Below are 57671 nucleotides of genomic sequence, written 5' to 3'. Positions count from 1 at the left end.
CGCGTCAAGGACATCATCATCACGGCGGGCGGCAAGAACATCACGCCTGCCGAGATCGAGAACCGGCTGAAGTTCTCGCCCTACATTTCCGACGCGGTCGTGATCGGCGACAAGCGCAAGTTCCTGTCGTGCCTGATCATGATCGACCAGGAGAACGTCGAGAAGTTTGCGCAGGAGCGTCGCGTGCCGTTCAACGACTTCCGCTCGCTCTGCGCGGCGCAGGAGGTGCGCGACCTGATCGGCGGCGTCGTCGCCGAGACCAACAGCGAGTTCGCTCGCGTCGAACAGATCAAGGACTTTCGCCTGATCGATGTGCTGCTCACCGCGGAGGACGATGAGCTTACGGCCACGATGAAGCTTAAGAGGAGTTTCGTCGAACAGAAACACAAGAAGCTGATCGACGATATGTATGGCCAGAACGGCCATGCCGGGAACTGAACAACAAGGAGGAGACTGACATCATGAAATCCATCATCGGAAAGAGCGTGCTCGTCATGGGCCTTGCGGCCGGCATGGCATCGGCCGCGCACGCCACCCAGGGCGTGTCCGACACCGAGATCGTCATCGGCTCGAACGGCGATCTTTCGGGCATCTTCGCCGCCTTCAACGTCGGCGCCATCAAGGCGGCGCAGCAGGTCTTCGAGGAGGTCAACGCGGCCGGCGGCATCCATGGCCGCAAGATCCGCTTCGTGGTGGAGGACCACGGCTACCAGGTGCCGAAGGCGGTGCAGAACTTCAACAAGCTGGTCAATTCCGATCAGGTCTTCGCGATGATCCTGAACCTCGGTACGCCGCACAACATCGCCGGCTTCCCGATCATGGCGTCCAAGCAGGTCGCCAATGTCGGTCCGCTGACGGCCGCGCGCCAGATGCTCGAGGGCGACATCGCCTTCAAGTATGCCGGCTTCTCGTCCTATTACGACCAGCTTCGCGCCGGCGTGAAGCTGCTCGCGGAGGAGAAGGGCGCCAAGGAAGTCTGCGCCATGTACATCCCGTCCGACTTCGGCAAGGAGATCGAGGAAGGCGCCAAGGACCAGGCCGAGGCCATGGGGCTGACCTGGGCGGCGGAGACCACCCACAAGCCCGACGAGCAGGACTTCGTGGGATCGATCCAGAAGCTGAAAGAGGCGGGCTGCGACATCGTGGCAACCGCGCTCGGCGTGCGCCAGACGATCGTGGCCTTCGGAACGGCCAAGAAGCTCGGCTGGACGGACGTTTCGTTCATCGGCTCGTCGGCGGGCTTCAACACCGCCGTCGCCAAGGTGCCGGAAGGCGTGACCGAGGGCTACTACGCCGCTGCCGGCTGGTCCGACTACGAGAACCGTCTCGACAACCCGGCGGTGAAGGAATGGGCCGACAAGTTCCAGGCCTTCGCCGGGCAGCCGGCTGATACCGCCGCCCAGCTCGGCTACAGCGCGGCCGACGCGCTGGTGAAGGCGCTGGAGGCGGCGGGCAAGGACCTGACGGCCGACAGCTTCCGCACGGCGATGGAAGGCCTGCAGTACGACGACGTCGTCAACGACGTGCCGGTCAACTACGGCGCCGATCACCAGGGCGGCGACCTGATCGTCATCTCCAAGGTGGATGGCGGCAAATGGGTCGAAGTCGGCCGCGTCGATCCGACCAAGTCGAACTGATCGTTCGAATCCGACGATCGGAAGGCCGGCGGAGCGATCCGCCGGCCTTTTTCGTTTCAGAGGCCGTCCGGCTGAAGCAGCGCGCCGGAGGAAGGGCTTGCGCCTGTGCCGCCGCGATGGTTTAGGGACGCGTCCTTCGCATCTGCGAAAGGCGATGGCCCCGCCAACCAGGTGTCCCCGCATGATCCGTCTCGAAAGCATCGGCAAACAGAACGGCAAGCAGATCGTCTTCATAGAAGCGTCGGCGGCGATCCAGCGCGGCGAGAAGGTCGGCCTCGTGGGTCCGAACGGTGCCGGCAAGTCCACGCTGTTTCGCATGATGACGGGCGAGGAACTGCCCGACGAAGGCCAGGTCTCGGTCGATCGCGGCATCCGCATTGGCTACTTCAGCCAGGACGTCGGCGACATGACGGGCCGCAGCGCGGTCGTCGAAGTGATGGACGGCGTCGGTCCCGTCAGCGTGCTCGCGGCCGAGATGGCCGAACTCGAGGCCGCCATGGGCGATCCGGACCAGGCCGACCGCATGGACGAGATCATCGAGCGCTACGGCGAGGTGCAGGCCAAGTACGACGAGCTCGACGGCTACGCGCTCGACGGCCGTGCGCGCGAGGTGCTGGGCGGGCTCGGCTTCAGCGACGAGATGATGAACGGCGATGTCGGCAAGCTGTCCGGCGGCTGGAAGATGCGCGTGGCGCTCGCCAAGATCCTGCTGATGCGGCCGGACGTCATGCTTCTCGACGAGCCGTCGAACCATCTCGACATCGAGAGCCTGATCTGGCTCGAATCCTTCCTCAAGGGCTTCGACGGTGCGCTGGTGATGACCTCGCACGACCGCGCCTTCATGAATCGCATCGTCGGCAAGATCATCGAGATCGACGGCGGCGCGCTGACCTCCTATTCGGGCGACTACGAGTTCTACCGGCAGCAGCGGGCGCTGGCCGAGGTGCAGCAGCAGGCCCAGTTCGAGCGCCAGCAGGCGATGCTGGCCAAGGAGATCGCCTTCATCGAGCGCTTCAAGGCACGGGCCAGCCATGCCGCGCAGGTGCAGAGCCGGGTGAAGAAGCTCGACAAGATCGACCGTGTCGAACCCCCGAAGCGTCAGCAGACGGTGCGCTTCGAGTTCCAGCCGGCGCCGCGCTCGGGCGAGGACGTCGCGACCCTGAAGAACGTGCACAAGAGCTACGGCTCACGCCGGATCTACGAGGGTCTCGACTTCCAGGTCCGCCGCGGCGAGCGCTGGTGCGTCATGGGCGTCAACGGCGCCGGCAAGTCCACGTTGCTGAAGCTGGTTGCCGGCGCGGCCGAGCCAGACGACGGCACGGTGGCGCGCGGCCCGAGCGTGAAGATGGGCTACTTCGCCCAGCATGCGATGGAACTGCTCGACGGGGAGGCGACGATCCTGGAGTGGCTGGAAGATTCCTTTCCGCAGGCGGGCCAGGCGCCGCTGCGCGCGCTCGCCGGCTGCTTCGGCTTCACCGGCGACGAGATCGAAAAGAAGTGCCGGGTGCTTTCGGGTGGCGAGAAGGTGCGGCTGGTGATGGCCCGGATGCTGTTCGATCCGCCGAACTTCCTCGTGCTCGACGAGCCGACCAACCATCTCGACATCGCTACCAAGCAGATGCTGATCGAGGCGCTGGCGCGCTACGAGGGCGCCATGCTGTTCGTCAGCCACGACCGGCATTTCCTGGCCGCCCTGTCGAACCGGGTGCTGGAGCTGACGCCGGACGGCATGCACGCTTATGGCGGCGGCTATGTCGAATACGTTCAGCGGACCGGCCAGGAGGCACCGGGCCTCCGGACCTGACCTCCGGCACGAGGCCGGCGGCGCTCCCCCCCCGCTATTCGCCCGGCACCGGCGACGGTGCCGGATTGCGCGCGGCCTCGATCTCACGATGCAGCCGTTCTTCCTCGTGCGCCTTCGGTGTCACGAAGCGGCCGAGGATGAGGTAAGCGACCGGGGTGAGGAACAGCGTCGAGGCGGTGGCGAGGCCGAGGCCGCCGACGATGACCCAGCCGAGCGCGATTCGGGCTTCCGCGCCGGCGCCCTCAGCCAGGATCAGCGGCACGCCGCCGACGATGGTGCAGATCATGGTCATCATCACCGGGCGCAGCCGGATGTTGGCGGCGTTCTCGATCGCCTCGCGGACGCCCTGGCCGCGGTCGCGCAGCTGGTTGGCGAACTCGACGATCAGGATGCCGTTCTTGGCCATGATGCCGACGAGGAGGACGAGGCCGATCTGGCTGTAGACGTTCATGCTCGTGCCCGTGAGGAGCATGGCGAACACCGCGCAGGCGAGTCCCAGCGGCACGGTCGCCATGATGATGACGGCCGAGACGAAGCTCTCGAACTGCGCGGCGAGCACCAGAAGGATGATGACGATGGCGAAGCCGAAGGTCCGCGCCATCGACGAGGACTGCTCGCCGAGCGTGGCGGCCTCCGCCAGCGGAATGATCCGCGCGCCCGCCGGCAGATGCGGTTCGGCGATCGCCTGCGCGACCTGATAGGCCTCGCCGAGGGCGAAATCGGACGCGAGCGCCGAGGTGATGCCCACCGAGCGAAGCTGCTGCTCGCGATCGAGACCCGGCGCAACCGCCTGCTCGCGCAGCGTCGCAATGGTGGCAACGGGGACGAAGCGGCCGTCGCCCGTGCGGATGAAGACGTTCTCCAGATCCGTCGGGTCGTTGATCGGATTGGTGGTAGAGACCAGCTTCACGTCGAAGGAGCGGTCGTCGATGAACACCTGGCCCACCTGTCGGCCGTCGAGCATGGCCTGCATGGCCGCTCCGAGGCCGTTGATCTCGATCCCCAGGTCGGAGGCGCGCTCGCGATCGATCGAAACCGAGAGCTGCGGCTGGCTCGCGTCCGTCGACAGTCGTGCCTGCCGGAACCGCGGGTCGCGCTCGAGGTCGGCGACGATCTTCTGCGCCGCCTCGCGCAAATCGGCGTAATTGTTGCCCGCGACCGCGAACTGAAGGCCGCTGCCGGCGCCGCGGATACCGAGGCTGTTGGGCTGGAAAGCGAAGGCGCGCACGCCTGGCACGTTCTGGACGATCCTGCTGATGTCGGCGACGATCGCCTGCTGGGAGCGCTCGCGATCCTGCCAGTCGGCGAGCCGAAGCACCATGAAGCCGCTGTTGGACGAGCCGCCGGAGCCGGCGATGGCGAAAGTGCTGGTGATCTCGCCACTCTCGCGCAAGGGCTGCAGGAGGGTCTCGATCGCGCGCATCTGCTGGGCGAGGTAGTCGAGGCTGACGCCCTGCGGAGCGGAGATGCGCAGGAAGGCCTGCGAGCGATCCTCGGAGGGCGTCAGTTCCGACTTGATCGTCGGATAGAGGCTGCCGGCGAGCGCGGCGAAGAGGATGGAGACCGCGACGACCACCATCGGTGCGTCGAGGCATGCGCGCAGCATGCGCCGGTACAGCCCTGCCATCGCGCCGCCGATGCCGCCGATCAGGCCACCATGTCCCTCCTGCTCCGCGCCTTCCCTGAGAATGCGCGAGGCCAGCATTGGACAGAGCGACAGGGCGACTAGCGACGACAGGAACACCGCGATCGCCAGCACGAAGCCGAACTCGCGGAACAGTCCGCCGGTCTGACCAGGCAGGAAGGACAGCGGCACGAAGACGGCGATCAGCGTCGCCGTCGTGGCGATGACGGCGAAGAACACCTCCTCGGTACCGAGCACCGCAGCCGCGCGCGGGCCCATGCCCTCGTTGCGGCGCCGCACGATGTTCTCCAGCACCACGATGGCGTCGTCGACCACGAGGCCCGTCGCCAGGACGAGGGCGAGCAGGGTGAGGATGTTGACCGAGAAGCCGACCAGATAGATCGCGGCCAGCGTGCCGATCAGCGCCACCGGCATGGCGAGGCCGGGAATGATCGTGGCGCGCCAGTCCCACAGGAACAGGAAGATGATCAGCAGCACCACGCTGACCGAGATCAGCAGCGCGATCTCGACCTCGTGGATGGCGCCGTTGATGAAGGTGGCGTCGTCGCTGGTGATCTCGATGGTCATGCCCTCGGGCAGGTTCTGCTGGATGCGGGCGGCCGCCTCGCGCACGCCCTGAGAGATTTCGAGCGTGTTGGATTGTGCGGCCCGGATGATGCCGAGACCGATGCCGGGCTTGCCGTTGGCCCGCAGCTGCGACTGGCCGATGTCGGGGCCGAGCGTCACCGTGGCGAAATCGCCCAGCCGCGCGCGCCGGTTGATGATCAGGTTCTCGAAGGCTTCGGGCGAGTTCACGGAGGCGGTGGCGCGGACGATCAGGTCCTGTGTGTTGGACGTGAGCGAGCCGGCGGGCGTGTCGAACGAAATGGAGGAGAGGGCGCTCGTCAGGTCGGCGACGGTCAGGTTCAGGCTCGCCATCTTCCCCTGGTCGATGTCGATGCGGAAGATCTTGCTGCGGTCGCCATACACCTGAACGTCGGCGACGCCCGGTACGGCCGACAAGGCGTCGACGACCTCGTCCTCGACGAGAACCGTCATGTCCTCCACGGACATCCGGTCGGAGGTGACGCCGAGCCGGACGACGGCCTGCGCATTGGCGTCCGCCTTGACGATGCGCGAGGCGTCGGCGTCTTCGGGCAGGTTGTTGACGACGCGCCCCACGGCATCGCGCAGATCGGACGCGGCGGTGTCGATGTCGACATCGTCCCGGAACTCCACCGTCACGCGGCTTTCGCCGAACGAGGACGAGGACGAGATCGACTTCACGCCCGCGACGCGGGAGACGGCGCCTTCGATCACGCCGGTCAGTTCGCGGTCGATCGTCTCGGCCGCAGCGCCAGCGAAATCGGTCCGGATGGTGATGACCGGCTGGTCGACGTCGGGCAATTCGCGGATCTCGACGCCGAAGAAGGCGGCGAGACCGGCCACAACGATCAGCGTGTTGAACACGAAGGCGAGGACGGGACGGCGCACGAACAGCGCGGTCAGGCTGTTTTCCTGGCGTTCGGTCTTGAAGTCCATGATCGAGCCTCCGGTCAGGATCCGCCTGCCGCGGCGGGCGCCGCGGTCTCGCCGGCCCGGCCTGCGATCCGGACCTCCGCGCCTTCACGGACGGCGTGGAGACCCTCCGTCACCACGGCATCCTGCAGCGTCAGCGGTGCATCGACGAGCACGCTGTCGGTGTTGCGCTGGATGATCCGGACGGCGACGCGTTCAGCCCGGCCGTCCCGGATCGCCCAGACATAGGCGCCGTCGGTGCCCCACTGCACAGCCAGCGGATCGACCGCCGGGAAAGTGTCGCCGGGGAAGCGCATGCTCACTTCGAACGCCATGCCGGCGCGCAGCCTGTCGCTGGGATTGGGAAGCCGCGCCTGAACCCGCAGCGTGCGGCTGTCGGTCTCGATGCGGTTGTCGACCGCGCTGACGTTGCCCTCGAACACTTCTCCCGGCCGCGCCACGGAGGCCGCGGTGAGCGAGGAGCCGACGGTGATCATCCCCGCGAAGCGCTCGGGCACCCAGAAGTCGACGAGGATTTCCGAGCGGTCGTCGATCGTGGCGATCTCGGTCGACGACGTGACGTAGTTCCCGGCGGTGATCGGCAGAATGCCGACGACCCCGCCGATCGGCGCCTCGACGGAGCGGCGCTCGAGCGCGAGTTCGGCGTCGCGCAGCGCGAGCCGCGCATTGTCGAGCTGGACCTCGGCATCGGCGAGCTGCACCGCCGTGGCGGCGGCGGAGTTGCGCAGCGCCTGGAAGCGCTCGACCCGCGCCTGCGCATCGCGCAGGGTCACCTGCGCCCGATCGAGTTCGATCCGCTCGGCCTGCGAATCGAGCCGCGCGATGACGTCGCCGCGTGCCACGGTGGCGCCCGATTCGACCAGCAACTCCGTCAGCCGGCCGCTCGCGAAGGGCGTAACGACGACCGAACGGACCGCGCGGCCGGTGCCGATGGCCGAGAGGCGGTCGTTGATCGTCAGTTCGAGAACCGGCTGGGCGACGACCGCCGACTGCTGGCCGCCGAAACCGCCGCCGCCCCTCCCGTCCGCCGGCGCAGCCGCGCCGCCCGGAGCGGCCTGCGGGGCGAAGGGAACGTTCGTGATCCCCATGCCGGCGAGGGTCTCCGGCGCTCCGGGGTAGAAGCGGAGCCATCCGAAGAACGCCGCAACGATCAGGACGAGGGTCAGTGCTGACTGTTTCCAGATCGACATCCGGTTCTCCGTTGCGAGGTGTCTGGCGGCGCTTGCGGGACCGTCTTCCCCCGCTTCGTCCGGGAATCGACGACTGCCGGTGCCCCGCCAGGCTCTTGGGCGTCCATTATGTACATCCTGCGGCGGCCATGCACGCGGAACTGGATTAACCTTCTGTAATACGCGCTCCTTTGGCCTGCGGATCAACGCGAGACCGGCAGCAGCCGGCGTCAGCCCTTGCGCAAGGTCTCCAGTTGGCCGATCCGCTCGGCGCTTTCATGCTCCAGCCTTCGCGTCAGTTCGCCGATCAGGACCTCCGCGAAGACGAAGAGTGCCGCCGACGAGTCCCACGCGGAAGGGACGGCCGTGCGCCCGGCCACCACGTGCCGGGCGAAGCGGGCGATCGGCGACAGCCACTGGTCGGTCACCAGGACGATCCGGATGCCGCGCCTGTGTGCCGTCTCCGCCAGCCGCAGCAGGCTGTCCTGGTACCGCCGGATATCGAAGACGAAGAGCACGTCGCGCCGTCCCATGTCGATCAGCCTGTCGCGCCAGTTGCTCTCCTGGCCTGACAGATGGAAGACCGCGGGACGGATGATGGTCATGTGGGCCGCCATGTAGCGGGCGATCGGATCGGTGAATCGGCCGCCGACGAGGTGGATGCTCGCGCGGGGATGCGCCAGAAGCGCGACGATCTCGTCGATCTGGCGCTGCGAGACGTGGCCGAAGGTTTCGCGGATGTTGTCGAGCGTGGCGGCGAGCGTCGCCGGTTCCTCGCCGCGCCGCCCGGGCTGGCGCTCGGTGCGCGAGAGGGGGGACTGCAGCTGTGCCGCGAGTTCATGCTGAAGCGCCGCCTGAAACTCGGAATAGTTGTGGAAGCCGAGGCGGGCAACGAAGCGCAGGATGGTCGGAGAACTGACCCCGGCGAGCTGGGAGAAGTCGGCAACCGTCTTCAGCCCGGCCAGCGGGTAGTTGGCGATCAGGGTCTGGGCGGCGCGGCGTTCGCCGGCCGGCATCGCGTCCATCCGGTCGGTGATCAGCTCGGCGATGCTCGTGATCATGCGACCTCCTCCGACAGGCCTCCCGCGCGCGACGCTCCGCGCGCAAGCCGCGACCCTCCGCTGCGGAAAATGCGGTTTGACAAACCGGCTGAGGGCGTATCAAATCATTCAGCAGACCGAAAAGATACCAAAAACGTAATATTCCATACAGTGCGCGGGGCGGGGCGGACATGAGTGCGGGGCCGGAGATGGACGGGGCGGAGGCGGGGCCCGTGCGGGTCTTCAACCGCGCTGCCGCGGGTCCCTTCGTGCTCGTCTGCGATCACGCCTCGAACCACGTTCCCAAGGCGTACGGTACGCTCGGCCTTCCGGAGAGCGACCTCATGCGGCACATCGCATGGGATCCGGGCGCTGCCCCGGTGTCGCGCCGCATGGCCGAGCGGCTTGACGCCGTCCTCGTCGAATCGGCCATTTCCAGGCTGATCGTCGATTGCAACCGGCCGCTCGACGCGCCGGATCTGATGCCGGCTCTCAGCGAGACCACCGTCATCCCCGCGAACCGCTCGGTTCCGGCCGACGAGCGCGCGCGGCGGATCGCGCTAGCCCATGCGCCTTTCCACGACGCCATCGATGCCATCGTTGCCGAACGGCAGGCAGCGGGCCTGGCCACGGCGATCGTGTCCGTCCATTCCTTCACGCCGGTCTACCGCGGCATCCCGAGGCCCTGGCACGTCGGCATCATCCACGACGGCGACGAGCGACTGTCGGCGCCGATGATCCAGGCGCTTTCGGCGATCGACGGGATCGTGGTCGGCGACAACGAGCCGTATTCTCCGGCGGACCGGGTCTATTATACGCTGGAAAGGCATGCGCGTACGCGCGGCCTCCCTTGCGCGATGATCGAAATCCGCAATGATGACATCGGCGACGAGGCGGGCCAGGCGCTCTGGGCCGACCGCCTCGCCCACATTCTGTCCGGCATTCAAGAACCGGGCATCGACCATGGGGAGGCGAAGGCAACTCGCGAAGAGAGGACGGACAGGCGTGCCTGAAGCCATCAAGACCTATGTGAGGGTCGTGGATGCCATGAGCCACTGGATGGGGCTCTTCGCGATGTATCTCGTCTTCGCGATGATCGGCATTCTCGGCTATGCCTCGATCATGAAGGTGTTCTTCCTGCCGTCGCTCTGGACCGTCGAGATGGCCCAGTTCGTGATGGTTGCCTATTTCACGCTCGGCGGCGCCTTCACGCTGAAGGAGGGCGATCACGTCCGGATGGACCTCGTCTACGGACGCTGGAGCGTGCGGCAGAAGGCCGGCGTCGACCTCTTCACGGGCGTGGCACTCATTCTTTTCCTGGTGATGCTGCAGATCGGCGGGATCTCGTCGCTGATCTACGCCGTCGAGTTCGGCGAGAAGAGCTTCTCGGCCTGGGCGCCGAAGATGTGGCCCATCAAGGTGGTGCTCAACATCGGCATCTTCCTGACGCTGCTGCAGGCGATCTCGCTCTTCTTCAAGGACTGGGCGACGGCCCGCGGAGAACCGATCCGGTGAGCTACGAACTGATCGCTCTCCTGATGTTCTCCTCGATGATGCTGCTGCTCCTGACCGGGCAGCGGGTCTTCGCGGTGATCGGCATCGTCGGCGCCGTCGCTGCCTTCTTCCTGTGGGGCACCGGCGGAATCGAAATCCCCTTCACGGCGACCATCAAGGTCATGAAGTGGTATCCGCTGCTGACCCTGCCGCTGTTCGTCTTCATGGGCTACATGCTGGCGGAGTCGGGCATCGCCGACGACCTCTACAAGATGTTCCACGTCTGGTTCGGCCCGGTCCGCGGCGGATTGGCGATCGGCACGATCCTGATGATGGTGATCATCTCGGCCATCAACGGCCTCTCGGTGGCCGGCATGGCGGTCGGCGCCACCATCGCGCTGCCCGAACTCCTGCGGCGCGGCTACGACAAGGTGATGGTCACCGGCGTCATCCAGGCCGGCTCCTCCCTCGGCATCCTCGTGCCGCCGAGCGTCGTGCTCGTGCTCTACGGCATGATCGCGCGCCAGCCGGTCGGGCATCTGTGGATGGCGGGCGTGTTCCCCGGGCTGCTGATGGCGAGCCTGTTCATCCTCTACATCGTCGTGCGCTGCGTGCTGCAGCCGAGCCTCGGCCCAGCCCTGCCGAAGGAAGAGCGGGAGAGGTACACGCTCGGCCAGAAGATCGCGCTGGCGCAGGCCGGGCTCATCCCGCTCGCGATCTTCCTCGCGATGACGGGGCTGTTCCTCACCGGCGTCACCAGCCTGGTGGAAAGCTCTGCGGTCGGCGCGGTCTCCTCGCTCCTGGCGGCGGCGCTGCGCGGTCGGCTGACGCTTGCGGTCCTGCACGACACGACGCGCAAGACCCTCGGCATATCGGCGATGTTCTTCTGGATCATCACCGCAGCGCTGTGCTTCGGAGCGGTCTTCGACGGGCTCGGGGCGGTGCGGTCGATCGAGGGGCTGTTCCTCGGCGACATGGGGCTGGAGCCCTGGCAGGTGCTGTCCCTGATGATGCTGACCTTCCTGATCCTCGGCATCTTCCTCGACGATACGGCCATGCTCGTGATCGTGGCGCCGCTGTTCATTCCGCTGGCCGGCGCGCTCGGCTACAACCTCGTCTGGTTCGGCGTGATGTACACGATCACCTGCCAGATCGCTTACCTGACGCCGCCTTTCGGCTACAATCTCTTCCTGATGCGCGCCATGGCGCCGCCGGAAGTGAGCCTGACGGACATCTACAAGTCGGTGTATCCGTTCGTCGGGATCATGCTGTTCACGTTGCTGATTCTCGCGCTCTTCCCCGAGATCGCGACGTGGCTGCCCGACTACTACTATTCCAAGTGACGCGTGCAACGAGAAGGATGGGAACAATGATCAAGCAGAGCAGACGCGATTTCATCAAGAAGGCCGGCCTCGTCACCGCGGGCGCCGCCGGCGCCTCCACGCTCGCCGCCCCGGCGGTGATCGCCCAGGCGCCGATCAAGTGGCGGCTCCAGACCTATGCAGGCGCAGCCCTTGGCCCGCACGTCACGAAGCCCGCGGTCGACATGTTCAACGCCGCCGCCAAGGGCGAGATGGAGATCGAGCTCTACTACGCCGACCAGCTGGTTCCGACGGGCGAACTCTTCCGCGCCATGCAGGCCGGGACGATCGACGCCGTCCATTCCGACGACGATTCGATGGCGGCGCCGGTCGAGATTTCCGTCTTCGGCGGCTATTTCCCCTTCGCCACCAAGCACATCCTCGACGTGCCGGTGCTGTTCAACCAGTATGGCCTCGCCGACATCTGGCGCGAGCAGTACAAGGCGGCCGGCGGTGTCGTCTGGCTGTCGGCCGCGGGCCAGGATCCCTGCCACTTCAACACCAAGAAGCCGATCAACAGCCTGGCCGATCTCCAGGGCCTGCGCCTCTACACCTTCCCGACGGCGGGTCGCTTCCTGGCGCAGTTCGGCGTCGTGCCCGTCTCGATCCCCTACGAGGACGTGCAGGTGGCGGTGCAGACCGGTGAACTCGACGGCATGTCCTGGTCGGGCATCACCGAGGACTACACCGTGGGCTGGGCGGACGTGACCGACCACTTCACCACGAACAACATCTCGGGCGCCTGGATCGGCTCCTGGTTCGTCAACGAGAAGAAGTGGGCCGACACGCCGGAGCACCTGAAGCAGCTCTGGATGGCCTGCGTCGACGCCGGCCACACCTACCGCAACCAGTGGTACTGGGGCGGTGAAGCCAAGCTGCGCGCCACCGGCGACAAGCTGAAGCTGACCACCGTTCCGGCCGAGGAATGGAACCAGGTCGAGGCCGCCGCGATGAAGTTCTGGGACGAGATCGCGGCCGAGAGCGAGATGAAGGCCAAGGTCGTCGCGATCTTCAAGCAGTACAACGAGATCCTGCACAAGGCCGGCGGCGTCTACACGCAAGGCTGAGACTGGCTCTATCGACAGGCGGCCCGGCGGTCTACGCCGGGCCGTACGACGTCAGATCGGCCACGGGAGGCCGGCAACCCGCTCCGAGGACCACGAGAATGGCAGGCAACCTGAGTTTCGACGAACTGAAGACCGAAATCGCGGCTGGTGCCATCGACACCGTGCTCGCCTGCGCGGTCGACATGCAGGGCCGCCTCGTCGGCAAGCGCTTCCTCGCGAGCTTCTTCGCCGACAGCGCCCATGACGAGACGCATGGCTGCAACTACCTGCTCGCCAACGACATCGACATGGAGCCGGTGCCCGGCTACAAGGCGGCCAGCTGGGACAAGGGCTACGGCGACTTCGTCATGAAGCCCGACATGTCGACGCTGCGGCGGATTCCGTGGCTCGAGAAGACGGCGCTGGTGCTGTGCGACCTGCAGGACCATCACACCCATTCCGACCTGCCGCACTCGCCGCGCGCGATCCTGCGCAAGCAGGTCGCCCGGCTGAAGGAGCGCGGCTGGCTCGCCTATTTCGCCTCGGAACTCGAGTTCTACCTGTTCGACGAGAGCTATGATTCCATCCGCGCCAAGCACTGGAAGAACCTCTCCACCGCCTCGCCCTACATCGGCGACTACCTGATCGGCATCACCTCGAAGGAGGAGGGCGTCATGCGCCGGCTCCGCAACGAGATGAATGCGGCCGGCATTCCGATCGAGAACTCCAAGGGCGAATGGGGCCCGGGCCAGGAAGAGATCAACGTGCGCTATGCCGAAGCGCTCGACATGGCCGACCGGCACGTGATCCTGAAGAACGGCGCCAAGGAGATCGCCAGCCAGATGGGCAAGGCCATCTCGTTCATGTCGAAGTACAATTACGACCTGGCGGGCAACTCCTCCCACATCCACAATTCGCTGTGGAGCGCCGACGGGAAGACGCCGCTTTTCTTCGACAGGCAAGCCGAGTGGACGCTGTCGGAGCTCGGCCAGCAGTGGGCGGCAGGGCAGATCAAATACGCCAGGGAGTTCACCTGGTTCCTGGCGCCCTACATCAACTCCTACAAGCGCTTCCAGGCCGGCACCTTCGCGCCGACAAAGATCATGTGGAGCGAGGACAACCGCACTGCCGGCTTCCGGCTCTGCGGCGAGGGCACCAAGGGCATCCGCATGGAATGCCGCATCGGCGGCGCAGACCTGAACCCCTACCTGGCCTTCGCGGCGCTGATCGCGGCGGGGCTCGCCGGTATCGACGAGAAGCTGACGCTGCAGAAGCCCTTCGTCGGCGATGCCTACCAGGCTTCGCGCCTGCCCGAGATCCCGAAGACCTTGCGGGACGCCACCGAGACACTGGCGAAGTCGAAGATGCTGAAGAGTGCGCTCGGCGAGGACGTGGTCGAGCATTACGTCCACACCGCCAAGTGGGAGCAGTTCGAATATGACCGGCGGATCACGGACTGGGAGCTGCACCGGGGGTTCGAGCGGTATTGAAGCGGGACGAGCCTGAGTGTATTTTCTCGACACACTCTGACACACCGGAGGCATGTGATGGGAAAATACGCGCCCTTGCGTGAATTCCTGATCGATCAGGACAAGGCTGTGGTGGCAATGAGCTTCGAGCAGATCGAAGCCTTGATCGGCCAGGCTCTTCCCGCCTCGAAATCAAGTCGCGCCTTCTGGAGCAACAATCCCGACAACAACGTCATGACCCGCGAATGGCTTGCCGCCGGCTTCGTCGCAGAGGCGGTTGACCTCAATGCCGGGACGCTGAAGTTCCGCAAGAGAGAAGAACATCCTGTCTTGTTCGAGGGCGAGACCGCGGCGAATCTGGACATGGAAGCGACGGGGCGCGATCCGCTGTTCGGGTGCATGAGGGGGACTCTGAAGATCCTGCCGGACGTCGACTACACGAAGCCGGCCGCTCCGGACTGGGCGAAGGTCTATGATGACCGTTGACGGGCTTCTGCTCGACACCTGTGCCGTCATCTGGCTCTCGCAGGATGCAAGGGTCGCGCCCGCCGCGAAGGCGGCCATCGAGCGGGCGCGGAAAGCCAAGGCGACGGTCGGGGTTTCGCAAATGACCGCCTGGGAGATCGGGATGCTGGTCTCGAAGGATCGACTGCCGGCAGTCAAGGATGCTGAACGCTGGTTCGAGGAATTCGTCGAGCGGGCGGCGGTCGTCGTCTGGCCGCTCACGACACGTGTTCTCGTCGACTCGTCCTTTCTTCCGCATTTCGATCATGGCGACCCGATGGATCGCATCGTCGTGGCGACGGCGCGTTCGAACAATCTGGCGATCGTCACGCGCGACAGACTCATTCTTGCCTATGGAACCGCCGGCCACGTCAGGACCGTGCGCTGCTGAACAACGGGAGATATCCTTGGAAACCGTGAAACTGAAATCCCCCATCGACGGCTCGATCTACGTCGAGCGGCCGATTGCGACCGACCAGGCCATCGATGCGGCGGTGTCGCGCGCGCGCGCCGCGCAGGCCGACTGGGCCGACGTGCCGATCGCCCGGCGCGGCGAGTACCTGCTCGCCTTCCTCGAGGCGCTGCTGGCCATGAACGACGAGATCGTTCCGGAACTCGCCTGGCAGATGGGTCGTCCCGTGCGCTACGGCGGCGAGAAGGGCGGCGTCGAGGAGCGGACGCGCTACATGGTGGCGCTGGCCGAGAAGGCGCTGGCGCCTTATGTCCCCGAGGACCGGCCGGGGTTCCGGCGCTACCTGAAGAAGGTGCCGCTCGGCATCGTCTTCGTCGTCGCGCCCTGGAACTATCCCTACCTGACGGCGGTGAACACCATCGTGCCGGCGCTGATGGCCGGCAACGCCGTGATCCTCAAGCACGCGGCGCAGACTCTCCTGGTGGGCGAGCGCTTCCAGGCGGCCTTCGACAAGGCCGGCCTGCCCAAGGGCCTGTTCCAGAACCTCGTCATGAGCCATGGCCAGACAGAGAAACTGCTCGGTTCCGGTCTCGTCGACCACTGCAACTTCACCGGTTCGGTAGCGGGCGGCCGCGCGATCGAGAAGGCGGCGGCGGGCACCTTCATGACTCTCGGCCTCGAACTCGGCGGCAAGGACCCGGCCTACGTACTGCCGGACGTGAAGCTCGACCACGCCATCGCCAACCTCGCCGAAGGCGCCTTCTTCAACACCGGCCAGTGCTGCTGCGGCATCGAGCGCATCTACGTGCACGAAACCATCTATGACGACTTCGTTGAGGGATTCATCGCCGAGAGCCGCAACTGGACGCTCGGCAACCCGGCCGAGAAGGAGACGGTGATGGGGCCGATGGCGCAGGCGCGTTTCGCCGACTTCATCCGCGAGCAGAAGGCCGAAGCCCTGCGCAAGGGGGCGACGGCGCATCTCAACCTCGCCGACGAGCGCGACACCGCCGGATCGCCCTATCTGCCGGTGGAGGTGCTCACTGGCGTGAACCACCAGATGAGCGTCATGCGCGAGGAGAGCTTCGGCCCGATCGTCGGCATCATGAAGGTGCGCGACGACGAGGAGGCGGTCGCGCTGATGAACGACAGCCCGTATGGCCTCACCGCCTCGATCTGGACCCGCGACACCGAGCGGGCCGCCGCCATCGGCGACCGCGTCGAAACCGGCCTGGTGTTCATGAATCGCTGCGACTACGTCGATCCGGGGCTGGTCTGGACCGGCGTCAAGGACACCGGCAAGGGCGGGGCCATGGGCCTCGTGGGCTACGACAACCTGACCCGGCCGAAGGGTTTCCACTTGCGCGAGAAGATCTAGCTTCGCCGCGAATGGACCCATGTACTCGCTCCGTCGCGCCCCCCTCTGGCCTGCCGGCCATCTCCCCCACGAGGGGGAAGATCAGCCTTCATGGCGCGCTCCGCCCGCCCTGTGACGTCGCAGGGTGGCGATAGCGGTCGTGACATCCGATCTCCCCCCCCTCGTGGGGGAGATGGCCGGCAGGCCAGTGGGGGCACGAAGGAACGCGACCTTTCCGATTTCAATTTCATCCGAGAACCCCTCACCATGACCACGCTCGTCTCCAAATGGAACTACCCCACAACCGTCCGCTTCGGCGCCGGCCGCATCTCGGAACTGCCTGATGCGCTGGCCCAGACGGGCATAAGGCATCCGCTCTTCGTCACCGATCCGGGGCTGGCGAAGCTCCCGGTCGTGGCCGACACGCTGAAGATCCTCGATGCGGCCAAGATCCCCTACCGGGTGTTCTCGGACGTCAAGCCGAACCCGGTCGAGTCCAACCTCACGGCCGGCATCGCCATGTTCAAGGAGGGCGGCCATGACGGCGTCGTCGCCTTCGGCGGCGGTTCCGCGCTCGACCTCGGCAAGCTGATCGCCTTCCAGGCGCACCAGACGCGGCCGGTCTGGGACTTCGAGGACATCGGCGACTGGTGGACCCGCGCCGACGCCTCGAAGATCGCGCCGATCGTCGCCGTGCCGACGACCGCCGGTACCGGTTCGGAAGTGGGGCGCGCCGGCGTCATCACGCACGAGGCGAGCCACACCAAGAAGGTGATCTTCCACCCGAAGATGCTGCCGGCGATCGTCATCGCCGATCCGGCACTGACCGCCGGCATGCCGCGCTTCATCACGGTCGGCACCGGCATGGATGCGCTGGCGCACTGCCTGGAAGCCTATTGCGCGCCGGGCTACCACCCGATGGCCGACGGTATCGGCGTCGAAGGCGTGCGGCTGGTGCTGGAGAACTTGCCGAAGGCGGTCGCCGCCGGCACGGACCTGACGGCGCGGGCGCACATGATGTCGGCCGCAGCCATGGGTGCCACCGCCTTCCAGAAGGGCCTCGGCGCCATCCATTCGCTGTCGCATCCCATCGGTGCGCTCTACGATACGCATCACGGCATGACCAACGCCGTGTTCATGCCCTACGTGCTCGCCTTCAACCGCCCGGCGATCGAGGAGCGCATCGGCCGGCTCGCCGCCTATTGCGGCATTTCGGGCGGCTTCGACGGCTTCGCGGCGGCGATCCTCAAGCTGCGGGAGGATCTCGGCGTGCCGCACGCGCTGGGCGGACTGATCAAGGATCTCGCCATGGACGACGCGCGCAAGGATCTGATCGCCGAGATGGCGATCGTCGACCCGACCGCGGGCGGCAATCCGGTCCGGCTCACCAAGGAAGCTGCGCTCGCGCTTCTCGACGAGGCGATCGCGGGCTGATCGGTACAACCGTGGACGGCGCCGGATCGACGGATCGGCGCCGGATCGGTGGATGCCTATCAATTAGCCGGGAAAGCACCGAATCCGATTGCCGTGGCACCCGGCAAAGGCTAGCTTTTCCCGGGCTCGTGCGACGATGACGGCGGCGTTCATCCAATTGTCACGGGACACCGGTAACCGCGTCGCAGGCGTCGTTCGACGCCACACCCTACGGAGAAGAACAGATGATGAAACGCACGGGAACAGCACTTTCCATGACTGCGGCCTTCCTGATGGTCTCGACGGCCATCTCGTCGGCGCAGGACCTCGCGGCGCTGGAAGCTGCCGCCAAGGCCGAGGGCATGCTCACCACCATCGCGCTGCCGCATGACTGGTGCGGCTACGGCGACGTGATCGCCGGCTTCAAGGCGAAGTATCCGGAGATCACCGTCAACGAGCTGAACCCGGATGCCGGCTCCGCCGACGAACTGGAGGCGGTTCGCGCCAACAAGGACAACAAGGGTCCGCAGGCGCCGGACGTGCTCGACATCGGTCTGGCCTTCGGTCCCCAGGCGCAGGCCGAGGGTCTGCTGATGCCCTACAAGGTCTCGACGTGGGACTCCATCCCCGACAACGTCAAGGACGCCGACGGCCACTGGTACGGCGACTATTACGGCGTGCTGTCGTTCGCGGTGAACACCGACATCGTCAAGACGCTGCCGACCGACTGGTCCGATCTGCTCAAGCCGGAATATGCCGCGAGCGTCGCGCTTGCCGGTGATCCGCGCGCCTCGAACCAGGCGATCTTCGGCGTGCATGCCGCTGGCCTCGCCACCGGTGCGGCGGCGGGCGAGGCTGCCGGCGAGGCCGGCCTCAACTTCTTCGCCGAACTCAACAAGGCGGGCAATTTCGTCCCGACCATCGGCAAGTCGGGCACGCTGGCGCAGGGCGCCACGCCGATCGTGATCTGGTGGGACTACAACGCCCTGTCGGGCCGTGACGCGCTCAACGGCAACCCGCCGGTCGAGGTCGTCGTGCCGGCGTCGGGCGTCGTCGCCGGCGTCTACGTGCAGGCGATCAGCGCCTACGCGCCGCATCCGAATGCCGCCAAGCTGTGGATGGAGTACCTCTATTCCGACGAAGGCCAGCTCGGCTGGCTGAAGGGCTACTGCCACCCGATCCGCTTCAACGACATGGTCGCCCGCGGCGTCGTTCCGCAGGAGCTCCTCGACGCGCTGCCGCCGGCAGCAGCCTACGAGAAGGCGGTGTTCCCGACGCTGGACGAGCAGAATGCGGCCAAGGGCGTGATCACGTCCAAGTGGGACAGCGTCGTCGGCGCGAACGTTCAGTAAGGCACACGAGCCACATCGAGCGCGGTCTCCGCCCCGGCGGAGACCGCACCCTGAAGACGCGAAACCCGGGGGCGGGCCAAGCATGAACGACTTGACTGCCGCGGCCACCGCCGCGCCGCCAGCCCATCGGCCGAAGCTCTCCTTCGCTTGGGTCGGCGTCGTTCCCTTCGTCGCTTTCGCCGTCCTCTTCCTCATCCTTCCGACACTGCAGATCGTCACCGGCGCCTTTCGCAATCCGGCCGGCGAGTTCACGCTCGCCAACGTCGCCAACCTGTTCCAGCCGTCGATCCTGTCGGCCTACTGGATCTCGATCCGCATCAGCGTCGCTTCGGCCTTTCTCGGCTGCGTGGTCGGTTTCCTGCTCGCCTGGGCGATCGTGCTCGGCGGCCTTCCGTCCTGGGTGCGCTCGCCGGTCCTCACCTTCTCGGGCGTGGCGTCGAACTTCGCCGGCGTGCCGCTCGCCTTCGCCTTCCTGTCCACCTTCGGCCGGCTCGGGCTGGTGACGCTCGTCCTGCGCGACTGGTTCGGGATCAACATCTACGCCTACGGCTTCAACATCCTGTCCTTCGGGGGGCTGACCCTTACCTACCTGTTCTTCCAGATCCCGCTGATGGTGCTGATCGTGACGCCCGCGCTCGACGGCATGCGCCGCGAATGGCGCGAGGCAGCGTCGATTCTCGGCGCATCGGGCTTCCAGTACTGGCGCATGGTGGCGCTGCCGATCCTTTGGCCGACGCTGCTCGGCACCTTCGCGCTGCTCTTCGCCAATGCCTTCGGCGCGGTCGCGACGGCCTATGCGCTGACGGGCTCGTCGCTGTCGATCGTGCCGATCCTGCTCTTCGCCCAGATCCGCGGCGACGTGCTGCAGGATCCGCATCTCGGCTACGCGCTGGCCTTCGGCATGATCGTGGTGACCGGCATCGCGAACTTCATCTACATCTGGCTGCGGACCCGCAGCGAAAGGTGGATCAAATGAAGCCGAACCGCTTCTGGTCCTGGATCTTCCTGGCGATCGGTGTCCTCTACTTCCTGCTGCCGCTGATCGGCACCTTCGAGTTCTCGCTGAAGATGCGGCGCGGGGTCTACAGCCTCGACGCCTACCAGGCGGTGATCTTCGACCCGCGCTTCCAGGCCACTTTCGGCTATTCCGTGATGATGGCGCTCGCTACCATCGTCGTCGGCGTCCTGCTCGTCGTGCCCACCGCCTACTGGGTGCGGCTGAAGCTGCCGTCCTGGCGGCCGGTGCTGGAATTCGTGACGCTGCTGCCGCTGGTGATCCCGCCCATCGTCATCGTCTTCGGCTACATCCGCCTCTACAACACGTCCTCCTGGCTGCCGCTCACCGGAACCGCCATGGGCACCAACGTCCTTTTGATGTTCGGCTACGTGGTGCTGTCGCTGCCCTACATGTACCGCGCCGTCGACACCGGGCTCAGGGCCATCGACGTCGGCACGCTGACGGAGGCCGCACAGAGCCTCGGCGCAGGCTGGATCACCATCATGTGGCGCGTCATCCTGCCCAACGTCTTCGTCGCGGTGCTGTCGGGCGCGTTCCTGACGTTTGCCATCGTCATCGGCGAGTTCGTGATGGCGGCGCTGCTCAACCGGCCGGCCTTCGGGCCCTATCTCCAGCTCATCGGCGCCAACCGCGCCTACGAGCCGGCCGCGCTCGCCGTCATCGCCTTCGCCATCACCTGGGGCTGTATGGCGCTGATCCAGGTCGTCTCGCGCTTCGCGCCGCGCCCCCCCGCACAGCCGCACTAAGGAAACCGAGGTCCCATGTCCGATCCGTTCCTCTCCATCCGGCAGGTGCGCAAGGCTTTCGGCACGACCGTCGTCGTGCAGGAGTTCAATCTCGACGTCCGGCAGGGCGAGTTCGTCTCCTTCCTCGGCCCCTCGGGCTGCGGCAAGACGACGATGCTCCGCATCGTCGCCGGTTTCGAGGAGCCGAGCGCCGGAACGGTGAACATCGGCGGCCGGGACGTGACGGCGCTGAAGCCCAATCAGCGCAACATCGGCATGGTGTTCCAGGCCTATGCGCTGTTTCCCAACATGACGGTTGCTGGAAACATCGGCTTCGGCCTGAAGGTCGCGGGCAAGCCGGCGGCCGAGATTCGCTCGCGCGTGGGCGAGATGCTCGAGCTCATCAAGCTGCAGGATTTCGGCAGCCGCTATCCCTACCAGCTCTCCGGCGGCCAGCAGCAGCGCGTGGCGCTGGCCCGCGCCATGGCGGCGCGGCCGCAGGTCCTGCTCCTCGACGAACCGCTGTCGGCGCTCGACGCCAAGGTGCGCGTCTCGCTGCGCGAGGAGATCCGTGCCATCCAGAAGGAACTCGGCATCACCACCATCTTCGTCACGCACGACCAGGAGGAAGCGCTGTCGATGTCGGACCGCATCGTGGTCATGTACAATGGCCGCGCCGAGCAGGTCGGCACGCCCTTCGAGATCTACAACCGGCCCGCCACGCGCTTCGTGGCCGGCTTCGTCGGGACATTGAACGTCGTCGAGGGTAGGGTCACCGATCCGGCAACCGGGGCCGTCACCATTGCGGGAGGCACGATTTCGGTGGGTAACCGCGTGGCCGCCCGCAAGGCCGGCGAGACGGTGTCTCTGGCGCTGCGGCCGGAAGCGATCGCGCTCGGCCGCCGCGAGGGCCGCGACGGTCTGGTGACGGGGACCATCCGCGAGGTGAGCTTCCTGGGCTCCGTCATCCGCGTGCGCGTGGCCGTCGGCGACGCGCTGCTGTCGCTCGACACCTTCAACAGTCCCGCCAGCCCGCCGCCGGTGGCCGGCGAGACGGCCGAGATCAGCTTCTCGACGTCGGACATGCTGATCCTCGACCGCTGAGTCTTTCCGATCGTCCGGTTGCGCAGGCGCGGATGGCGCTTGATTTGTCGCGCCGTTGCGGCCATTGAGCCCGCGAAACGATCAACGGAGCCCGCGCAGGCGGGGTTTCGCGTCATGACCAGGACCATCATCGCTCCCTCCATCCTCTCGGCGGACTTCTCGCGCATCGGCGAGGAGATCGAGGCGATCGACCGGGCGGGCGCGGACTGGATCCATCTCGACGTCATGGACGGGCATTTCGTGCCCAACATCACCTTCGGCCCGCCGCTGATCAAGGCGGTTCGCAACCGCACGCAGAAGGTCTTCGACTGCCACCTGATGATCGAGCCCGTCGATGGCTATCTCGCGGCCTTTGCGGATGCGGGCTGCGACGTCATCACGGTGCATGCCGAGGCGACGAAGCATCTCGACCGTTCGCTGCAGGCGATCCGCGACCTCGGCAAGAAGGCCGGCGTCTCGCTCAACCCGTCGACGCCCGAGAGCGTGATCGAATACGTGCTCGACCGGCTCGACCTCGTGCTTCTGATGACGGTGAACCCCGGTTTCGGCGGCCAGGCCTTCATCCCGGCCGTGGTCGACAAGGTGGCGCGCGTCAAGGCGATGATCGGTTCGCGTCCGATCGACATCGAGATCGACGGCGGCGTCACGGTCGACACCGCGCCGCTGGTCGCCGCGGCCGGCGCCAACGTGCTGGTCGCCGGTTCGGCGGTGTTCAAGGGCGGGAGCGAAGCCGCCTATGGCGCCAACATCGCCGCCATCCGCGCCGCCTCGGACGGCGCGACGAAGCGGGCCGCATGAGCCCGGCGGACCTGGCTCGGCCCCTCGAGGGCCGTTCCGCGGGCAGCCTGCCGGAGGCCGTGCTGTTCGACCTCGACGGGACGCTGATCGATTCCGTCCCCGACATCGCCGCGGCGACCAACGAACTGCTCGCCCGCCACGGCCTGGCGCCCTTTCACGTCGACGAGGTGCGCGCCATGATCGGCCACGGCGTCTCGACGCTGGTGCTGCGTGCCTTCGCGGCGCGTTCCATCCCGCTTACAGGGGAGGCGCTGGAGGCGCGGGTGGCCGAGATGATGCCGATCTACGGCCGCCATCTCGTCAATCTCACCACGGTGCTGCCCGGCGCGTCCGCGTGCCTGGAGACGCTGGCCCTGGCGGGTGTCCGGCTCGCCGTCGTGTCCAACAAGCCGATGCCCTTCACGCGGACGATCTGCGATCATTACGGCTTCTCCCGCCACGTTGCGGCGGTGCAGGGCGCCGAGCCGCACATCGCCAGGAAGCCTGCGCCCGACATGCTCCACGCCGCGCTCGACGCGCTGGGCGCCGATCGATCCCGCGCGGTCATGGTGGGTGACGGCGCGGCCGACGTCGAGGCCGCGCGCGCGGCCGGACTTCCGGTCGTCATCGTGCGCGGCGGCTATGGCGCCGAGCCGGCCGAGAGCTTCGCGCCCGACCTCGTCATCGACGGACTGTCCGATCTCGCCGAAGCGCTGCGCCGGCTCTAGCGACCTTCGACCGGAGGAGGCGACGCGCCGGTTGCGGCACTGCGCCGGCCTCCGCTAGAAGCGGGCACCATCCACCATCCGCTCGCGAGTTCGTGTCATGACCGCTGCATCCCCGTCGGCCATTGCCATCCGCGCTGCCGTCGCGTCGGACGCCGAGGCGATCCACGCGGCCCTGCACGGCATCGCTGAAGCGGTGGATGGGACGGGCCGCGTCCGCAGCACGGTCGAGGACATCCGTCGCCACGGCTTCGGCGCCGATCCCGCCTTCGAGGCGCTGGTGGCGGAAACGGAAGGCGCCGTCGTCGGCCTCTGCCTGTTCTTCCGCAGCTTCTCCACCTGGACAGGCAGGCCGGGCGCCTATGTCCAGGATCTCTACGTGGCGCCGGCACTCCGCGGCCGCGGCGTCGGCGAAGCCCTCCTGCGGCACCTGGCCGCCGAAGCGCAGCGCCGCGGCTGGGCCTATGTGCGGCTCTCGGTGGATGCCGGAAACGCAAATGCGCAGGCCTTCTACGATCGGATCGGCATGGAATGGTCGCAACAGGAACGCATCTTCACCGCCACCGGTGCCGCCTTCGTGGCCCTTGCAGGGGGCGCCGACGAGGAGATCGGCTCCGGGACGACCTGATCGCCGTAACCAGCAGCAGCCGGGCATCGGCGGTCGCCGCGACGGCGTGCCATCGAACTCGATGCGAAACGCTCCGGTCGAGCGGGTCCGAGTGCCGCGCGGCAGTCCGACCGCATCATCAAGCCGTCGCGGACGGTCCTTCGGAGCCCGCCGCCGCATCTGCCCCGCGGCCATACAGCCGGCGTAGCGCGACCTTGTCGACCTTTCCCGAGGCGAGGCGCGGCAGGTCGGTGGCGAACACGACGGATCGCGGCTTCTTGTAGCTGGCGATCCGGCTGCGGCAGTGCGCGATGATGGTCTCGGCCGACAGAGCGGGATCGCGGGCAACGACGATGGCGAGCACGATCTCCCCCCAATAGGCGTCCGGACAGCCGATCACCGCCACGTCCTCGACCATGGGATGGGAGGCGATGGCGGTCTCCACCTCGCGCGAATAGATGTTCTCGCCGCCGGAGATGATCATGTCCTTGGCGCGGTCGACGAGGTGGAGATAGCCGTCCTCGTCCAGCCGCCCCATGTCGCCGGTGTGGTACCAGCCGCCACGCAGCGCCGCCACGGTCGCCTCGCTGTCGTTCCAGTAGCCCTTCATGATGGTCGGCGCCCGCAGCTGCACCTCGCCGACTTCGCCGGCGGGGACGGGCCGGTCGGCCCTGTCGGCGATCCTGAGGACGACGCCGCGCGAGGCGCGGCCGACGGAGGCGAGGCGGCTGCGGTCCTGCGCGGTCGCGATGCGATGCTCGTGACGGTGCAGCGTCGTGGCGCTGCCCTCCGACATGCCGTAGAGCTGCAGGAAGACGTCGCCGAAGACCCGCAGGCCCTGCTCCAGATGCGGCACAGGCATCGGGGCGCCGGAATAGACGATGGTCTTCAGCGAACCGAAGTCCCGCGCGTCGACGCCCGGCACGTCGAGCAGCGCCTTGACCATGGTCGGGGCGAGATGGGTGATGGTGATCCGCTCGCGCTCGATGGTATCGAGGATGGCGCGCGGACTGAAATCCGCCTGGACGTGGACCTCCGCCGCCCGGAAATGCCCGCCGAGCTGCATGAAGCGGTGGCCGACGTGGAAGACCGGCATCATTAGCAGCAGGCGGTCGTCCGGCTGCATCTCGATCTCGGTGGCGAAGTAGTCGCAGACGGCGAGTTCGGTGCGATGCGAGCGCATCACGCCCTTCGGCGTGCCGGTGCTGCCGCTGGTGAAGATCAGGTGCAGGATGTCGTCAATGTCGGGAGAGGCGAGCGGCTGCGCCGGATCGGCGGTCGCGACGAAATCCTCGTAGGACACGGCCCAGGCCGCCGGCTCGCCGCCGATGGCGACGAACAGCTGCACGCCGCTGCCGACCAGCGTCTCGACCACCGGCTCGAAGGCCGTCTCGTAGAACAGGATGCGGGGCCGGGCGATGGAGACGATGCGCTGCACCTCCGGCGCGGCGAGGCGGAAGTTCACCGTGGCGACGATGTAGCCGGACAATTCCGCCCCGGCATAGACCTCCATGAAGGCGCGCGTGTTGCGCGACATCACCGCCACGCGGTCCTGTGGCGAAACGCCGGCCGCGGCGATGGCGCGGGCGACCTGTTCGGCGCGGGCGAGATGCCCGGCGAAGCTGACGCGGGTGTCGCCGAAGACGAAGGCCGTCTTGTCCGGATGCGCGGCGGCGTTGCGCCGCAGCACGTCGCCGACCGTCGACAGCTCCATCATCGGCGCTCCCAGCCCAGCGCGCCGGGGTTCAGGACGCAGTTCGGATCAACCACGTCCTTGATCGCGCGGGCAAGCCGCCGCGCCGGCTCCTCGGCCAGGGCCTCGTAGGGATAGTAGCGGCCGAGCTGCGCCATCATCGCGCCTTCCTGCAGGAGGATTTCGAGCAGGCCGCGGCGAATCTCGCGGGCGAGGGCCCGGGCCGGCGGGTTCTGCGGATTGCCGGCGAAACGCCCGACGATTTCGGGCTTCAGCGCGCTCGTGTGGACCAGTCGCAGGCTGTCCGGCCAGTAGATCATCGGCTCGACAAGGACGCTCGTGTCCTGTGCCGAGAACATCATCGAATGCGAGAGGCCTTCCGCCTCCATGCGCGGCCGAGCATCGGCGAAAAAGCGATCGATCGCGCGCGTCGCGCCGGCGATGCGGCCGAGCGGCAGGATGCCATGCACGGGCGCCCAGCGTTCGCCCTTCGGGCCGAGCATGCCGCGCACGGAGTAGGGACGCGACAGCATGGCCAGCGGGATGGTGGGCGGCATCGGCGCGGCATGCGACGGCACCGCCGCCACCGCCTCGGCGAGCATCGCGCGGGCGGTGGCCGGACTGCCCGCTTCCGCGGTGAGGTGGAGCCCCCAGGGCAGGTCGCTGCGGCCGACGCCCCGCAGCGCCAGGCGTACGGCGCGGCCGACGCCCTGCAGCAAGGACGAAGCGCCCGTCACCGTGCCGCGCAGCATCGAGATCGCTTCGCCGAGACTGGCTGCGGCGGCCTGGTCGCGCACGCTGCGGTTGGCGAGCCCCATCAGGGCCACGCTGGTGTCGCGCGCCTGGACGGCGGCCATGGCTTCGGCCAGCGACGTCGCGTCACCGAAGCCGAAGGAGGCGCATTCGTACGCCGCGGCGCGGGGCACCAGGCGCAGGGCGATCGCCGTCTTGACGGCCAGCGCGCCGCAATCGCCGATGAAGAGGCCGGTGAGATCGGGGCCGCTGGCGCGCAGCGCGCCGGGAGAGCCAGGGCGCGCCAGCGCGCCGGTGGTGACGAGGCTGCCGTCGGCCATCACGAGTTCGAGGCCGAGCACGTGATGCATGCCGGCCGGCATGTTCTGCGACACCGCGCCGCCGATCGTGGAGACCGCGCCCGAGATCGGCCCGGCGAGCGCCGGCTTCAGCCCGTATGGCTGCAGGGCGCCGTCGAGATCGAGCCACGTGGCGCCGGCCTCCACGACGACGAGCCGGTTCTCGGGGGACAGGTGGCGGATCCTGCGCAAGGCGCGAAGGTCGATCAGCGCGACCCGCTCGGCCTGCGGCTGGAAGCCCCGCGTGTAGGACATGCCGCTGCCACGCGGCGCGATCACCATGCTCCGGTCCGCCGCCCAGGCAACTGCCGCTTGCACGCCGTCGACGTCGACGGGCGACAGGACGACGTCGGCCGGTCGTTCGTCCGGCCATTCGAAGACGTCCATCGACAGGGCCGCGCGCTGCTCCGGCTCGATGCTGACCGAACCTGGCGAAAGCCGGGCCGCGATCCCGGCGACGTCGTCCTCGGAAAGGCTCATGCCGGCCTATCCGACAGCGTCGCGGCGATCACGGCGCCGAGGCTGGCGAAGCCGTCTGCCTCATGCCGGGCAATGCCGTCGACGCAGAGCCTGGCGAAGCGGTCCTGCGGCATGGCGAAGACGATCGTGTCGGCCCGCCGCTCCGCCAGCCTTTCGGCGAGAGGGTAGCGCCACAGCTGGGCGAGCGCAGGAGCGAGCATGGTCGGCTGCTTGAAGAGGTCGACGGCCTTCCTGTGCAGCAGGGCGGCGTCGAGACCGCTCACCGACGGCAGCGCGGCGGAGCGAACCCGATCGTAGAAGGGCGCCCAGAGACGTTCGTCGCGGACGAGGTTCCAAGCGACGGGGACATGGCGTCCATCGACATGCGGCGTCAGGTCGGCGGTGTAGCGATCGAGGAATTCGCTTCGGAGGGCAGGCGGCACCGCCGGCGGATCGACGAGGAAGGCGGTCGCGCCGGTGGCCGCCGCGATCTCCAGGGCGAGAGCCGCCGAGCCTTCCCAGCCCAGCACCGCGCGGAGGGGGCAGCCGAAGGCATCGAGGGCCTGCCGGATCCAGGCGGCGGACGTCACGATCGAGCCGGGGTCGCCGGTCTCGCTGTCGGCCTGACCGGGTGCCTCGATCGCGAGGACGGGCCACGAGCGTGCGATGTCGGAGAGGTCGTTCCCGATGCCGCCGATGCCGCCGGGCAGCGGCGCGACGACGACCAGCGGCAGCCGTCCGTCGGGCGTGCCGAAGACGCGGGCGTGGAGCGTGCCCTCGCCGCAGGGCAGCATGAAGCGGCCGCCCGGCTGCGCGTCTCGCCATGAAGGGGAGCCGGGTTCGGGACCGGCGGAGGCCGGGACCGTCTGCATGATCGCCACCTCGGCATGGGCGGCCTCGACCGTGTCGCGCGGCAGTTCGCGCTTGGGATGCAGCTCCGGGACAGTCGCGAAGGCGGCGTAGAGGCTGTCGCCCGGCCGTGCAGTCAGAATCACCGGCGCGCGCGTCTCCTGCAGCGCCGGGATGGAATCGTGCCGGAAGGCCGCCGCATAGGCGGTGCGATAGCCGTCGCCGGCCATCATGATCTGGGTGAAGCCGCGATGCAGGAAGTCGACGTCGGGGAGGTCGGTGTCGGCGCGATAGGCCGTCTCCTGGAGGTCCCAGGGCCAGAACACGTGCTGGTCGCGATAGCGCAGCCACCAGAAGGCGAGGTGGCTTCCGTCCCATTTCGGTTCGACGGGTACCAGATACTGGGTGAGGTAGCGCTCGCTCTCGCCCGGCGTGAACACCGGATAGCCGTCGCAGAGCGCGAGCGCCACGCGGCTCGGATGCCGGCGCGCGGTCTCGACCGCGATCGAGGCGCCGGTGTGCCGACCATAGAGGATGGCGCGGTCGAGGCCGAGCGCGTCCATGGTCTCGACGACCGCGTCGGCATAGTCGGCGACCTCGGGTTTCGGGTGGTCGAGCGGCGTCGACAGGCCGTAGCCCGGCGTGTCGATGGCGATGGCGTCGAAGTGCCGGCCGAACACTTCGAGCTGTTCGAGGAACATCGCGCCGGAGACCGGCGAGGCGTGCAGCAGGATGACCGCCGGGCCATGTCCGGTCCGGCGGTAGTGGACGTGGCGGTCTCCGACCCGCAGGTAGCCGCGTCTCATCCCGGCGTCCGTCCCTTCGCTTCGGCGATCAGCTGGTCGCGGAGCGTGCGATGCATGATCTTGCCGGTGCCGTTCTTCGGCAGTTCGGAGACGAAGCGGATTTCCTTCGGCAGCTTGTAGCGGGCGAGTCGCTTTTCGCAGAAGGCGCGCAGCTCCTCCAGGCTCGGCCGGGACACGCCGGGGCGGGGCACGACGAAGCCGATCACGGCCTCGCCCCAGTAGTCGTCCGGCTTGCCGACGATCGCCACCTCGGCGACGGCGGGATGGCCGTAGAGCACGTCCTCGATCTCGCGCGGGAAGATGTTTTGCCCGCCGGAGATGATCGTGTTGGTCTCGCGGTCGACGATGTAGAGGAAGTTGTCCTCGTCGAGGAAGCCGAGGTCGCCGACGCTGACCCATCCGTCGCGCACGGCCGCCTCCGTCGCCTCCGGCCGGTTCCAGTAGCCGGAGAAGAGCCAGCTGTTGCGGATCGCCACGCGGCCCGGCTTGCCGTTCTCGACCGGCTGCCAGTCGGCATCGACGATGCGGATTTCGGCGCCGGGATTGGCCTGGCCGACCGAGGAGATCTTGCGCATGTGCTCCTCGGGGCGGATCGTCGTGGCGCCGCCCGTCTCCGTCGCGCCGTAGCTGTCGAAGAGGATGCCCTCGCCGAAATAGTCGATGATCCGCTCCTTCGTCGCGTGCGGCAGGGCGGCGGCGTTGGAGTTGATGACCTTCAGCGACGAGGTGTCGGCACGGCGCAGCACGCTCTCGTCGAGCTTGAACAGGCCGTGGAAGTGGGTCGGCACCGTGAACATGTTGTTGATCCGGTCGGCCTCCAGCCAGTGCAGCAGCTCCTCCGGATCGTATTTGCGCATGATGCGGCAGTCGCCGCCGAACCAGATCGGCACGAGCGCGGCGATGAAGCCGGCGCCGTTGAAGAAGGGCGTGAAGGCGAGCGTCCGGCAGGTCGTGTTGTAGCCGCCCTGGAAGGCGCCAAGCACCATGGTCATGTGGTCGACGCGGGAGCGGTGGGAGAGGAGGACGCCCTTCGGCTTGCCGGTGGTGCCCGAGGTGTAGGGGATGCAGAAGATGTCGCCCGAATCCACCGGAACCGTTGGCTCCGCACTCGACGCCTTCGCCAGCAGCGCCTCGTAGCGCGCGTCCAGCACGATGATCACCGGCGCGTGCTCGAACTCGGCTTCGCGGATCACGTCCTCGTAGTCGGGATCGACGAAGATCACTCGCGCCCGGCTGTCATTGGCGATGTAGGCGGCCTCGAAGCGGGTCGAGAACGGGCTGATCATCGCCGTGGCGCAGCCGGCATCGGCGATGCCGAGCGTGATCTCGATGAATTGCGGCCGGTTTCCGCACATCATCGCGACATGGTCGCCCGGCCGCAGGCCGAGCCCGTCGCGGGCGAGGTTGGCGACGCGGTTGATGCGGTCGACCACCGTGGCATAGGTCATCGGGTCGAAGTCGCCGCGCAGCGCGACCTTGCGCGGCGTCCGGACCGCCGAGATGCGGACGCCGGAGCTGATCGTCTTCGGACGGTAGGTGCTGGTCGACATGGACTACTCCGCCGCGATGGCTGCGTCTTCGCGCCAGCCCGGCAGCTTGAACAGCCGCAGCGCATTGTCGCGCATGATCCTGCGGTGGGATTCGGGACGGAAGCCGAGATCGGCCACCTGCCTGACGGCCTCCTCCGGGTCGATCACGGGCCAGTCGGTGCCGAAGAGGAATTTGTGGCTGCCATAGGTGTTGGCGTAGTGGACCATCTGCGGCGGCCAGTAGCGCGGCGCGTAGGCGTCGCCACCGATGTAGACGTTCGGATGCTTCCAGGCCATCGAGATCATCTCGTCCGTCCATGGCACGCCGAGATGGATGCCGATGAGGACCAGTTCGGGAAAATCGATCGCCACCTGGTCGAGGCAGATCGGGCGGCCGACCGACGGCAGGCGGCGGTCCTTCTGGTAGATCAGATTGTGACCGACCTGCATCATGATGGGGATGTCGAGTTCGGCGCAGCGCGCGTAATAGGGGTAATACTGCGCGGCGTCGGGCGCGAGGCCGAACCAGTGCGGATAGAGATGCGCACCGACGAAGCCGTAGTCCTTGACGGCCCTGTCGAGCTCGCGCAGCCCGGCGATGCCACGCATCGGGTCGATGCCGGCGAGGCCCGAGAAGCGGTCGGGGTGGGCCTGGCAGATCTCGTGCACGCGCTCGTAGGTGATCTCCATCGAGCCGCGGATGCGCAGGTCGCCGCAGCGCACCGCCACGAGCAGCGATCGCTCGATGCCGGCATTGTCCATCTTGCGCAGATAGTCCTCGATCTCCACGCCGCGGCGCAGTTCGGACGAGTGGCGGACCTGGTCGTGGAACCGGTCGTCGGTGGGGTTGCGGTTCTCGGCGATCTCGCGTGGCGTCAGCACGTTCACGACGATATCGATATGGCCGGTCATGGATATTCCTTTCTGGAGATCGCCCGGGTCAGGTCTTGATGCAGGCGACCGCGTGATCGTCCTCTGCCCGGGCGGTGAGGGGGATGGCCTTTGTCGTGCAGGCGGTTTCGGCGATCGGGCAGCGCGCGGCGAAACCGCAGCCCGGCGGCAGCCTGAGCGGGCTCGGCGGTTCGCCGAGGATCGGCAGGCGCTCCCGGGCGACACGCGGGTCGGCCGACAGCTGTGCCGAGAGAAGGGTGCGCGTGTAGGGATGCAGCGGCGCACGGAAGATCGCCTCGCGGCTGCCCGTCTCGACGATCCGGCCGAGATACATGACGCAGACGCGGTCGCAGATCGCATGCACCGTATCGAGGTCGTGGCTGATGAACAGCATGGCCATGCCGTGCTCCTCCTTCAGCGAGGACAGCAGCGACAGGATCTCGGCCCGCACCGACAGGTCGAGCGAGCTGGTCGGCTCGTCGAGGACCAGCAGCTTCGGTTTCGTCGCGATGGCGCGGGCAATCGAGGCGCGCTGCAACTGGCCGCCCGAGGCCTGGTTCACGTGGCGTTCGAGCAGCACCTCCGACAGCGCGACGCGGCGGGCGAGCGCGCGCACTTCCTTCTTTCTGTCGTCCTTCGACAGGGTGGTGTGCAGCTTCAGCGGCTCCTCGATCAGTGCGCCGATCTTCATGCGCGGGTTGAGCGAGGCATAGGGGCTCTGGAACACCATCTGCACCGCCGGCCGCAGCCGGCGCATGCGCCCCTCGCGCCAGGTGGTGACGTCGTGGCCGTCGAACACGACGGAGCCCGACGTCGCCTGCTCGAGGCGCAGGATCAGCCGACCGAGCGTCGTCTTGCCGGACCCGCTCTCGCCGACCAGGCCGACGGATTCGCCCGGCGCGATCGAGAGGCTGACGCCGTTGAGCGCGTGGACCGTGCGGCCGCCGCCGCGGAAGTGCTTGACGGCGTCGCGGACGCTGAGAAGGGACGCGGTCGTGGTCATGCGAAGTGGCACCGTGTCTCGACCTGCCCGCTCGGGCTCGGCTTCGCCGGGGGCTCCGTCGCGCAGACGGGCTGCACCCTGGGGCAGCGTGGCGCGAACAGGCATCCCGTCGGAAGGTCGTAGAGATTGGGCGGGGTCGACGGCGGCAGCGCGCGCCGCCCGTTCGCCGCGGCGTCGAGATCGGCCGCCGCGAGCAGGGCGGCCGTGTACGGGTGGCGCGGTGCGACGAAGACTTCCTCCACCGGCCCATGCTCGACGACGACGCCCGAATACATCACCGCGACATGCTCGCAATACTGCGCGACGACGCCGAGATCGTGGGTGACGATGATGGCGCCGCGGTCGGTGCCTTTGACGAGGTCGCGGATCAGGTCGAGGATCTGCGCCTGCACGGTCACGTCGAGGCCGGTCGTCGGCTCGTCGGCGATGAGCAGGACCGGATCGTTGATCAGCGCCATGGCGATGACCACGCGCTGCGCCATGCCGCCGGAGAGTTCGTGGGGCCAGGCCTTCATGCGGTCCTGCGGGCTCGGCACCCCGACCCGCTTCAGCATGTCGATCGCGCGGTCCCGGGCGTCGGCCCGCGAGAGGTCGCGGTGCGCGCGCTGCAGCCGGACGAGCTGGTCGCCGACCCGCACGCGGGGATCGAGGCTGGTCACCGGCGACTGCACGACGAGGCCGATGGTGGCGCCGCGATGGCGATTGAGCTCGTCTTCCGACATCGTGTCGAGACGCTGGCCCATCAGCTCGACCTCGCCCGCGACGCGCTCGGCCGGGCGCTTCAGCGTGCCGAGGATCGTCTGTACGGTCAGCGATTTTCCCGCTCCGGTCTCGCCGACGACGCCGAGGATGCGCCCGGCTGGAAGGGTGAGGTCGACGCCGTTGAGGGCCCGCGCGATGCGGATCTCGTTGACCGCGTTGCGCGAGACGAAGTGGGTGCGCAGGCCCCGGACTTTCAGGATGTCGGTCATTTCTTGACGTCCAGGCGCGGGTCGGTGAGCTCCTGAAGGCCGTCGCCCATCAGGTTGAAGCCGAAGACGGCGATGACCAGCGCGATGCCCGGGAACATCGCCACCCAGTGCTGGCCGCTGATGATGTATTCCGCGCCCTGGCGGATCAGCGCGCCCCATTCCGGCTCCGGCGCCTGGATGCCGACGCCCACGAAGGCGAGCGTCGCCGAGACGCGGAGCGCCCAGGCCATGCGCAGCGGCAGCAGGGCCGCCGCGCCCTTGATGGTGTTCGGCAGGAGATGGACGAACAGGATGCGCCAGGTCGGGTTGCCGGTGACGACGGCGGAGGCGACGAAGTCGCTGCGCCGGATCGAAATGACCTCCGAGCGGACCACGCGGGCGAAGATCGGCGCGTCGATCAGCCCGATGACGACGACCACGTTGATCAGCGACTGCCCGGTGGCCGAGACGACGGCGAGCGCCAGGATGATCGAGGGGAAGGCGCGCAGCACGTCGAGCATGCGCGTCAGCACCTCGTCGACCACGCCGCCGTAATAGCCGGCGATCAGCCCGAGCGGCACCCCGACCGCCACCATGACGAAGGCGGACGGCAGGGCGATGGCGATGGCGTAACGCGCGCCGTAGAGGACGCGGGTGAAGACGTCCATGCCGTTGCCGTCGGTGCCGAACCAGTGGGCGGCGGACGGCGCCTGGAGAATGGCATTGGGCAGGACCTGCGTCGGTCCGTAGGGACTGACGAAGCCGCAGAGGAGCGCGGTGAGGACGAGCAGCGCCACCAGCGCGCTGCCGACGACGAAGCTCGACGAGCGCCGCCAAAGCCGCGCCAGCCGGTCGCCCGCCCTGATCTCGGAGATCGCGATGGCCATCGGTCAGCTCCTCGTCCGCGGCTCGAGCCAGAGCACGAGAAGGTCGATCACCAGGAAGACGCCGATCGAGAACAGCGCAATGACCGCGACATAGCCCTGGACGGCCGCGAAATCGCCCGAGAGGATCGCGTTGAGGCCCCATTGTCCGAAGCCGCCCCAGGCGAAGATGAGCTCGAGCAGCGAGACCGCCGCCAGCGTGCCGGTCAGTTCGGAGCCGGCGAGCGTCAGGATCGGCGCCAGGCTGTTGCGGACGACGATCTGGCGGACGATGCGCGGCGGCAGTCCGCAGGAACGGGCATAGGACACGTAGTCGCTGTTGATGACGTCCAGCGCGATGACGCGCGAATGCTTGAGAATGGGGGCAGCGATGATGATCGCGAGGATGGTCACGGGCAGCGCGAGATGGTGCAGCGCGTCGAGAACGACCTCCCAGTCGCCCGCCAGAGCGCCGTCGATCAGGACGCTGCCGGTCACCGGCATCGGCGGGAAAGAGGCCATGCCGATGCGTCCCATCGGAGCGGCGGCGATGCCGAACACGGAATAGAACAGGAAGATCGCCATCAATCCGATCCAGTAGGTCGGTACCGAGAAGCCGAGAAGCGAGAGGAAGCGAGCGGAGTGGTCGAACCGCGAGCCGTAACGGAAGGCCGAGGCGATGCCGAGCGAGGCACCGGCGAAGCCGCCGATGACGAAGGCCGGCAGCAGCAGTTCCATCGTCGCCACCAGCCTCGGCCGGATCTCGTCGATCACCGGGCGCCCGGAAATCCAGGACAGGCCGAAATCGCCCTGCATCAGATTGCCGACATAGATGAAGAACTGCTCGTAGAGCGGCCGGTCCAGTCCGAGGTTGCTGCGGATGCGTTCCAGCATCGCCGCGTCCGCGAAGGGTCCTGCCAGCATCAGCGAGGCGTCCCGGGTGCCGATCCGGATGAGCAGGAAGGTGACGAGCACCACCCCCAGCAGCATCGGTATGGCGACCAGCAGTCGCGCGAGGATGGCCCGCGCGACTGCGAGGATGACCGAGTTGGATCTCACGTCGGAACCGGCCTGCTTATTCGGCGCAGCTCAGATAGCGCCACATGACGCGGTTGTGCGGCTGCCACAGGTTGCCCTTGATGCAGGGTGCGGAGACGAACCAGGTGCCGGGATAGTAGGTCGGGATGACGGGGGCGTCCTCGGCCACCATCTGCTGCGCCTGAGCGACCAGATCGAGCCACCTGGCATCGTCCTTCTCGACGAGAGCGTCGTCGACGAGCTTGTCGAATTCCGGCTTCTCGTAGGCGGTGTTGTTGCCGACGCCGCTCGAATAGACCTGCAGCGAGAAGGAGTAGGTCGGGTCGAGCGCGAAGGCGTTTGCCGAATGGAGGAAGAAGGGCGAACTCCGCTCGGTGGCGTTGCGCCGCGCGGCCATCTCGGCATTCGGCAGCTTCTTCAGGTCGACGCGGAAATTGCTCTTCTGCAGCTGGTCGGCGACCTGGATCGCAAGCGCCTCTTCCCACCACCAGGCTGCCGCATATTCGAGCGTGATGTCGACGCCGTCCTTGAAGCCGGCCTCGGCGAGCAGGGCCTTGGCCTTCTCCGGATCGTGGTCGTACTGGTAGGCCTCGACGTAGCCGGTGTTGGCCGGCGACAGGATCGAGCGCGCGCGCACGCCCTTGCCGCGGAAGACGTTCTGGTTGAGCGCCTCGTAGTCGAGCGCCCAGGCGACGGCCTGGCGCACCAGCTTGTTGTCGAAGGGCGGCTTCGTCACGTTGATGCGCAGCGACGCCGACGCCGTTCCAGGCACGGAGGTCACCTTTGTGCGCTTGTCGTCGATCAGGTTGACGATCTGGTCGAGCGGCACTTCCTCGGCGATCGCCACGTCGCCGCCCTGCAGCAGCGCGACGCGGTTGGCCGGCGCCGGGACCTCGCGGTACATGACGCGCTTGTAGTAGGGCTTCTCGAAGGGATAGTTGGGGTTCACCTCGAACATCGCGGCTTCGCCGGGGCGCAGCTGCGTCAGATGATAGGCGCCGAAGCCCGCCGTGTTCTGCTTCAGCCACGCCAGGGCGTTGGGGTCTTCCGCCGTGGCGTGCTTCAGCGCCTCGGTCGTGTCGATGATGTGCGGCGTGTAGAGCGCCAGGATCTGCAGGAACATGCGGCGCGGCGCCGACAGCGTGAACTTGACGTGGCTGTCGTCGATGGCCTCGACATTGGTCACTGCGGCCGTCCTGCGCAGGAATCCGCCGGTCTGCTTGCGCTCGGCGGCGAGGTTCCACGACCAGACGACGTCCTGCGCCCGCAGCTTGTTCCCATAGGGGCTGACGACATCGGAGCGCAACTTGAATACGTATTCGGTCTGAGCCTCGTTGGAGGTCCAGCTCTCGGCGAGGAGAGGCTTGATGTCGGTGGGGTTGATGATCCTCTCGCCGTCCGGCCCTTCGGTGTAGCCGTACTGGACGAGACCTTCGTAGACGTTGACCATCGTCTCGATCGTGCCCGGCGTCCAGACGTCCGGATCAAGACTCGTCGGTGCAGAAACGCCAGCAATCACAAGGTTCTGTGCGATTGCGGCGGTGGTCGTCCACAGGGCGGCCGCGGCGATGGCGACAGCGGCGATGGAGCCGCGCAGCGCGGCGAGAGTTCCGTTGCGTACGGTAAGGGTGGTTCCCTGCTGCATCCTGTTCCCCTTCGATGCGGTGAGAGATGCCCAGCGGTCGTTCCGATCTCTGCATAGGCGTTCACATGACAGCTTCCGCGCGCTGCGGGCGGCTTGCAAGCCAGAAATAGTTAGCCTACGGTTTAGCTGGACTAAGCCTCAGGGAGAGCGCTACGCGGATACCCGGCATACGCCCATTGCACGTGTTCGAAGCGTGCGGCCGCCATCGCAGCTTCGCCAAGGCGGCGCTCGAACTCGCCATCACGCCCGGCGCCGTCAGCCAGCAGATCAAGTCGCTCGAGGAGGAACTCGGGATCGAACTGTTCCGACGCAAGGCGCGCGGCGTGGAACTGACCGCCGAGGGCGAGCGCTACTTCATCGACGTCCGACGCTCGTTCGACCTGCTCGGCGATGCCACGCGCCGCATCATGCGCGCCGAGAGCCCCTCGGAGATCACGATCAGCATCGAGAGTTCGCTCGCCCAGAACTGGCTCATTCCGCGGCTTCCGGATTTCTTCCGGCGCCATCCGCAGATCGTCCTGCACGTGGCCGCGCGGCCGCTCCCGCGCAACGAGGCGACCCGCTTCAGCGACATCGCCATCGCCTATGGCTGGAGAAGCTATGTGGGTCTGAAGGTGGTCGAGCTGATGACCGAGCAGATCCTGCCGGTCTGCTCGCCGGAACTGCTGGCCCGGGTGGGCCCGTTCGACGGGCCCGGCTGGTTCCGGCGCGTGGTGCTGATCCACGACCATACGTTCGGCAGCCATGGGCTGATGCCGGACTGGCAGGGCTGGCTCGAGACGGTCGGCTATCTCGACCTTCCCACGGAATCCGGCGTCAGCTTCGCCTCGTCCGCGCTGTGCCTCGCCTTCGCCGCCGCCGGCGGCGGCGTGGCGCTTGGCAGAAGCCGGCTGGTGGAGCCGCTGCTCGCGGAGGGAAAGCTGGTCAGCCCGACCGGCATGGCGACGCCGTCGCCGTCGCCGTACTTCCTCGTCGGCAGCGGCGTGCTCGTCGATACGCCCGCCGTCCGCGCCCTGGTGAAATGGCTCTTCGAGGCCGCGGGATCCGCGGTTCCGGCCGAGGCCGGTGCAGCTTCGACGGAAGCTTCCCGGGAGTCTGACCGGGCAAGGCGTTGACGCCGAAGGCTGCGCCGGCCAAGCGCTGGCCGTCGATCGTTCGGATCGAGAAGGCACGGGCGATCCGAACCCGATCCGCGACCGGGTTCGACCATGCGACACCGACTGGCGCGACCCTCCGCCCTCGCGTGATGCGGGAATCTCCGTGGCGTCCCGTCGGTGTCCCGTCTCACGACATTCTTCCGGGGCGCAATCCTGAATTCGCATTCAAGCAGAAGAAGCGGACTGCGCCCGTCCGGGGTGCCGCACTCCTGTCTTCACGCAAATAGTCCGCTTACGACCGTTTATCCTCTCGGCGGGAGTGCGCTGGCGCGGGCTTGACAGACGAGCGCCTTCGGAAAAGTATGCATTCGCATTCAAAAAATGCCTTTCCCTGCCTGGCCGCCGGAGCCGGCGGGAGGGCTGCCCACACCCTGATGTTGTATCCCGAGGACCACCGAATGACGCTCGCGCACACCCCGACCGATGGCTTCGACCTCGAGGTGCCGGTGGTCGTCGTCGGAGCCGGAGCGGCGGGGCTCACGGCGGCGCTTGCCGCGCGCGACGGGGGTGCGGACGTGCTGCTGCTCGAGCGCGACGAGAACCCGCGCGGGAGCACCAGCATGTCGCAGGGTTATGCCTGCGCCGCCGGTACGCGGATGCAGAAGGAATGTGGCATCGAGGACGACGGCGACCGCTTCTATGCCGACATCATGGCGCGCACGAAGGGAAAGGCGGATCCGCGCATCGCCCGCACGGTGGCGGACCATTCCGGTGCCGCGATCGACTGGCTCGTGGAGGCGCACGACATCCCGTTCCGGATGAACATCGCCTGGGCCGGCTTCTTCGGACACTCGGTCAATCGCATGCACGGCATGCCTTCGCGCACCGGCGAGGAACTGCACGGCGCGCTGACGCGGGCGGCCGCGAGTGCCGGGGTGGACCTCGTGACCGGGGCCCATGTCGACCAGGTCTATGCCGATGCCGACGGCCGCGTCACCGGGGTCCGTACGCGCCGCACGGACGGCGGCGTGGAAACGATCGGCTGCCGGGCGCTGGTGCTCACCACCTGCGGCTTCGGGGCCAACCGCAAGATGGTGGAGACGTTCATCTCCTCCTTCGGATCCGCCCCCTACTACCGCTATTTCGGCCACGAAGGGAACGAGGGCGAGGGCATTCAGTGGGGCCTGGAACTCGGTGCCGCCGTCGGCTGCATGGATTCGTTCCAGGGCTACGGCGCGCTGGCCGAGCCCTACGGCATCATCGTCAATTACGAGACGGTGATGCATGGCGGCATCACCGTCAACATCGAGGGAAAGCGCTTCTCCAACGAGGTCGCAGACATTTCCGGGCAGGCGCTGAACGTGCTGCGTCAACCGCAGGGCCTGGGCTGGATCGTCTTCGACGATGCGCGGCGCGCGCTCGTCGAGGAGCTTCCAGAGTTTCGGGATCTGGTGTCGCTCGGCGCCCTGCGAACGGCGCAGACGCCTGCCGAACTGGCTGCCTTGATGGGCATTCCCGCGGACGCCTTCCTGCGGACGCTGGCGGACGTCGAGTCCATGGCCGCCGGCCGTGCGCCTTGTCCCTTCGGACGCGACTTCACGGCCAAGGCGCCGCTTTCCGGCCGATTGCACGCCATACGCACGACCGGCGCCCTGTTCCACACCCAGGGCGGGCTGATGGTCGACGAGGGCGCCCAGGTGCTTCGCCCGGACGGGACACTGCTGCCCAACCTCTTCGCCGGCGGCGGCGCCGCCTGCAGCATTTCCGGCAACGGCGTCGATGGCTACCTGCCCGCAGCGGGGCTCGGGACGGCGATAACGCTGGGCCGTCTGGCCGGCGCCTCGGCGGCGCGGCTGGCCGGACTCTGATCATCCCGATCCGCCTGCGTCGAGCGGTGTTGCGCTCGCGGGCGTGACGCTGCCGCCGTGGCTGGAGGCTTTGCCTCCCGGCCCTTCTCCGGCCGTCGTCGTCCCGCAAATCTCCGCGACCTTAGCGGACGCAGCGGGGCGACGCTGCATTCACCGAGAGCGGCGCCCTACGAATCAGTCTTGACAACGCCAGGTCCCGATCAAATACTGCATACGTATTCAACAAGTCGCGTCAGGCTAGGGAACCGCCGGCGCGAGCCGAGGAGCTATATGTGATGCGTCGTCTGAAGAGCATCGCGTGTGCATTTGCATGCGCTTTCATCGTGTCTTCCGTGGCCGGTCTCGCGCATGCCGACGAGCTGCGGTTGGGGTCTGGCTTCGGTGATGGTCATTCCGCGACGCGGGCGATGCGCGACGTGTTCGCGCCCAAGGTCGAAGAACTGACCGGGGGGCGCCACACCGTGTCGGTGTTCGCCAACAGCGAACTCGGCCGGGCGCCGGAAATGGTGAACCAGGCGCAGAGCGGCATCAATTTCGGCGTCTACGTGTCGTCGGCCTTCTACAATTCCCAGGTTCCGGAGATCGGCGTGACCAACATGCCGTTCATCTTCGCGGACCGCGAGACGGCGTTCAAGGTGTTCGACGGTTCCTTCGGCGATAAGCTGAAGCCGCTCTTCGAGGCCAAGGGCCTCACCGTCCTGGGCTTCATGGAGCTCGGTTTCCGCAACATCACCAACTCGGTGCGCCCGATCAGCAAGCCCGAGGACCTGAAGGGGCTGAAGATCCGTCTGCAGAACAATCCGGTCCACATCGCGACCTTCAACCTGCTCGGTGCGAGCCCCACCTCCATCGACGCGAGCGAGATGTTTGCGGCGCTGAGCCAGGGCGTCGTCGATGCGCAGGAGAACCCCTACGCGGTCATCAACAGCTTCCGCCTCTACGACGCCAAGCAGAAATACGTCACCGACACCGGGCACTTCTTCGACGTGATCGTCTTCGCCGTCAGCAAGTCGGCCCTCGACGCCATGAGCGAGGAGGACCGCAAGGCCATCATCGAGGCGGGCCGGCTGGCGACGCTCGAACAGCGCAAGTTCGCGGCCTCCGACGAGGCATCGAATCTGGAGACCGTGCTGTCGCACGGTGTCGAGCTGACCAGGCTCACGCCCGAGCAGCGCGAGGCGTTCCGGACGACGACCGCGCCCGTGCTCGACCAGGTGAAGACCCAGCTCGGTGCCCCTCTGGTCGAGGAGTTCCTCGCCGCCGTCGACGCCGCGAAGTAGTCCATTGGACAAGGTGGTTCAATCGATCGACCGCCTCCTCATGGCGGCGGTCTCCGTCCTGATGGCGGTCATCGTCCTGGTGGTCGCCTGCGACGTGGTCGGCCGCTACGGTTTCGGTCGGTCCCTCCTGTTTTCCAACGAGCTCAGCCGGCTGAGCTTCGTCTGGATGACCTTCCTCGTCATGCCGCTCGGCGTCTCGCGCGGCATGCATGTGGCGATCACCAGCCTCCGCGATGGCGTACCGAGCACGCTGCGGCCGGCGCTGGTCCGCTTGGCGGCGGCGGCCGTGATCGCGCTCATGGTCGTCGTGTTCGCAGGGGCGTGGGTCAGCATCCGCGGCCGGTCGTCCGAGATGCTGAACACCCTGCCGCTGTCGGCGGCCTGGTTCTACTATCCGCTGGCCATCGGATCGGCCTGGTCGATCGTTCATCTCCTGATCCAGTTCGCGCGTGGGCTCACGGTCGAGCGTGCCTTCCAGGACGAAACCCCGACGGCGATGCCATGAGCCTGATCGTCGCCGTCATCTTCTTCGTGGCCTGCCTGCTCGGCATTCCGCTCGCCTTCGCCTTCGGCGTGGCAGGGATGGCCGGCCTGTGGCTCAGCCGCCTGCCGATCGAACTCGTCGCCTCGAAGATGATGTTCTCCATCGATTCCTTCCCGCTTCTGGCCATTCCCTTCTTCATGCTGGCCGGCGAGCTGATGGTGCGGGGCGGCATCGTGCGCGTCGCGGTCGCCTTCGCCAACACGCTCGTCGGGCGGTTGCCCGGCGGCCTCGGTCACGTCACCGTCGCGTCCGGCATGGGCCTGGCGTCCGTGTCCGGCGCGGCCGTGGCCGACGCCGCGGCCCTCGGATCGGCGCTGATGAAGCCGCTCGGCCAGGCCTATGGCCGGCCATTCGGCGCGGCGCTGATCGCGGCGACGGGCAATCTCGGACCGATCCTGCCGCCGTCGACGGCGATGATCGTCTACGCCACCATCGCCGGGCCCAGCCTGTCGCTGCCGGCGCTCTTCATCGGCGGCGTGCTGCCGGCCGTCCTGATCGCGCTGCTGATGAGCGCCTACATCTACCTCGCCGCGCGGCGGCGGGGCTTTCCGATGACCGGAGAGCCGATCCGCCTGTCGATCGTGGCACGAACCGGCCTGCGATCGCTGCCGGTGATCATGCTGCCGGTCCTCGTGATCGGCGGCATCATGGGTGGCGCCTTCACCGCGACGGAGGGCGGCGCCATCGCGGTGGTGCTGTCGGCGCTGCTCGGCCTGTTCTACACACGCGAGCTGAAGCTCTCGGACTTCCCCCAGGCGCTGCTGCATGCGGGCCTGACGACGGGCGTCGTCACCGTCATCATCGCCTTCGCCTCGACCGTCACCTTCATCCTGTCGATCGACCACGTGCCGCAGACGCTGCGGCTCATCCTGCAGGGGATGACGGAGGACCCGACGATGTTCCTGCTGCTCGTCTTCCTGATGCTGGTGGTCGTCGGCATGTTCATGGAATCGACCGCGGCCTATGTCATGCTGGTTCCGATCTTCGCGCCGATGGCCCTGGTCTACGGCATCGAGCCGCTGCAGTTCGCGCTGGTGTTCATCCTCACGCTGATCGTGGGCATGCTGACGCCCCCCGTCGGCGCGCTGCTGTTCCTGATGGCGGGGATGACCGGGCTCAAGGTCGGCGAGATCGTGCGGGAGGTCTGGCCCTACATCGCCATCCAGTTCGGCGTGACGCTGGCGGTGATCTTCTTCCCCGACCTGTTCCTCTTCCTGCCGCGCCTCGCCGGCTACTGAACCCGCCATGACCGATCCGTTTCCGCGTCTCGTCGACCACGTCTGCCGCCTGCGCCACGACATGCTTCCGGCCTCCACGGTGGAGCGCATGAAGGTCTTCATCCTCGACACGCTGGGCGTCGGCGCGGCCGGCGCCAACGGCACCAACCTCGCGGCCATGAACGCGCTGGTCGAAAGCTGGGGGAGGGGAGACGACGCGCGAGTCTGGGGCTCGCAGGCGCGCCTGCCGGCGCCCTCGGCGGCCTTCGTCAACGCCTATCGCATCCACTCGCTGGAGTTCGACTGCCTGCACGAGCGTGCCGTGCTGCACCCGATGGCGGCGATCCTCGCGGCCGTCCTCGCCTATGGCGACCGCCGGGCATCGCAGGGCCGTCCGGTGAGCGGCCGCGCCATGATCGCCGCCTGCGTGGCGGGCGTCGACGTCGCGACCTTCCTCGGCTTCGCCGCACGCGGCCCGGTGCGTTTCTTCCGCCCGTCAACCGCCGGCGGTTTCGGCGCCGCGGCGGCGATCGCCAGCCTCGCCGGCTACGACGCCGAGACGACGGCGAACACGCTGGGCATCCAGTATTCGCAGACCTCGGGCACCATGCAGGCGCATGTCGAGGGATCGCCGTGCCTCGGCCTGCAGGTCGGCTTCGCGTCGCGTGCGGGCATCGTCAGCGCCGATCTTGCGGCCGCGGGCTTCACCGGTCCTCGCGACATCCTCACCGGCCGGCACGGCTACTTCCGCCTCTTCGAGGCCGACCGCTTCGAAATCGACGGCGAGATCGACCGCATCGGCCGCGAGTTCCAGATCGAGGAGATGGCGCACAAGCCTTTCCCGAGCGGGCGGCTGACCCATGGCGCCGTGCATGCGCTGATGCTGCTGCAGGAACGGCTCGGCTTCGCCGCGGAGGACGTCCGCGCCTTCGAGTGCTTCGTGCCGTCGCTGGTGGCGCGGCTGGTCGGGCGGCCGGACGTGCCGAACTCCGAGCCGAACTACGCCAAGCTCTGCATCCCCTTCGTCGCGGCGACCTTCCTCAGGCGCGGTGCGGTCGACGTCGACGGCTTCCTCGGGCGCGCGACGCTCGACGATCCGGCGACGCATGCCATCGCCGCGCGCGTCACCGTCGTGGAGGACGACAATCCCGATCCGAATGCGATGACGCCGCAGCGCTTCCGGCTGACGCTCGCCGACGGGTCGGTGCACGACCTGGTGCTGGAGCACGTGCTCGGCCATCCGAAGGCGGCGCTGAGCCGCGCGCAGCATCTGGCCAAGTTCCGCGCCGCCTGGCGGTCGGGCGGCCTGGCGGCGGATACCGGCGATCGGCTCGTCGCCCTCGTGGACGGGCTCGAGACCGTCTCCGACATTTCAGAACTGAGCGGGATGCTGGCGCGGGGCTGAACCGCGTGCGGGATCGGACGAAGTTCTATGCCGCCCGGCGCCCGGGAGGTATAACGGCGGATGCCCGCGACCGGCTCGTCGCCCGGTGGGCGGGCGCGGCGCCGTCTCCGACGTTTCCGGAAAGAAGCGGATGCCGGCGCGGGGCTGAACCCCGCGCCAGGCTTATTCCTGCGTCCTACTCCGCCGCCATCAGGCGGGGGCGATTGCGGAACACCGGCGCGCGGGGCGCGTCGAAGCCCGTCTCGGCCTTGCAGCGCGCCTTCAGCTCCTCGATCGAGGTGAAGCCGCGGTCGAACAGGCCTGCCGGCTTCGGCCGCGCCTTCATCTCGGCCCGCAGCGCCTGCGTCGCCGCCGCGTCCACCTTGCCGTCGGCGATCACGACGCCGTAGCGGCGCGCGCCTTCCACCGTCACCTGGCCGCGCTTCACGTCGAGCAGCACCAGTTCGGCCTCGCGATCGGTGGGGTCGCCCCAGCCGCCGCCGCCCCAGGTGTTGAAGTAGAGGATGTCGCCCGGATTGACCTCGATGCGGTCGCACTTGGACGGGATGTTCTCCTCGGTGCCGTCGGTCCGCACGAGGCGCTTGGTCGAGCGCAGGCCCGGCTGGCCGCCGTTGACGCCCCAGGGATAGGTCAGCCAGCGGTCGTCGTGGATCGAGATCTCGCCGCGCTCGGTCATCTCGTAGGCGATGACGATGCCGTTGCCGCCGCGGTGCAGACCGGCACCGCCGCTGTCGGGGATCGTCGAGTACTCACGGATGCGCAGCGGGAAATAGGCCTCGAGGAACTCGTTGGGCACGTTGGTGAAGGCCGGCCACATCGAGTGTCCGTCCGGACCGTCGCCGGCGGGACGGCCGGGCACGCCGCCGAAGCCGATCTGGAAGAGCTGGTACCACTCGCCGTTCTCGTCGAAGCCCGAATACATGAAGTGCGGGCTGTCGGAGAAGCCGGCCGCGTTGAGCGCGTCGGGCGCGCCCTGGCCGAGCAGGCCGCCCATCAGGTCGAAGATGCGGCCGAGCATGTGGGTGCGGCAGGACAGCGCCGCCGGCTTCTTCGGCTTCAGGATGCAGCCTTCGGGGATGTGCACGTTCACCAGATCGTAGAACCCGTCGTTGAACAGGATCTGCGGATCGAACAGGTTGATCGTGAAGGCGCCGAAGAACATCTTGAACATCTCCTCGTTGAGGAGGAAGTTGATCGACGAGAAGCTCTGCGGATCGCTGGCCGAGAAGTCGAAATAGGCGATCTCGCCCTCGCGGTGCAGCGAACAGGCGATCTTGTAGGGGCCGTTGCCCATGCCGTCGTCGTCGATCCAGTCCTCGAAATAGGCCTTCTTGCCGTCCTTGGCCTCGGGGATGATCATCTGGATGATGGCGCTCATGGCCGCGCGGTTGCGGTCGAGCATGTCCCACATGGCCGAGATGTATTCGTCGACGCCGAAGCGGTCGATGTTCTCGCGCACGCGACGCTCGGCGAGCCGGAGCGCGGCGATGATGGCGAAGAAGTCCGACTTGTTCCACTCCGGCATGCGCGTGTTGTGCAGCATGATGTTGAGGATCTCGGACTGCAGCTGCGCCTTGCGGTAGATCTTGGTCGGCGGGATGATCATCCCTTCCTCGTAGATCATCTTGGCGTCGGTCGGCAGCGAACCCGGCACCTTGCCGCCCACGTCGGTCATGTGGCCGAACATCGCCGCCCAGCTGACCAGCCGGCCGTCGTGGAAGATCGGCATCATCATCAGCCAGTCGTTGAGGTGGCTGACGGCCCCGCCGCAGCTGTAGGGGTCGTTGGTGATGAAGATGTCGCCGTCCTCGATCGTGCCCTGATAGCCGGCGATGAAGCCGTAGAGGAACGAGCCGAACTGGCCGACGACCATCTTGCCTTCGTGGTTGGCGATCATCGGGAAGGCATCGTGCTGCTCGCGGATGCCCGGCGACATGGCGGTGCGGAAGAGCACCGCGTCCATCTCGTTGCGGGCATTGCGCAGGGCGTTCTCGACGATGTCGAGCGTGATCGGGTCGACCGCGACGCGGTTGAAGGGAGCCGTGTTGGCCTGAACGATACGTGCTGGCATGGTTTGTTCCTCCCTCGTTACTGCGCGTTCTTGTGGTCGGCCGGCCAGATCAGGATGTTGCCGACGTCGTCGATCACCCCGACATGGTCGGGCAGGATGACGGTGGTCGAATCCATCTCGACGATGATGGCCGGCCCGGCGACCCGGTTGCCGGGCCTGAGCTTGCCGCGCTGGTAGATGTGGCCGTCGCGCCAGGCGCCGTCGGCGTAGATGCGGGTCTCCTGGATGCGGGCGGACGACGAGTCCGGCCCGTCCTTGCTGGTCTCGGGGTTGACGAAGCTCTTCTCCGCGCCCTGGACCACGGCGCGCAGGCCGACCAGTTCGTGCTCGGCGTCGAGCGCGAAGGTGAAGAGCTGCTCGTGCTCGGCGTCGAAGCGCCGGGTCACCCCGGCAAGGCCCTCGGCGGCGAACTCGTCCGGCCGGACGTCGACCGTCAGCTTCATCCCCTGACCCTTGTAGCGGATGTCGATCTGGTAGACGACGTGCTGTTCCTCCGCGGACACGCCCTCCGCGGTCAGTTCCTGTCCGGCGGACGCCGCCAGATCCGTCAGGCGGGTGCCGATCTCGGCGTCGGTCACGTCGCGCACCAGCGTCACATAGGTCTGGCTGGCCTCGTTGCGCAGGCGCGTGGTGGCGTCGCCATAGGCGCACAGCACGCCCGGCCCGGGCGGGATGACCGCCGGCCAGGACTTGATGATCCGGGCGAGCGCGTTGGCGTGGAGCGGCCCGGCGCCGCCGAAACCGATCAGGGCGAAGTCGCGCGGGTCGTAGCCCTGCTCGACCGAGACGAGACGCAGCGCACCGACCATGTTCTCGTTGACGATACGCACGATGCCTTCGGCCGCGTCCTCGATCGACTTGCCGAGCACGTCGGCGATGGTGGCGACGGCCTTGACGGCGAGGTCGCGGCTGATCTCCATGTCGCCGCCGAGCTTGGCGTCGGAGGGGAGATAGCCCAGCACGACGTTGGCGTCGGTGACGGTCGGCAATTCACCACCCTTCTGGTAGGCGGCGGGGCCGGGAACGGCGCCGGCCGACTGCGGGCCGACGCGCAGCGCCTTGGTGAGCGCGGGGATATAGGCGATCGAGCCGCCGCCGGCGCCCACCGTCCGGACGTCGATCGACGGCGCGCGCACGGTCACGTCGCCGACGCGGGTCTCGCGACGGGTGCGGGCGACCGAGTTCTGGATCAGCGCGACGTCGGTCGACGTGCCGCCCATGTCGAAGGTCAGCAGGTTCTCGAGCTTGCCCTGCTTGGCGATCCAGAGCGCGCCGGCCACGCCGCCGGCCGGACCCGACATCAGCAGGTTGACCGGCTGGTCCATGGCGCCCTGCGCCGACGACAGGCCACCGTCGGAGCGCAGGATGCGCAGGTTGACGTCGGCCCCCATGCGGCGCTGGATCTCGTTCTGCAGGTTGGAGACGTATTTGGAGACCACCGGGCGGACGTAGGAGTTCACCACCGTCGTCTCGGCGCGCTCGTATTCGTACATCTCGGGCATCACGGCCGCCGAGGTGGAGACCGGAATGTGCGGCGCGATCTCGCGCGCGATCTCGGCGATTCGGCGCTCGTGCACGTCGTTGACGTAGCTGTTGAACAGCGCGATCGTCAGCGCCTGGATGCCGGAGGACAGCAGCACCTCGAGGTCGCGGCGGATGGCGGCCTCGTCGAGCGGCACCAGCACGTTGCCGCGCGCGTCGAGACGCTCGTTCGCCTCGATCGTGTGTTCGAGGGGGGCGAGCGGCGGACGCTTGTTCCAGATCACCCAGCCGCCCAGGCCGCCCGGCACGTAGGAGCGGGCGATCTGAAGGATGTCGCGGTAGCCCTTGGTGGTCACGAGGCCGACCAGCGCGCCCGACGAGGTCAGCACCGTGTTGGTGGCGACGGTCGTTCCATGCATCACCTCGGTGATGTCGTGCGGGTCGATGCCGGCGATGCGGCAGATCTTCTCGATACCGTTGAGCACGCCCACCGAACTGTCCTGCGGCGTCGACGGCACCTTGGCCATGAAGGTCCTGCCGTTCTTCTCGTCGAGAAGGAGCAGATCCGTGAAGGTTCCGCCCACGTCCACCCCCAGGCGCAGCCTCCCGCCTCCCGGCTTCGGCTTGCTGGTCGTCGATTCCGCTGCGGCCACTGTCGTCCTCCTCTGCGCGCGCGCCAGCCGGCCGCTCGGCCGGTCGTGGCGACAATCATCATGACAAATTCCTCAAGGGCAACCTAATTGTATGGACAAGCGCCCGCAAGGGGATTCGTGTGGGGGGCCGGGCCGGATCCTCATGAGCGGGAGCGGCCGCAAGCGACGTGAAGACAGGCGCATTTCCGGCGATGTGGGGACCGCATGTGTCGTGCTTGACCGAGCGATCGCGGTCCGCGGATACCTGAACCAGTGTACCGAGACGGAGAGAGCGCCGTCGCATTCCCAGCGGAAAGCCGGGTGGTGCGGCAAAGAGCAATGAACGCTGTCCGCGGACAAAACGATGCCCGCCCCATGGGTTCGAGCGCCGCGTGCAATGACGCGGGCAAGACCGATAAATGGAGAGATTTTCAGCAGTAAGCCGAGAAACTGATGGTGGGCGTGACAGGGATTGAACCTGTGACCCCTACGATGTCAACGTAGTGCTCTCCCGCTGAGCTACACGCCCATCAGCGACGCGCATACACCACACAAACCTCGGGGGCGTCAATGGCAAAAGCGGCGTCTTTTTCGTTTCCGCTGCGGCAGGCCGCGGGGCGGCCGGCCAAGCGTCGCCGGAGGCCTCAGGCCGCCTGCAGCATCTTCTCCACCTCGTGCACGAGATCGCGCAGGTGGAAGGGCTTGGAGAGGACCTTGGCGTCCTTCGGAGCCTTCGAATCGGGGTTGAGGGCCACGGCCGCGAAACCGGTGATGAACATCACCTTGAGGTCCGGGTCGATCTCCGTGGCGCGGCGGGCGAGTTCGATCCCGTCCATCTCCGGCATCACGATATCGGTGAGCAGCAGCGAGAAGGGCTCCTCGCGAAGGCGCTCGTAGGCGCTGGCGCCGTTGTCGAAATCGCTGACGTCGTATCCCGCCCGTTCCAGCGCCTTGACGAGAAAGCGGCGCATGTCGTCGTCGTCTTCAGCAAGAAGGATTCTCGCCATGTCTCCCGTTCCGAATCATCGCTGCCTGCCGGGCGCGGCGCAGCCCGGATCACGCCGGATATATGAGGGAGAGGGGGTAAACATCAAGTGAATTCGGGTCTCCGGCGCCAGTGCGGGCGGGCTTTGCGGCGATGGCGCGCACTGGACAGGGGGCGGGCGCGGTGGCAGTTTCGTTCGATGACGATGGTCCCGATGCGGCCGGCGCCCCGCCCATGAGCGCCGAACTCGACTTTGCAGAGGTCGCCCCCTACGAGGTGCGGCAGCCGGCCCGGCAGACCGCCCCCTTCGTGTTCAACTCGCCGCACAGCGGGCGACACTATCCGCCGCGGTTCCTCGCCATGGCACGGCTCGACGCGGAGGCCATCCGCCGCTCGGAAGACTGCTTCGTCGACGAACTCTTCTCCCATGCGCTGACGTTCGGCGCGCCGATGATGGCGGCCAACTTCCCGCGCGCCTATCTCGACGTGAACCGCGAGCCCTTCGAACTCGACCCGCGGATGTTCCTGCAGCCGCCGCCGCCGCATGCCAACATCCGTTCGGCGCGCGTCGCAGGCGGGCTCGGCACCGTTCCGCGCATCGTCGGCGAGGGGCAGGAGATCTATGCCGGGCGCATTCCGCTCGACGAGGCGACGAGCCGCATCGAAGGCATCTACAAGCCCTATCACGACCGGCTGCGCGGCCTCGTGCTCGCCACGCAGGCTCGCTTCGGCGTGGCGGCGCTGATCGACTGCCATTCGATGCCGGCCAGCATCCGCGTCGGCGATTCGGGCGTACGGCCGGACTTCATCGTCGGCGACCGGTTCGGCGCCTCGGCCTCGGCCGCCATGACCGAGACGGCCATCGGCATCCTGATCTCGCTCGGCTACACCGTCGCCCACAACAAGCCCTATGCCGGCGGCTTCATCACCGAGCACTACGGCCGCCCGGCCCGCGGCCTGCATGCGCTGCAGATCGAGGTCAACCGCGGCCTCTACATGAACGAGCGGACCTACCAGAAGTCCAACGGCTTCCTGCCGCTGGCCGAGGACATCGGCCGCTTCATCGCCCGGCTCGTCATGGCGGCGCCCTTCGGCGAGGAACGCATGCCGCTCGCTGCGGAGTGACGACCCGCTCCCGACCTTTGCGCCGCCCGGGACCGAACGCCCCGGCAGGCGAAAAAAAGACCGCCTCGTTCGCACGACGCGGTCGGAGTCTAGGGAGGAAACGCCCAAGGAGGGCATGAACGGAACGAACCGTTCGAGTGCCAGAATATTGTGCGCTGCACAAATGTCAAGCGGTTTCCGCAGCGTTCCCGCACTGGACCAGGGGCGGCGGTCCGGCTATCCCATCCGCGAAACGGTTCGGCAAGGGAACGGGTGGCAGCGGATGGCAATGGCGGAATTCATGCGGCGCCTGGCGGCGGCTGCGGCGAACGAGACACTGCCGCGCTTCCGTGCGGCGGGCGCGGTCAGCAACAAGCATGCCGCCGGTTTCGATCCCGTGACGGAGGCCGACCGCGAGGCCGAGCGAGTCATCCGCGACCTGATCCGCGCCGAGTTTCCCGATGACGGCATCCTCGGCGAGGAACATGGCGGCGAGAAGCAGGACTCCGACCGCATCTGGGTGATCGATCCGATCGACGGCACGCGCGCCTTCATCTCGGGCGTTCCCGTCTGGGGCACGCTCGTGGGCCTCACCGTGCGGGGAAAAGCCGTTTGCGGAATGATGTCGCAGCCCTTCACCGGGGAACTCTACTACGGCACGGAAGAGGGCGCCTTCTACGAAGGGCCAGGCGGCCCGCGGCGGCTGGCCACCCGGCGGCTGACGAGACTTTCCGATGCGACGCTCTTCACCACGACGCCGGCCCTTTTTTCGGGTGCGCTGCGCGCCCGATACGACCGTCTGGAGGCGGCGGTGCGGCTCGCCCGCTACGGCACCGATTGCTACGGCTTCGCCATGGTGGCAGCCGGCCATGCCGATCTCGCGGTCGATGCGGGGCTGCAGTCCTACGACATCGTCGGCCTGATCCCGGTCATCGAAGGCGCGGGCGGGGTGGTTTCCACCTGGGAGGGCGGGCCGGCGGAGAACGGTGGCGACATCATCGCCGCTGCGTCGCCCCAGATCCACGCGCAAGCGCTGGCGATGATCCGCGGCTGAAGGCGGACCCGGCTCCGTCCCGGCGTCAGTCGTCGCCGGTGCCCGGGACGAAGGCGTCGAAGGCGGCCATGAACTGCTCGCGATAGACGTCGGCCTCCTGCAGAAGCTCGTGCCGCGCGCCGTGGATCGTGAGCACGGAGGCCGATTTGAGGCGGGTCCCGAAGGCCTCGATGACCGGCGTCGAAACCACTTCGTCGGCTCCCGCCGCGATGATCAGCGTCGGGACCTGGATCCGCGCCCTGTGCTCGGGTTCCGCGACGGTTGCCGCGGCTGCGCAGGAGGCCCTGATCCAGGCGGCGGTCGGGCCGCCGAGCGCGAGTTCGGGATGGCGCAGATAGATGCCGCCGTTGCGGGTGAAGCGGACATAATCCGACGTCAGCTTGTTGCCGGCGAAAAGGGTGGCGTTTGCGGCGCGCGGCCCGCCGCCGAGATAGGTCGAGCCGAACCCCATGCCGCAGAGCAGCCTGGACACGGCGTGGAGGGCGGGCATGGACAGCGGCAGCCCCTCGAAGGCGAGCAGCGGGGTGGAGAGCACCATGCGCCGCACGCGGTTCACCAGACGCGGCGCGGCGAGGAGCGCGATGAGACCGCCCATCGAATGGGCGAGGACATAGAAGGGGCCGACGCAGTCGGGCAGCACGATCTCCTCGAAAAACTGGTCGAGATCGGCAAGATACTCGCCGTAGCTGGCGACATGGCCCTTTTCCCGGTCGCGGATCAGGCGCTCGGATCCTCCCTGGCCGCGCCAGTCCATGATGGCGGTGCCGAGGCCGCGGCGGGAGAGATCCCCGATCGTCTCGTAGTATTTCTCGATGCACTCGTTGCGGCCCTGAAGGATCACGACGGTTCCGCGGCGCGGCCTGCCGCCGGCCGGAAACAGGGCATAGCGCAGCCGCTTGCGGCCGACCCGCGACACCAGGTGGCTCGCGCGCGCCCGGGCAGGCACGTCGTTGTTGGCCGTGGCGAAGAGGATGTCGTTGCCGGGCCGCTTCGTCGGCGCAATGTCTTCGGTGGCGCTCATGGTCGGTCTGATAGAAAGCAGCCTGTGCAAAAGCAAAGGAAAAGAAGGGAAAGCATTGCACGCAGTTCTTCCCGAAAGGTGAACTTCGCGCGGAAGTGGAAGGCCGGAGGCGAACGATCGCCTCCGGCCTCTTTGCCGGTCCGGGAGGAAGGGACGTTGCACCCGGACCGAACCCTGCGGCGCCGTATCCGGCCGCCTCGTCTGCTTGTTGGAAGCACCCTAGCCTGCGATGCATGAACGCAAACGGAAGGACGCGTTCATCCGGGGTTCATCGGAGGACCGACCGGCACGGGCATGCCGGGCGTGATCGGCTGCAGGGCCGGACGGCACGCTGGGGAGGGCTTGAAAGCCGGGACGAGGATTCCCAAATCAACCCTGCGATCGCCGGAACCGGGATCGCTGGACGCTCCGGGAGGTGCCGAAATCGGACCTTCGACAGGCGGCCAAAGCGCAAAACCATGTTGCTCAATGGAGAACACCCATGCGTCACGTCGATTTTTCCCCCCTCTACCGCTCGACCGTCGGCTTCGACCGGCTGTTCACGATGCTCGACTCGCTCGCGCAGCCCGAGGGCGCGCAGACCTATCCGCCCTACAACATCGAACGCACCGGTGAGGATGCCTACCGCATCACCATGGCCGTGGCCGGCTTCGGCGAGGACGAGATTTCGATCGAGGCCCACCGCAACGTGCTGACGGTGAAGGGCGAGAAGGCCGAGGCCGACAAGGGCGAAACGTCCGAGTTCCTGTACCGCGGCATCGCCTCGCGCGCCTTCGAGCGCCGCTTCCAGCTCGCCGATCACGTCGACGTCGTCGGTGCCGAGTTGAAGAACGGTCTCCTGCACATCTCGCTGAAGCGCAACATCCCCGAGGAGATGAAGCCCCGCAAGGTGGCGATCGCCAGCGGCGGCGCGAAGTCGGCGAAGCAGATCGAGGCTCAGGCGGTCAACTGACCGGCTGCGCCTCCGGGCAGCGCCGAGAGACCGATTGCTCGCCGAGGGCGGCTCCGCAAGGAGCCGCCCTCTTTCGTTCCGGGCAAGCCGGGATCAGGCGGAGGCCATGCCGCCGGAGATCGGGCCGCGGTTCCGGAGCAACGGGCCGGCAGCGAGCCGGTCGAGCGACACGGCGCCGGGGCCCTTCACGGCCAGGTAGACGAGCGGAAACATCCAGAGCAGCCGCTGGTCGGCGATGACGGAATCCGGAAACCGGTCGAACAATGCCCCGATCGTCTCCGCCCCCACCTGATGGACCGTCACGTCGACCAGGGTCTGAACCGTGATGAAGGCGATCATGCCGATCGCGGCGATGCGGGTGAAGAGGCCGAGAACGACGAGGAGCGGCAGGACGAACTCGCCATAGGTCCCCATCACGACCATGAGCCCCCAGGGCAGGAAGGCGACCCGCGAGACGTCGCCGCCGGCCGCGTCCACGGCGGGCAGCACGATCTGATAGTAGGCGCCATCCCTGATCGTAAAGAAACCGAGGAAGCCCTCTCCGACCTTCGTGCGGGCGGAGTTCAGGAAGTACATCCACAGGACGGCCGCAAACACGAAGCGCGCGGCCAGTCCGAGGAACCAGCCGTCGAGCGCGCGTTCGATCGCCGCAAACACGGCGTCATGCAGTCGCTTCAGTCGCGTGGCGATGGCAGTCATTCGGTCTCCCCCAGGGATTTTGCCGGTCACGCGCTCGCGGCGTCCGGCGAGGCGCCCGTCCCGATGAACGCGCCGGATTCAAGCATCGACGAAATCGCTTCGGCCGGCGCGAAGGCATCGGTCTCGGCAAAGCCCGCGCCGATGGCCGCCTCGAAACTGCGGCCTGCATTCAGCGCGAGCAGAAAGGCGGCGGCGCCCGGCGGCAGGCGGCGCATCGACACCGCCAGGTCCGGCCGGGTGACGAGGGTGTCCTCGGCGACGTCGCCCCGGATCGGCAGGGCAGGCGCCGGATCGTCGCGATTGGCGGTGCAGATCGAATAGGCCGCGTAGCGCGACCGGAGGATCCGCAGGGCCGGGTGCGGTCGAAAGACTGTCCCCGGAAGGTCATCCGGCGGGATATCCGCCAGGTCCTGCGGCCGAAGCGGCGTCGCGTCGGCTGCGTGGTAGGAGTCCAGCCAGGCCCGCTCGATCCGCGCCACGTCGGCGAGGTAGGGCAGCCTGCGTGCCGGCTCGAAAGTCTCGACGAAGTCCGGGAAGTCGGTCCCGTATTCGAACAGGAGGCGGGAGCGTGGCGGGCGGGTGCGCGCGAAGGTGATCGCCATGCCGGAGAAGAAGTCGACTCCCACCAGGCGCCGCACGGCCGGGAAGATGCCGGCGAGCGCTTCGGCCAGACTGGTCGTGACGTTGTTGCGGTAGACGGCGTAGCGGCGTTCCGCGGGTCCGCCCCCGGTCGTCGACACGGCCGTCGGCGTCTGGCGCTCCGGGTCGAGGAGCGATGCCGCGAAGCCCGCCGAGAACCGGGCATGGGCATCCTGCGCGGTTTCAGGAGATCGCGGCATGGCGCTTGCCCATCAGGTAGCGGTCGGCGTGCCGGTCCAGGATTCGCTGTGCTGCGGCGGCCTCGTCGCGCAGCACCTGCCAGTCGGGAACGTCGCTGTCCCATTCGACAAGCGTGGGGATCGGGCCGCACTGGCGGATGACGGTATCGTAGAGCGCCCACACCGGGTCGGCCACGGGGCGGTCGTGGGTATCGATCAGGAGCGGCCGTCCCTCGTCGTCGGCCTGTTCGTCATGCCCGGCGAGGTGGATCTCGCCGACGAGGTCGAGCGGGAAGTCGATCAGGTAATCCATGGCACCGAAACCATGGTTGGTCGCCGAGACGAAGACGTTGTTGACGTCGAGCAGCAGGCCGCAGCCGGTGCGCTGCGCCATCTCGCGGATGAAGTCGGTCTCGGCAAGGGTCGATTCCGGGAAGACCACGTAGGTTGCCGGATTCTCCATCAGGATCGGCCGTCCGATCGCGTCCTGCACCTGGCTGACATGAGCGCAGACGTGGTCCAGCGTCTGGCGGGTGTAGGGGAGGGGGAGCAGGTCGCTGAAGAACACGTCGTCATGCGTCGACCATGCGAGGTGCTCCGACACGAGCGCGGGCTCGTAACGGTCGACCAGCGCGGCGAAGCGGGCGAGATGGGCGTGGTCAAGCGGTTCGGGGCCGCCGATCGACATGGTGACGCCGTGCAGGGAAACGGGGAAGCGCTGCCTGATCGCGGCGAGGGCGGCATGGGGCGGCCCGCCGGCTCCCATGTAGTTCTCGGCATGAACCTCGAAGAAGCCGTGGAAGGCCGTCTCCTCGGCGATCCGGGCGAGGTGTTCTGGTCTCAAGGAGGCACCGGCGCGGCCGGCGACGCGGCGGTCCGGGAAGCGAAGCCGGTCCTGCCGGCGAATGGTGGGCTCGATGGTCATGGCCGTACTCCGCTTCCCGGGGTGCGGGCCGCTTACGACGGCAGGTCGCGCTGCAGCGGCTCGAGCGAGCCCATGCGGTTGTCGGGGAGGCTGACGGTGGTGCAGGTGCCCTTGGCGACGTAGGTCCAGGCATTGCCCTGGTAGTCGACCTTCGAGGTGCCCGCGCAGGTGGTGCCGGGGCCGGCGGCGCAGTCGTTCTTCCCGGCCATGGAGATGCCGTAGCACTTCTCCTTCTCCTGCGCCTGGGCGGCACCGGTGGTCAGGGCGCCGGTCGTCAGGGCGGTGGCGACGACGCCGGCAAGATAGGCGGCGCTGAGCGCGACTTTGGTGGACATCGAAATCTCTCCTCTGGATGATCTGTGCGGCCAGACGTCCGGTCCGGCAAGAACAGCATTGCGAAGAGAGGGCTCACTTGGAAGTAAAGACGGCGCGAGGGGAAGTTCACCCCGGCTGCACGCCGCCGTTACCGGCCACGGCGTGCGGATGCCGTCTTCGTGCGCGACACCGGCTACAGGAGAGCCCGGAAGGCCTCGACGTCCCGCGCGGTCGTGGCGAAGCTGGTGACGAATCGGTAGACCGCTTCGTCCGCTGCCATCGCACCCGTGTATCCCGCGGGTGCGTGCCAGGGATGAAAGACCGCGCCCGCTCCCTGCAGCCGCGCGGCCACGTCCTGGCTCAGGATGGCGAAGACTTCGTTGGCTTGCGGCTCCCAGGCCAGCCGTGCGGCGCCCGAGGTCCTGAATCCGTCTGCGAGACTGGCCGCCATGGCGTTGGAATGGCGAGCCGTCTCCAGCCAGAGCCCGTCGCGGAAATAGGCCTCGAACTGCGCCGAAACGAAGCGCGCCTTGGAGAAAAGCTGTGCCGCCCGCTTGTGGATGAAGGCGAACTCCGCGGCCATCGCCGGATCGAACAGCACGACCGCCTCCGCGCACCAGCAGCCGTTCTTGGTACCGCCGAAGGAGAGGAGGTCGACGCCGCGCTTCCAGGTCATCTCGGCCGGAGAGACGCCGAGCGAGACGAGGGCATTGGCGAAGCGCGCGCCATCCATGTGCAGCGGCAGGCCGTGGCGGCGCGCGACGGAGGCGACCGCGTCGATGTCGTCGAGCGCGTAGACCGTTCCCACTTCGGTAGCCTGCGTCACGGAGACGGCCATCGGCCTCCCGGAGTGCACGAACTCTGCCGGATAGCGCTGCACGGCGCGGTCCAGCTCGGCCGGCGACATGCGCCCGAGCGGGCCATCGACGCGGCAGAGCCGGCCGCCTCCCGTGAAATACTCCGGCGCGCCGCCCTCGTCCTCGGTCATGTGCGCCTCGCGGTGGCAGAAGGCGACGCCGCCCGGCCGGTTGACGGCCACCAGCGACAGTGCGTTGGCGGCCGTGCCGGTCGAAACGAAGAAGACCGCCACGTCGCGTTCGAAGATCGTGCAGAACGTCTCCTTCACCGCGCGGTCGAGGTCGCCGTTGCCATAGGCCCTCGCGTAGCCTGCGGAATGGGCGGTCAGGCCCGCGGCGATGGCGGGATGG

The 57671-nt window shown here is 67.6% G+C and carries 50 protein-coding genes and 1 tRNA gene (2 of these 51 running past the window's edge); 28 read left to right on the top strand and 23 right to left on the bottom strand.

The annotated features are described in order from the left end of the window. The 3 genes from IAI54_RS16570 to IAI54_RS16560 all read left to right on the top strand — a co-directional run. Positions 1–438, top strand: the final stretch of a protein-coding gene (locus tag IAI54_RS16570; protein WP_187968250.1) for an AMP-dependent synthetase/ligase. The gene continues 1476 nt to the left of window position 1, outside the view; only the last 438 of its 1914 coding nucleotides appear in the window; the start codon falls outside the window, past its left edge; it ends in the stop codon at positions 436–438. 23 nt (positions 439–461) lie between these two features. After that, a complete protein-coding gene (locus IAI54_RS16565) occupies positions 462–1637 on the top strand; it encodes an ABC transporter substrate-binding protein (protein WP_187968249.1) in 1176 nt (391 codons plus the stop codon). 181 nt (positions 1638–1818) lie between these two features. Continuing rightward, the gene (locus IAI54_RS16560; RefSeq protein ID WP_187968248.1) at positions 1819–3441 is read left to right on the top strand and encodes an ABC-F family ATP-binding cassette domain-containing protein; all 1623 of its coding nucleotides are present in this window, start codon (positions 1819–1821) and stop codon (positions 3439–3441) included. A gap of 34 nt (positions 3442–3475) precedes the next feature. On the opposite strand, the gene IAI54_RS16555 is transcribed toward IAI54_RS16560, so the two are convergent. From IAI54_RS16555 to IAI54_RS16545, 3 genes are all read right to left on the bottom strand, one after another. Next, positions 3476–6607, bottom strand: coding sequence for an efflux RND transporter permease subunit (locus tag IAI54_RS16555; RefSeq protein ID WP_187968247.1), 3132 nt, complete (start codon positions 6605–6607; stop codon positions 3476–3478). 14 nt (positions 6608–6621) lie between these two features. Next, on the bottom strand, positions 6622–7794 hold the full coding sequence (locus IAI54_RS16550; RefSeq protein ID WP_187968246.1) for an efflux RND transporter periplasmic adaptor subunit: 1173 nt from the start codon (positions 7792–7794) through the stop codon (positions 6622–6624). Between the two features lie 209 nt (positions 7795–8003). Next, positions 8004–8834 carry a MurR/RpiR family transcriptional regulator gene (locus tag IAI54_RS16545; RefSeq protein WP_187968245.1) on the bottom strand — a complete coding sequence of 277 codons (831 nt, stop codon included), beginning with the start codon at positions 8832–8834 and terminating at the stop codon, positions 8004–8006. A 170-nt stretch (positions 8835–9004) separates the two neighbouring features. On the opposite strand from IAI54_RS16545, the gene IAI54_RS16540 reads away from it, so the two are divergent. The 16 genes from IAI54_RS16540 to IAI54_RS16465 all read left to right on the top strand — a co-directional run bounded on the left by IAI54_RS16540 (position 9005) and on the right by IAI54_RS16465 (position 24198). Next, positions 9005–9826 carry an N-formylglutamate amidohydrolase gene (locus IAI54_RS16540; protein ID WP_187968244.1) on the top strand — a complete coding sequence of 274 codons (822 nt, stop codon included), beginning with the start codon at positions 9005–9007 and terminating at the stop codon, positions 9824–9826. Further along, positions 9819–10328: a TRAP transporter small permease subunit gene (locus tag IAI54_RS16535; RefSeq protein ID WP_187968243.1), complete on the top strand. Its 510-nt coding sequence runs from the start codon at positions 9819–9821 to the stop codon at positions 10326–10328. The genes IAI54_RS16540 and IAI54_RS16535 overlap by 8 nt, the downstream gene beginning before the upstream one ends. Next, a complete protein-coding gene (locus IAI54_RS16530) occupies positions 10325–11650 on the top strand; it encodes a TRAP transporter large permease (protein ID WP_187968242.1) in 1326 nt (441 codons plus the stop codon). The genes IAI54_RS16535 and IAI54_RS16530 overlap by 4 nt, the downstream gene beginning before the upstream one ends. A gap of 26 nt (positions 11651–11676) precedes the next feature. Continuing rightward, positions 11677–12735, top strand: coding sequence for a TRAP transporter substrate-binding protein (locus IAI54_RS16525; RefSeq protein WP_187968241.1), 1059 nt, complete (start codon positions 11677–11679; stop codon positions 12733–12735). A gap of 98 nt (positions 12736–12833) precedes the next feature. After that, complete coding sequence (locus IAI54_RS16520) at positions 12834–14204, top strand: glutamine synthetase family protein (RefSeq protein ID WP_187968240.1); 1371 nt, start codon at positions 12834–12836, stop codon at positions 14202–14204. 57 nt (positions 14205–14261) lie between these two features. After that, positions 14262–14669, top strand: coding sequence for a DUF7662 domain-containing protein (locus IAI54_RS16515; protein WP_187968239.1), 408 nt, complete (start codon positions 14262–14264; stop codon positions 14667–14669). Next, entirely contained in the window at positions 14656–15078 is a 423-nt protein-coding gene (locus IAI54_RS16510) for a type II toxin-antitoxin system VapC family toxin (RefSeq protein WP_235679075.1), read from the top strand. The genes IAI54_RS16515 and IAI54_RS16510 overlap by 14 nt, the downstream gene beginning before the upstream one ends. Continuing rightward, entirely contained in the window at positions 15041–16477 is a 1437-nt protein-coding gene (locus tag IAI54_RS16505; RefSeq protein ID WP_187973194.1) for an aldehyde dehydrogenase family protein, read from the top strand. The genes IAI54_RS16510 and IAI54_RS16505 overlap by 38 nt, the downstream gene beginning before the upstream one ends. Before the next feature lie 246 nt (positions 16478–16723). After that, entirely contained in the window at positions 16724–17890 is a 1167-nt protein-coding gene (locus IAI54_RS16500) for an iron-containing alcohol dehydrogenase (RefSeq protein ID WP_187968238.1), read from the top strand. A gap of 224 nt (positions 17891–18114) precedes the next feature. After that, positions 18115–19221, top strand: coding sequence for an ABC transporter substrate-binding protein (locus IAI54_RS16495; RefSeq protein WP_187968237.1), 1107 nt, complete (start codon positions 18115–18117; stop codon positions 19219–19221). Positions 19222–19303: 82 nt separating this feature from the next. Continuing rightward, positions 19304–20197, top strand: coding sequence for an ABC transporter permease (locus IAI54_RS16490; RefSeq protein ID WP_235679074.1), 894 nt, complete (start codon positions 19304–19306; stop codon positions 20195–20197). Beyond that, on the top strand, positions 20194–20985 hold the full coding sequence (locus IAI54_RS16485) for an ABC transporter permease (RefSeq protein WP_187968236.1): 792 nt from the start codon (positions 20194–20196) through the stop codon (positions 20983–20985). Before IAI54_RS16490 ends, IAI54_RS16485 begins: the two co-directional genes overlap by 4 nt. Before the next feature lie 15 nt (positions 20986–21000). After that, entirely contained in the window at positions 21001–22068 is a 1068-nt protein-coding gene (locus tag IAI54_RS16480) for an ABC transporter ATP-binding protein (protein WP_187968235.1), read from the top strand. A gap of 114 nt (positions 22069–22182) precedes the next feature. Next, positions 22183–22866: a ribulose-phosphate 3-epimerase gene (gene rpe / locus IAI54_RS16475; RefSeq protein WP_187968234.1), complete on the top strand. Its 684-nt coding sequence runs from the start codon at positions 22183–22185 to the stop codon at positions 22864–22866. Then, positions 22863–23573 carry an HAD family hydrolase gene (locus IAI54_RS16470; protein ID WP_187968233.1) on the top strand — a complete coding sequence of 237 codons (711 nt, stop codon included), beginning with the start codon at positions 22863–22865 and terminating at the stop codon, positions 23571–23573. Before rpe ends, IAI54_RS16470 begins: the two co-directional genes overlap by 4 nt. Before the next feature lie 97 nt (positions 23574–23670). Continuing rightward, on the top strand, positions 23671–24198 hold the full coding sequence (locus IAI54_RS16465) for a GNAT family N-acetyltransferase (protein ID WP_187968232.1): 528 nt from the start codon (positions 23671–23673) through the stop codon (positions 24196–24198). Between the two features lie 118 nt (positions 24199–24316). Here the strand turns inward: IAI54_RS16465 and IAI54_RS16460 are convergent, their stop codons facing one another. From IAI54_RS16460 to IAI54_RS16415, 10 genes are read right to left on the bottom strand one after another with little or no spacing between them, the layout of a single operon-like run. Then, positions 24317–25894, bottom strand: a complete 1578-nt coding sequence (locus IAI54_RS16460; protein ID WP_187968231.1) for a class I adenylate-forming enzyme family protein — start codon at positions 25892–25894, stop codon at positions 24317–24319. Continuing rightward, positions 25891–27441, bottom strand: coding sequence for an FAD-binding oxidoreductase (locus IAI54_RS16455; protein ID WP_187968230.1), 1551 nt, complete (start codon positions 27439–27441; stop codon positions 25891–25893). Before IAI54_RS16455 ends, IAI54_RS16460 begins: the two co-directional genes overlap by 4 nt. After that, complete coding sequence (locus IAI54_RS16450; protein ID WP_187968229.1) at positions 27438–29075, bottom strand: alpha/beta fold hydrolase; 1638 nt, start codon at positions 29073–29075, stop codon at positions 27438–27440. The genes IAI54_RS16455 and IAI54_RS16450 overlap by 4 nt, the downstream gene beginning before the upstream one ends. Beyond that, positions 29072–30625: a class I adenylate-forming enzyme family protein gene (locus IAI54_RS16445; protein WP_187968228.1), complete on the bottom strand. Its 1554-nt coding sequence runs from the start codon at positions 30623–30625 to the stop codon at positions 29072–29074. Before IAI54_RS16445 ends, IAI54_RS16450 begins: the two co-directional genes overlap by 4 nt. Before the next feature lie 3 nt (positions 30626–30628). Further along, positions 30629–31516, bottom strand: coding sequence for an amidohydrolase family protein (locus tag IAI54_RS16440; RefSeq protein ID WP_187968227.1), 888 nt, complete (start codon positions 31514–31516; stop codon positions 30629–30631). 28 nt (positions 31517–31544) lie between these two features. Further along, a complete protein-coding gene (locus IAI54_RS16435) occupies positions 31545–32498 on the bottom strand; it encodes an ABC transporter ATP-binding protein (RefSeq protein ID WP_187968226.1) in 954 nt (317 codons plus the stop codon). Then, on the bottom strand, positions 32495–33469 hold the full coding sequence (locus IAI54_RS16430) for an ABC transporter ATP-binding protein (protein ID WP_187968225.1): 975 nt from the start codon (positions 33467–33469) through the stop codon (positions 32495–32497). The genes IAI54_RS16435 and IAI54_RS16430 overlap by 4 nt, the downstream gene beginning before the upstream one ends. Beyond that, entirely contained in the window at positions 33466–34335 is an 870-nt protein-coding gene (locus IAI54_RS16425) for an ABC transporter permease (RefSeq protein ID WP_187968224.1), read from the bottom strand. The genes IAI54_RS16430 and IAI54_RS16425 overlap by 4 nt, the downstream gene beginning before the upstream one ends. 3 nt (positions 34336–34338) lie before the next feature. Next, complete coding sequence (locus tag IAI54_RS16420) at positions 34339–35370, bottom strand: ABC transporter permease (protein ID WP_187968223.1); 1032 nt, start codon at positions 35368–35370, stop codon at positions 34339–34341. 16 nt (positions 35371–35386) lie between these two features. Then, positions 35387–36994 carry an ABC transporter substrate-binding protein gene (locus tag IAI54_RS16415; RefSeq protein WP_187968222.1) on the bottom strand — a complete coding sequence of 536 codons (1608 nt, stop codon included), beginning with the start codon at positions 36992–36994 and terminating at the stop codon, positions 35387–35389. A 182-nt stretch (positions 36995–37176) separates the two neighbouring features. Between IAI54_RS16415 and IAI54_RS16410 the strand changes: the two genes are divergently transcribed. The 6 genes from IAI54_RS16410 (at position 37177) to IAI54_RS16385 (ending at position 44405) form a co-directional block, all read left to right on the top strand. Beyond that, positions 37177–38109 (top strand): LysR substrate-binding domain-containing protein, encoded by a 933-nt coding sequence (locus IAI54_RS16410; RefSeq protein WP_187968221.1) that lies wholly within the window; start codon positions 37177–37179, stop codon positions 38107–38109. 440 nt (positions 38110–38549) lie between these two features. Continuing rightward, positions 38550–39959 carry an FAD-dependent oxidoreductase gene (locus IAI54_RS16405; RefSeq protein ID WP_187968220.1) on the top strand — a complete coding sequence of 470 codons (1410 nt, stop codon included), beginning with the start codon at positions 38550–38552 and terminating at the stop codon, positions 39957–39959. 407 nt (positions 39960–40366) lie between these two features. Beyond that, positions 40367–41239, top strand: coding sequence for a TRAP transporter substrate-binding protein (locus tag IAI54_RS16400; protein ID WP_187968219.1), 873 nt, complete (start codon positions 40367–40369; stop codon positions 41237–41239). A gap of 13 nt (positions 41240–41252) precedes the next feature. Then, complete coding sequence (locus IAI54_RS16395; protein ID WP_235679415.1) at positions 41253–41744, top strand: TRAP transporter small permease; 492 nt, start codon at positions 41253–41255, stop codon at positions 41742–41744. Further along, complete coding sequence (locus tag IAI54_RS16390; protein WP_187968217.1) at positions 41741–43021, top strand: TRAP transporter large permease; 1281 nt, start codon at positions 41741–41743, stop codon at positions 43019–43021. Before IAI54_RS16395 ends, IAI54_RS16390 begins: the two co-directional genes overlap by 4 nt. A 7-nt stretch (positions 43022–43028) precedes the next feature. Next, on the top strand, positions 43029–44405 hold the full coding sequence (locus tag IAI54_RS16385) for an MmgE/PrpD family protein (protein ID WP_187968216.1): 1377 nt from the start codon (positions 43029–43031) through the stop codon (positions 44403–44405). Positions 44406–44580: 175 nt separating this feature from the next. On the opposite strand, the gene IAI54_RS16380 is transcribed toward IAI54_RS16385, so the two are convergent. From IAI54_RS16380 to cpdR, 4 genes are all read right to left on the bottom strand, one after another. Further along, positions 44581–46476: a hydantoinase B/oxoprolinase family protein gene (locus IAI54_RS16380; RefSeq protein ID WP_187968215.1), complete on the bottom strand. Its 1896-nt coding sequence runs from the start codon at positions 46474–46476 to the stop codon at positions 44581–44583. A gap of 17 nt (positions 46477–46493) precedes the next feature. Continuing rightward, positions 46494–48611, bottom strand: a complete 2118-nt coding sequence (locus IAI54_RS16375; protein WP_210321139.1) for a hydantoinase/oxoprolinase family protein — start codon at positions 48609–48611, stop codon at positions 46494–46496. A gap of 433 nt (positions 48612–49044) precedes the next feature. Next, positions 49045–49119 (bottom strand) — tRNA-Val (locus IAI54_RS16370). 115 nt (positions 49120–49234) lie between these two features. Further along, complete coding sequence (cpdR, locus tag IAI54_RS16365) at positions 49235–49597, bottom strand: cell cycle two-component system response regulator CpdR (protein WP_126701504.1); 363 nt, start codon at positions 49595–49597, stop codon at positions 49235–49237. Between the two features lie 212 nt (positions 49598–49809). Here cpdR and IAI54_RS16360 point away from each other — a divergent pair, with 212 nt between their 5' ends. Continuing rightward, a complete protein-coding gene (locus tag IAI54_RS16360) occupies positions 49810–50700 on the top strand; it encodes an N-formylglutamate amidohydrolase (RefSeq protein ID WP_187968214.1) in 891 nt (296 codons plus the stop codon). Between the two features lie 262 nt (positions 50701–50962). Further along, on the top strand, positions 50963–51733 hold the full coding sequence (hisN, locus tag IAI54_RS16355; RefSeq protein ID WP_187968213.1) for a histidinol-phosphatase: 771 nt from the start codon (positions 50963–50965) through the stop codon (positions 51731–51733). Between the two features lie 25 nt (positions 51734–51758). Here the strand turns inward: hisN and IAI54_RS16350 are convergent, their stop codons facing one another. Continuing rightward, positions 51759–52754: an alpha/beta fold hydrolase gene (locus IAI54_RS16350; protein ID WP_187968212.1), complete on the bottom strand. Its 996-nt coding sequence runs from the start codon at positions 52752–52754 to the stop codon at positions 51759–51761. A 481-nt stretch (positions 52755–53235) separates the two neighbouring features. Here IAI54_RS16350 and IAI54_RS16345 point away from each other — a divergent pair, with 481 nt between their 5' ends. Next, entirely contained in the window at positions 53236–53706 is a 471-nt protein-coding gene (locus IAI54_RS16345; protein ID WP_187968211.1) for an Hsp20 family protein, read from the top strand. A 93-nt stretch (positions 53707–53799) separates the two neighbouring features. Here IAI54_RS16345 and IAI54_RS16340 read toward each other — a convergent pair whose 3' ends face one another. From IAI54_RS16340 to IAI54_RS16320, 5 genes are all read right to left on the bottom strand, one after another. Then, on the bottom strand, positions 53800–54405 hold the full coding sequence (locus tag IAI54_RS16340; RefSeq protein WP_187968210.1) for a DoxX family membrane protein: 606 nt from the start codon (positions 54403–54405) through the stop codon (positions 53800–53802). Between the two features lie 26 nt (positions 54406–54431). After that, on the bottom strand, positions 54432–55244 hold the full coding sequence (locus tag IAI54_RS16335; RefSeq protein ID WP_187968209.1) for an HvfC/BufC N-terminal domain-containing protein: 813 nt from the start codon (positions 55242–55244) through the stop codon (positions 54432–54434). Then, positions 55228–56148 (bottom strand): MNIO family bufferin maturase, encoded by a 921-nt coding sequence (bufB, locus tag IAI54_RS16330; protein WP_187968208.1) that lies wholly within the window; start codon positions 56146–56148, stop codon positions 55228–55230. The genes IAI54_RS16335 and bufB overlap by 17 nt, the downstream gene beginning before the upstream one ends. 32 nt (positions 56149–56180) lie before the next feature. Next, positions 56181–56483, bottom strand: a complete 303-nt coding sequence (locus tag IAI54_RS16325; RefSeq protein WP_187968207.1) for a BufA1 family periplasmic bufferin-type metallophore — start codon at positions 56481–56483, stop codon at positions 56181–56183. Between the two features lie 173 nt (positions 56484–56656). After that, positions 56657–57671, bottom strand: partial view of a threonine aldolase family protein gene (locus IAI54_RS16320; RefSeq protein WP_187968206.1) — the 3' portion only. The gene runs 32 nt beyond the window's last position; the window shows 1015 of its 1047 coding nt (coding positions 33–1047); its start codon lies off the right edge, out of view; its stop codon occupies positions 56657–56659.

The organism is Aquibium microcysteis (assembly GCF_014495845.1).
Taxonomy (GTDB): Bacteria; Pseudomonadota; Alphaproteobacteria; order Rhizobiales; family Rhizobiaceae; genus Aquibium; species Aquibium microcysteis.
Note: the sequence above shows the minus strand (reverse complement) of the source record. Positions and strands in the feature narration are given on the sequence as shown.

Bases quoted from the DNA above. Each gene is read 5' to 3' on its own strand.
- cpdR (WP_126701504.1), bottom strand. From the start codon at position 49,597: ATGGCGAGAATCCTTCTTGCTGAAGACGACGACGACATGCGCCGCTTT.
- IAI54_RS16400 (WP_187968219.1), top strand. From the start codon at position 40,367: ATGCGCGACGTGTTCGCGCCCAAGGTCGAAGAACTGACCGGGGGGCGC.
- IAI54_RS16500 (WP_187968238.1), top strand. From the start codon at position 16,724: ATGACCACGCTCGTCTCCAAATGGAACTACCCCACAACCGTCCGCTTC.
- IAI54_RS16540 (WP_187968244.1), top strand. From the start codon at position 9,005: ATGAGTGCGGGGCCGGAGATGGACGGGGCGGAGGCGGGGCCCGTGCGG.
- IAI54_RS16360 (WP_187968214.1), top strand. From the start codon at position 49,810: ATGAGCGCCGAACTCGACTTTGCAGAGGTCGCCCCCTACGAGGTGCGG.
- IAI54_RS16485 (WP_187968236.1), top strand. From the start codon at position 20,194: ATGAAGCCGAACCGCTTCTGGTCCTGGATCTTCCTGGCGATCGGTGTC.
- IAI54_RS16495 (WP_187968237.1), top strand. From the start codon at position 18,115: ATGATGAAACGCACGGGAACAGCACTTTCCATGACTGCGGCCTTCCTG.
- IAI54_RS16445 (WP_187968228.1), bottom strand. From the start codon at position 30,625: ATGTCGACCAGCACCTACCGTCCGAAGACGATCAGCTCCGGCGTCCGC.
- IAI54_RS16490 (WP_235679074.1), top strand. From the start codon at position 19,304: ATGAACGACTTGACTGCCGCGGCCACCGCCGCGCCGCCAGCCCATCGG.
- hisN (WP_187968213.1), top strand. From the start codon at position 50,963: ATGGCAATGGCGGAATTCATGCGGCGCCTGGCGGCGGCTGCGGCGAAC.
- IAI54_RS16450 (WP_187968229.1), bottom strand. From the start codon at position 29,075: ATGAGACGCGGCTACCTGCGGGTCGGAGACCGCCACGTCCACTACCGC.
- IAI54_RS16555 (WP_187968247.1), bottom strand. From the start codon at position 6,607: ATGGACTTCAAGACCGAACGCCAGGAAAACAGCCTGACCGCGCTGTTC.
- IAI54_RS16405 (WP_187968220.1), top strand. From the start codon at position 38,550: ATGACGCTCGCGCACACCCCGACCGATGGCTTCGACCTCGAGGTGCCG.
- IAI54_RS16525 (WP_187968241.1), top strand. From the start codon at position 11,677: ATGATCAAGCAGAGCAGACGCGATTTCATCAAGAAGGCCGGCCTCGTC.
- bufB (WP_187968208.1), bottom strand. From the start codon at position 56,148: ATGACCATCGAGCCCACCATTCGCCGGCAGGACCGGCTTCGCTTCCCG.
- IAI54_RS16470 (WP_187968233.1), top strand. From the start codon at position 22,863: ATGAGCCCGGCGGACCTGGCTCGGCCCCTCGAGGGCCGTTCCGCGGGC.
- IAI54_RS16335 (WP_187968209.1), bottom strand. From the start codon at position 55,244: ATGCCGCGATCTCCTGAAACCGCGCAGGATGCCCATGCCCGGTTCTCG.
- IAI54_RS16430 (WP_187968225.1), bottom strand. From the start codon at position 33,469: ATGACCGACATCCTGAAAGTCCGGGGCCTGCGCACCCACTTCGTCTCG.
- IAI54_RS16565 (WP_187968249.1), top strand. From the start codon at position 462: ATGAAATCCATCATCGGAAAGAGCGTGCTCGTCATGGGCCTTGCGGCC.
- IAI54_RS16380 (WP_187968215.1), bottom strand. From the start codon at position 46,476: ATGCCAGCACGTATCGTTCAGGCCAACACGGCTCCCTTCAACCGCGTC.
- IAI54_RS16480 (WP_187968235.1), top strand. From the start codon at position 21,001: ATGTCCGATCCGTTCCTCTCCATCCGGCAGGTGCGCAAGGCTTTCGGC.
- IAI54_RS16465 (WP_187968232.1), top strand. From the start codon at position 23,671: ATGACCGCTGCATCCCCGTCGGCCATTGCCATCCGCGCTGCCGTCGCG.
- rpe (WP_187968234.1), top strand. From the start codon at position 22,183: ATGACCAGGACCATCATCGCTCCCTCCATCCTCTCGGCGGACTTCTCG.
- IAI54_RS16550 (WP_187968246.1), bottom strand. From the start codon at position 7,794: ATGTCGATCTGGAAACAGTCAGCACTGACCCTCGTCCTGATCGTTGCG.
- IAI54_RS16390 (WP_187968217.1), top strand. From the start codon at position 41,741: ATGAGCCTGATCGTCGCCGTCATCTTCTTCGTGGCCTGCCTGCTCGGC.
- IAI54_RS16385 (WP_187968216.1), top strand. From the start codon at position 43,029: ATGACCGATCCGTTTCCGCGTCTCGTCGACCACGTCTGCCGCCTGCGC.
- IAI54_RS16560 (WP_187968248.1), top strand. From the start codon at position 1,819: ATGATCCGTCTCGAAAGCATCGGCAAACAGAACGGCAAGCAGATCGTC.
- IAI54_RS16510 (WP_235679075.1), top strand. From the start codon at position 14,656: ATGATGACCGTTGACGGGCTTCTGCTCGACACCTGTGCCGTCATCTGG.
- IAI54_RS16345 (WP_187968211.1), top strand. From the start codon at position 53,236: ATGCGTCACGTCGATTTTTCCCCCCTCTACCGCTCGACCGTCGGCTTC.
- IAI54_RS16440 (WP_187968227.1), bottom strand. From the start codon at position 31,516: ATGACCGGCCATATCGATATCGTCGTGAACGTGCTGACGCCACGCGAG.
- IAI54_RS16520 (WP_187968240.1), top strand. From the start codon at position 12,834: ATGGCAGGCAACCTGAGTTTCGACGAACTGAAGACCGAAATCGCGGCT.
- IAI54_RS16455 (WP_187968230.1), bottom strand. From the start codon at position 27,441: ATGAGCCTTTCCGAGGACGACGTCGCCGGGATCGCGGCCCGGCTTTCG.
- IAI54_RS16340 (WP_187968210.1), bottom strand. From the start codon at position 54,405: ATGACTGCCATCGCCACGCGACTGAAGCGACTGCATGACGCCGTGTTT.
- IAI54_RS16545 (WP_187968245.1), bottom strand. From the start codon at position 8,834: ATGATCACGAGCATCGCCGAGCTGATCACCGACCGGATGGACGCGATG.
- IAI54_RS16425 (WP_187968224.1), bottom strand. From the start codon at position 34,335: ATGGCCATCGCGATCTCCGAGATCAGGGCGGGCGACCGGCTGGCGCGG.
- IAI54_RS16515 (WP_187968239.1), top strand. From the start codon at position 14,262: ATGGGAAAATACGCGCCCTTGCGTGAATTCCTGATCGATCAGGACAAG.
- IAI54_RS16350 (WP_187968212.1), bottom strand. From the start codon at position 52,754: ATGAGCGCCACCGAAGACATTGCGCCGACGAAGCGGCCCGGCAACGAC.
- IAI54_RS16415 (WP_187968222.1), bottom strand. From the start codon at position 36,994: ATGCAGCAGGGAACCACCCTTACCGTACGCAACGGAACTCTCGCCGCG.
- IAI54_RS16325 (WP_187968207.1), bottom strand. From the start codon at position 56,483: ATGTCCACCAAAGTCGCGCTCAGCGCCGCCTATCTTGCCGGCGTCGTC.
- IAI54_RS16460 (WP_187968231.1), bottom strand. From the start codon at position 25,894: ATGATGGAGCTGTCGACGGTCGGCGACGTGCTGCGGCGCAACGCCGCC.
- IAI54_RS16435 (WP_187968226.1), bottom strand. From the start codon at position 32,498: ATGACCACGACCGCGTCCCTTCTCAGCGTCCGCGACGCCGTCAAGCAC.
- IAI54_RS16505 (WP_187973194.1), top strand. From the start codon at position 15,041: ATGGAACCGCCGGCCACGTCAGGACCGTGCGCTGCTGAACAACGGGAG.